34 protein-coding genes and 1 pseudogene are annotated in these 51,917 nt (G+C 57.3%); 8 read left to right on the top strand and 27 right to left on the bottom strand.

What is annotated here, in order from left to right; genetic code table 11:
• Nucleotides 1-69: 69 nt before the first annotated feature.
• A complete protein-coding gene (locus tag FHT29_RS29575) occupies nucleotides 70-630 on the bottom strand; it encodes a hypothetical protein (RefSeq protein WP_168600807.1) in 561 nt (186 codons plus the stop codon).
• An 82-nt stretch (nucleotides 631-712) separates the two neighbouring features.
• On the opposite strand from FHT29_RS29575, the gene FHT29_RS29570 reads away from it, so the two are divergent.
• Complete coding sequence (locus FHT29_RS29570; protein ID WP_168600806.1) at nucleotides 713-1,171, top strand: hypothetical protein; 459 nt, start codon at nucleotides 713-715, stop codon at nucleotides 1,169-1,171.
• 301 nt (nucleotides 1,172-1,472) lie between these two features.
• On the opposite strand, the gene FHT29_RS29565 is transcribed toward FHT29_RS29570, so the two are convergent.
• From FHT29_RS29565 to FHT29_RS29555, 3 genes are all read right to left on the bottom strand, one after another.
• Complete coding sequence (locus tag FHT29_RS29565) at nucleotides 1,473-2,054, bottom strand: hypothetical protein (protein ID WP_168600805.1); 582 nt, start codon at nucleotides 2,052-2,054, stop codon at nucleotides 1,473-1,475.
• A 44-nt stretch (nucleotides 2,055-2,098) separates the two neighbouring features.
• Entirely contained in the window at nucleotides 2,099-4,123 is a 2,025-nt protein-coding gene (locus FHT29_RS29560) for a hypothetical protein (RefSeq protein ID WP_168600804.1), read from the bottom strand.
• 688 nt (nucleotides 4,124-4,811) lie between these two features.
• Nucleotides 4,812-5,147 (bottom strand): hypothetical protein, encoded by a 336-nt coding sequence (locus tag FHT29_RS29555; RefSeq protein ID WP_168600803.1) that lies wholly within the window; start codon nucleotides 5,145-5,147, stop codon nucleotides 4,812-4,814.
• A 703-nt stretch (nucleotides 5,148-5,850) separates the two neighbouring features.
• On the opposite strand from FHT29_RS29555, the gene FHT29_RS29550 reads away from it, so the two are divergent.
• From FHT29_RS29550 to gspG, 4 genes are all read left to right on the top strand, one after another.
• Nucleotides 5,851-11,760, top strand: coding sequence for an RHS repeat-associated core domain-containing protein (locus tag FHT29_RS29550; RefSeq protein ID WP_168600802.1), 5,910 nt, complete (start codon nucleotides 5,851-5,853; stop codon nucleotides 11,758-11,760).
• Entirely contained in the window at nucleotides 11,757-12,233 is a 477-nt protein-coding gene (locus FHT29_RS29545) for an Imm26 family immunity protein (RefSeq protein WP_168600801.1), read from the top strand. Before FHT29_RS29550 ends, FHT29_RS29545 begins: the two co-directional genes overlap by 4 nt.
• Nucleotides 12,234-13,214: 981 nt before the next feature.
• Nucleotides 13,215-15,380 carry a type II secretion system secretin GspD gene (gspD, locus tag FHT29_RS29540; RefSeq protein WP_168600800.1) on the top strand — a complete coding sequence of 722 codons (2,166 nt, stop codon included), beginning with the start codon at nucleotides 13,215-13,217 and terminating at the stop codon, nucleotides 15,378-15,380.
• Nucleotides 15,381-15,857: 477 nt separating this feature from the next.
• A complete protein-coding gene (gene gspG, locus FHT29_RS29530) occupies nucleotides 15,858-16,316 on the top strand; it encodes a type II secretion system major pseudopilin GspG (RefSeq protein ID WP_168600798.1) in 459 nt (152 codons plus the stop codon).
• Here gspG and FHT29_RS29525 read toward each other — a convergent pair.
• The 16 genes and pseudogenes from FHT29_RS29525 to FHT29_RS29450 all read right to left on the bottom strand — a co-directional run bounded on the left by FHT29_RS29525 (nucleotide 16,306) and on the right by FHT29_RS29450 (nucleotide 31,552).
• Complete coding sequence (locus FHT29_RS29525; RefSeq protein WP_168600797.1) at nucleotides 16,306-16,941, bottom strand: prepilin-type N-terminal cleavage/methylation domain-containing protein; 636 nt, start codon at nucleotides 16,939-16,941, stop codon at nucleotides 16,306-16,308. The two genes, gspG and FHT29_RS29525, sit on opposite strands and share 11 nt — an antisense overlap.
• Nucleotides 16,938-17,333, bottom strand: a complete 396-nt coding sequence (locus tag FHT29_RS29520; protein WP_168600796.1) for a prepilin-type N-terminal cleavage/methylation domain-containing protein — start codon at nucleotides 17,331-17,333, stop codon at nucleotides 16,938-16,940. Before FHT29_RS29520 ends, FHT29_RS29525 begins: the two co-directional genes overlap by 4 nt.
• Nucleotides 17,326-17,793 carry a prepilin-type N-terminal cleavage/methylation domain-containing protein gene (locus FHT29_RS29515; protein WP_168600795.1) on the bottom strand — a complete coding sequence of 156 codons (468 nt, stop codon included), beginning with the start codon at nucleotides 17,791-17,793 and terminating at the stop codon, nucleotides 17,326-17,328. Before FHT29_RS29515 ends, FHT29_RS29520 begins: the two co-directional genes overlap by 8 nt.
• Nucleotides 17,790-18,998, bottom strand: a complete 1,209-nt coding sequence (locus FHT29_RS29510) for a type II secretion system F family protein (RefSeq protein WP_168600794.1) — start codon at nucleotides 18,996-18,998, stop codon at nucleotides 17,790-17,792. Before FHT29_RS29510 ends, FHT29_RS29515 begins: the two co-directional genes overlap by 4 nt.
• 1 nt (nucleotide 18,999) lies before the next feature.
• Complete coding sequence (locus FHT29_RS29505) at nucleotides 19,000-20,604, bottom strand: GspE/PulE family protein (RefSeq protein ID WP_168600793.1); 1,605 nt, start codon at nucleotides 20,602-20,604, stop codon at nucleotides 19,000-19,002.
• A complete protein-coding gene (locus tag FHT29_RS29500) occupies nucleotides 20,601-21,479 on the bottom strand; it encodes a hypothetical protein (RefSeq protein WP_168600792.1) in 879 nt (292 codons plus the stop codon). The genes FHT29_RS29505 and FHT29_RS29500 overlap by 4 nt, the downstream gene beginning before the upstream one ends.
• Before the next feature lie 17 nt (nucleotides 21,480-21,496).
• Entirely contained in the window at nucleotides 21,497-22,024 is a 528-nt protein-coding gene (locus FHT29_RS29495) for a hypothetical protein (RefSeq protein ID WP_168600791.1), read from the bottom strand.
• Nucleotides 22,021-22,632, bottom strand: a complete 612-nt coding sequence (gspM, locus tag FHT29_RS29490) for a type II secretion system protein GspM (RefSeq protein WP_168600790.1) — start codon at nucleotides 22,630-22,632, stop codon at nucleotides 22,021-22,023. Before gspM ends, FHT29_RS29495 begins: the two co-directional genes overlap by 4 nt.
• Nucleotides 22,629-23,402, bottom strand: a complete 774-nt coding sequence (locus FHT29_RS29485) for a PilN domain-containing protein (protein ID WP_168600789.1) — start codon at nucleotides 23,400-23,402, stop codon at nucleotides 22,629-22,631. Before FHT29_RS29485 ends, gspM begins: the two co-directional genes overlap by 4 nt.
• Before the next feature lie 328 nt (nucleotides 23,403-23,730).
• Complete coding sequence (locus FHT29_RS29480; RefSeq protein WP_168600788.1) at nucleotides 23,731-24,084, bottom strand: hypothetical protein; 354 nt, start codon at nucleotides 24,082-24,084, stop codon at nucleotides 23,731-23,733.
• Nucleotides 24,051-24,467 (bottom strand): hypothetical protein, encoded by a 417-nt coding sequence (locus FHT29_RS29475; protein WP_168600787.1) that lies wholly within the window; start codon nucleotides 24,465-24,467, stop codon nucleotides 24,051-24,053. Before FHT29_RS29475 ends, FHT29_RS29480 begins: the two co-directional genes overlap by 34 nt.
• A gap of 54 nt (nucleotides 24,468-24,521) precedes the next feature.
• Nucleotides 24,522-25,664 (bottom strand): hypothetical protein, encoded by a 1,143-nt coding sequence (locus tag FHT29_RS29470; RefSeq protein ID WP_168600786.1) that lies wholly within the window; start codon nucleotides 25,662-25,664, stop codon nucleotides 24,522-24,524.
• Nucleotides 25,665-26,325: 661 nt separating this feature from the next.
• Complete coding sequence (locus FHT29_RS29465) at nucleotides 26,326-27,606, bottom strand: type II toxin-antitoxin system HipA family toxin (RefSeq protein ID WP_168600785.1); 1,281 nt, start codon at nucleotides 27,604-27,606, stop codon at nucleotides 26,326-26,328.
• A complete protein-coding gene (locus FHT29_RS29460; RefSeq protein WP_168598783.1) occupies nucleotides 27,606-27,947 on the bottom strand; it encodes a helix-turn-helix transcriptional regulator in 342 nt (113 codons plus the stop codon). The genes FHT29_RS29465 and FHT29_RS29460 overlap by 1 nt, the downstream gene beginning before the upstream one ends.
• 328 nt (nucleotides 27,948-28,275) lie before the next feature.
• Nucleotides 28,276-28,476, bottom strand: a complete 201-nt coding sequence (locus FHT29_RS29455) for a hypothetical protein (RefSeq protein WP_168600784.1) — start codon at nucleotides 28,474-28,476, stop codon at nucleotides 28,276-28,278.
• Nucleotides 28,477-28,581: 105 nt separating this feature from the next.
• Nucleotides 28,582-31,552: pseudogene (locus FHT29_RS29450) on the bottom strand (Tn3 family transposase).
• Between the two features lie 129 nt (nucleotides 31,553-31,681).
• Between FHT29_RS29450 and FHT29_RS29445 the strand changes: the two are divergent.
• Together FHT29_RS29445 and purN are read left to right on the top strand one after the other, a co-directional pair.
• On the top strand, nucleotides 31,682-32,368 hold the full coding sequence (locus tag FHT29_RS29445; protein ID WP_168600783.1) for a recombinase family protein: 687 nt from the start codon (nucleotides 31,682-31,684) through the stop codon (nucleotides 32,366-32,368).
• Nucleotides 32,369-32,370: 2 nt separating this feature from the next.
• Nucleotides 32,371-33,003, top strand: a complete 633-nt coding sequence (purN, locus tag FHT29_RS29440) for a phosphoribosylglycinamide formyltransferase (protein ID WP_168600782.1) — start codon at nucleotides 32,371-32,373, stop codon at nucleotides 33,001-33,003.
• Between the two features lie 361 nt (nucleotides 33,004-33,364).
• Here the strand turns inward: purN and FHT29_RS29435 are convergent, their stop codons facing one another.
• The 7 genes from FHT29_RS29435 to FHT29_RS29405 all read right to left on the bottom strand — a co-directional run bounded on the left by FHT29_RS29435 (nucleotide 33,365) and on the right by FHT29_RS29405 (nucleotide 50,836).
• Nucleotides 33,365-34,318, bottom strand: coding sequence for a S1/P1 nuclease (locus tag FHT29_RS29435; RefSeq protein WP_168600811.1), 954 nt, complete (start codon nucleotides 34,316-34,318; stop codon nucleotides 33,365-33,367).
• A gap of 96 nt (nucleotides 34,319-34,414) precedes the next feature.
• Nucleotides 34,415-35,968: a hypothetical protein gene (locus FHT29_RS29430; RefSeq protein WP_168600781.1), complete on the bottom strand. Its 1,554-nt coding sequence runs from the start codon at nucleotides 35,966-35,968 to the stop codon at nucleotides 34,415-34,417.
• Nucleotides 35,969-35,985: 17 nt separating this feature from the next.
• The gene (locus tag FHT29_RS29425) at nucleotides 35,986-38,070 is read right to left on the bottom strand and encodes a phospholipase D-like domain-containing protein (protein WP_168600780.1); all 2,085 of its coding nucleotides are present in this window, start codon (nucleotides 38,068-38,070) and stop codon (nucleotides 35,986-35,988) included.
• A 170-nt stretch (nucleotides 38,071-38,240) separates the two neighbouring features.
• Nucleotides 38,241-39,986: a hypothetical protein gene (locus FHT29_RS29420; protein WP_168600779.1), complete on the bottom strand. Its 1,746-nt coding sequence runs from the start codon at nucleotides 39,984-39,986 to the stop codon at nucleotides 38,241-38,243.
• A complete protein-coding gene (locus tag FHT29_RS29415) occupies nucleotides 39,983-44,617 on the bottom strand; it encodes a hypothetical protein (RefSeq protein WP_168600778.1) in 4,635 nt (1,544 codons plus the stop codon). Before FHT29_RS29415 ends, FHT29_RS29420 begins: the two co-directional genes overlap by 4 nt.
• Nucleotides 44,610-47,873 (bottom strand): hypothetical protein, encoded by a 3,264-nt coding sequence (locus tag FHT29_RS29410; RefSeq protein ID WP_168600777.1) that lies wholly within the window; start codon nucleotides 47,871-47,873, stop codon nucleotides 44,610-44,612. Before FHT29_RS29410 ends, FHT29_RS29415 begins: the two co-directional genes overlap by 8 nt.
• Nucleotides 47,870-50,836, bottom strand: coding sequence for a DUF6603 domain-containing protein (locus tag FHT29_RS29405; protein ID WP_168600776.1), 2,967 nt, complete (start codon nucleotides 50,834-50,836; stop codon nucleotides 47,870-47,872). Before FHT29_RS29405 ends, FHT29_RS29410 begins: the two co-directional genes overlap by 4 nt.
• Before the next feature lie 594 nt (nucleotides 50,837-51,430).
• Here FHT29_RS29405 and FHT29_RS29400 point away from each other — a divergent pair.
• Nucleotides 51,431-51,898 carry a hypothetical protein gene (locus FHT29_RS29400; protein WP_168600775.1) on the top strand — a complete coding sequence of 156 codons (468 nt, stop codon included), beginning with the start codon at nucleotides 51,431-51,433 and terminating at the stop codon, nucleotides 51,896-51,898.
• Nucleotides 51,899-51,917: the final 19 nt, after the last annotated feature.

Below are 51,917 nucleotides of genomic sequence, written 5' to 3'. Positions count from 1 at the left end.
ATTCACAGTATCACTCATAGGGCTCTCCGCATGACTCATGCAGAAAATGAGCGATCTGTCCCTCCAGCGCTACGTGGGATGGCCTACCCGCTTACACTGGAGCAACGATTTGAAGCTCTGCTTATCAAGGGCGTCTGGCGTTGGTCCATCAAGGTAGAAGCCTACTTTCGAGATTTCATCGAGATGCACAAACGTAACCGGCCCGATGCTGAAGTTAGGGGCTGCCCATGGGGTGAGAGCACATGGCACAAACACTCTGCGCGGGGCAGCGAGGGCCGTGAACCACGTGTCGAAGTGATCAACTAGCTGCTGTGCGTCCGCGTCGATAATGCTTGCGGGATCGCGTCCGGCATACGTCTCGATCTGAGCAAAAAGCTCGTTCAGAAGATTGTCGAAACTGGCCCCTCGCTCGATCATCGGTCGACGCATGAGGCATTCGCATAGTCGGTTGAATGCGTCATGTCCGCCGGGGCGGATCGTCATTTTTGAGGGCAGACCGCCCGGTGACGGCTCTTGTCCCTGGGCACGCAATAAGGCTTCGACGTCCGGATCCAGTGGAATGGTCAACCGTTCGAGGTTTTGTGCAAGGGTTCGGAGTAAACCGATTTCCTGCGCCAGAGTTTCAGCCATAGTCCGCCCGTGTCCCCAAACTTCTAAACCCTTCTAACATAACAGATCCCGCCAGTAGAATGACCGCGAACGTTGCAAAGGGGTGGGAGCGCTGAATCCTTTTAAGATCACAATCGTCTCTGGTTTCTCTGAAGGCGGAGGCCCCGATGAGCTATTTGCACGGCAGTGGGCTGCTGTGTTAATTGAAAACAGATCTTACCGGCCGCTGTCTGATTGCGTTTTACACGTTCAAGCTGTGAAGGATTTTGACAATCAGCATCGCGCCTTTCCAAGACTTATTAAGGAGTTTTCCATTCGGCCGGGAGAAATACAGCAAATTGAATTTTTGAGTTGGACTGTCCGAAAGGCACCGCTCGAAAACGACAAAACGTTGGTATTTTGCGGACCGGTTGGATGGGGATGGGGCGGCAATTATGTAGCCTTGCCGTGCGGTTCTTATAATATTGAGATCAGAATTAGCGTCGGCGAGGTCGCAGCCGCGCAGGTATCTTCTAATGTGTGGATTGAGGGAGGTAAGCTTAAAGCGGCCAGAGCGCAATGACGGCCGGAAAAATCAAGCAATTGGCATAATTTCCCGCAGCAGACTGGTAGTCTGTGCGACGGATGGAAGCGGCAAAAGCTGCGTGAATGGTCTGGGGATATGCACCTAACGAAACTGATATTCGCCCAATCCGCGGGAGAGCGTCGGTAGGTATCAACCGCGCGAAGAGTTCCGCTAGCGGCTTAACAGAGACGAAATGTCGGCAAGCGGAACGAAGAGTTCCGAACTATCGCAAGACAGCGCAGTGCGGACGAAGCCGCTCTTGCCCCCGAACGCGGAAGCCATACCGGCTCCCTTTCAGTCAGCGGCCTCGCAGTTGCGGCCAGGCGCGTGAAATCTTCCACACGAGCAAAAAGCAATACGCTACGATCGCCAAATAGACGTAGCCTTGGAACGGCGGATAGAACCACGGACCTCCGGTCATGTCTTGGATGCAGTATGTGGAGGGCGTTCCTCCTAAATGAGAAAAGTCTATGAGATGGTCCCACCAATGCCAGCCATCGCAGCCAATATTAGTAGCAGCAAGCTTTAGGAAAAACTGGCTAACCAAGAAAGCCGCGGCCAAAGCCGGAACCACAAAGAGCAAATACACCATTACACCCAATCTCGAACGATATCGGCTTGCTACAATCAGCTCATCCAGCACGGCGCTTCGTGACATCAAGAGTACGTCGGATTCCATCCGAAGCCCGATCAAGAGCAACAGGGCAAGCGGCGGTCCGAACACAGCTATAGTCGCGGGGGAGATGTCGAGAGAGAGCCCAAGAGCCGAGACCTTGCTTGCTTCGGCACTGCGAGTAAGTGCACATAGGAAGACAAGCAGAAGGCAGCGATTTCCGTAGGCCCGAATGAAGCCCGCTTCCGCGTTGAGATAAGACAGCATCCCTCATACCTTCCTAAGCGCTGGGTCCGGAGCGATCCTATTGCTCATTGACGGAGGGAGCCAGATACGATGAGCGCCCGCCCGGCTTCTGTAAGAACCGGTTTGATTGTATGTCCAGCGACTATCTGCTCCGGGATATCAGGGCTGAAGCTAAACTCCATCGGGTCAAGCTTGTGAGTGTAGTCTTTCAGAACTTCAGGAATAAACGGCGCGAGATTTAAGGTCATGCCATTGATTAAGGCGGCTGTTGCGGGACAGGCCAGATTAAAATTGATATTCTGTAAAATGAGAGACAGAGGGCTTGGACTAAATTTGAGATGAATTGGAGTGGCCTCCAGATGCCCGCGATACGCGCTGCCGTCCGCAGCGCTGGTCAGCGACACATCGACTCCAACCGTTTGAGCTGGAACAGTTACGTTGATTCTCTTGTTCGCAATCCAGGGAAACTGGCATAAAGCGTAGCCTGCAACATCCACAGGTGTCCATTTAAGGCTGACATGGAGTGGGGCAGACCCGCTAGTATCAAGGCTGAGATGGATCGCAGACAGATCATCCTGGAGCTTTACATCTTGCAAGCAGATTGTGAGGTCAGCATTTCCCGAGACGGAGCCATCGAGTATTCCAATATTCCCTAAATGGTGCAGCGCGCTCACGGCACCCTTCATAGTCTCACAGCCGAGCCGCTTGCTTTCTTTTGTAGCTTCGCAAGCTCCCTTTTCCTTGGTCTTTTCCGCCTCACAATCTGCCTTTTGGGTCGCGTAAGTAGCGTTCTGAGCGCCTTTTGCGACCTCGCAGGCTTGATCACTGATCCAGGCTCCAGCATTGCAAGCATCGAAGGCCCGATCATAGGCTTTATTCTGCGCGGCTTTAGCAATTTCACAAGCGGTTTTACCAGGGCCGTGGCAGTCTCGCGTATCGTGGTTGTGAGTGCATTGGGGCGGGCGTCGGCAGTCCCGCGTATCCTCTTTCAGATCACATACCCTCGTCGGCGTACAGTCCATGTTCGGCGCGCAACTGATAGTTGAAGCATCCGGCGTGGGGACTGTTGCGTGAATGCTCTGTGATGGGATGGGTCCGGTCCCTGCCAGACAAGCCTCAGCCAGCGCGAAAGCGTTGTTAACGCTGTCGGCAATGAGTGGTTTGGCAATCGCAGCCCACACGACGGACGGCGCGGACTGCACGCCAAGGCCAGAGTCCAGCCTCTGATCAAACTCGTTCTCAAGCGCATCGAACGTCCCGCCGGACGCATGAGCGCTTGGTGGTGCCGCCTCAACCGATAGTTCGCCAAGAAGAACAATCCCGCCTCGGTCGATCAGAGTTGCGGCCTCGCGAAGGGTGTAGGGAACACTCACAGATTTAACCTTAAGCTCCAACTTGAGAGCGCTGCCTGCAGCAGGGCCGATTTTGAGCAGTCTAGAGGGATCAAAGGCAGATTGAAGACTGGCCGGAAGCTCGGCGCTTAAGATCGGATTATTCGCAAACACCCCGGTGATGTTGTCGGCATAGACGGTTAACATAGTAGCGATGATCTTGCCTGCCGCTGAGGCGTCGTAGCCGTCCTCCAGAACAACTTTGTCTACATGGATCGCGGTAAGTGATGGCAGAAGCGTGACTTGAATCATGCGCTTAGGCTCTGGCTTCATTGCCAGCCTTGCGCCAAGCTCGAATATCAGAGTGCCAGAAACACGTGGCTTGAATTTCTCAATAAATCCAGGCTCATCGTCTTTTACGCTGAGCTTGATCGATGAGAAATCAACATAAAATTCCGCCGTGACTTTGAGGAGCTGCCGGTCGGTTTCAATGTCCAGCTTCGTAACGCCGAAATCTTTTGCCTGCTCGGCAAGCAGGATTTGGATCGTACCAACATCAGTCCCCACCGCAACGTTTGGGGTCGTCATGGCCTTCAGGCTATCGAGTGACGAGTCAATTGCCGCTTGGCGCTGCTGCTCAGCCGAGACCGGCGGCCAATGCTTGTTGACGATGCCGGGAAGTCTATCTTGCACCAATCCGTAAAGCGCAGCGCCGACGCCGAGCACGACGACACCAAGGACAGGTATAAACCGCCTCATCTGAAAACTCCCTTCGATCGGTGAATTTCCTGAGGACACGGTAGAACAAATTCCGCGATAAAAAAATATCCCTGGTCGTCGCGCAAGTATTTTTTTGTTTAGTGGCTAAAGCTGCGCTTGCTTACCTCCCTCTTTTGCTTCCGGCCGGTCGGCATCTTCAAGTGGATTGCAGGGCACGATGCGACAATTGGTCGGAATAACTTCCAATTGGATTGTATAGCCGCTGTCATCCCTTTGTATCCACGCGGCTCCGACGCGTTCCAGAAGGAACATTCGCAGGCCTCGGCTTCTACCGTTCGCGACGGTGCGCGGAAGGTCCTGGAAGGACTAAAGGCTGACATGACTTGCGAAACACCGCAGTGACCGATCAGGGCCGGAAGTGTTACTGAGACTAATGCGCAGGAATGGCCGCTTTCGCAGTTTCGGCTGTCAAACCCGTCAGTCCCCTTCCGGAGCCATATCGGCCATTCCCGAAAGCAAGCAGCTGGCCGTACAGGGATATTCGGCGCGAACATAACGACTGAACGACGGGGTCGGCGGTTCGAGTCCTTTCAAGAGCACCATTCGCCACTCTCGTCGGACATCTCATCGGTGCAACGAATTTGCGTGGTCAGAAATTCGACTCTGATCAAGGCGGGCACCAGCATAACTATTTGCATCATCAATCTATGCATGTTCCCAAAGCCTTTTAATCAGCATGGCCGCTATGATCGAACCATGAAGGAAACTTCGGCGGCTCAAGCGGAAACACTTCGTGGTCTTTTCGCAATTCGCTCTCGTAGTTTTCGCTTTCAGAATTCCAATATAGAAAAAGCTCCGCATCCAAGATCTGGATCAGGACTCCCGCTTGACGCGCGTCGATCGTAAATTTCAACGCCTTGAGCTTTTGGGGTCTTCGGCGGCCAACGATTTTGGCGAATATATCGATATGATAGTCGCCACCACAGAAAAGAAGCTCATCGGCGTCCTGTCGGGAAGGGGTAAAAGGGTGATCGGCGCAAACGCCTGCTTGCCCAACGAACATGCCGGTGCCCAACGTGAGCTTTCAAGCCTCCGTGTGGCCCGAAAATCGAGAAGATAAGACCCAGATGTCTGTTCTTATCCTTGCAAACATCTGCTCGACAGCGCAGCCTCTGCTCGCGGTTGATAGGGCGATGTGCGCACGAACAATTTATATGCCGTGGGTTGGATGCGAATTGGTTCCAGGACGGTCTTAAATTTAACGTCTTATGGGTGAGGAACCCTCTTGCGTTTCCGCTATGCGCGTGTGTATTTTTGGTTGCATTACTTAAGTCATAGATCGCGTGTGGGGGCTCATGTCGTTTCGTCGTCTAGGGGCGGCAGCCGTAGTGGCTGCCGGGGTATGTGTTATTGTGCTTGCGGGCGGGCCGCCGCCGGTAGTTAGGGATTTGGTGGTAGCGTCTGCAGCAGCAGCGGAGCAAACATCCTCATCGATGACACCCAGAAGCGGGTTCGGCAACGGCGGCGCCGGTTTGGGAGCGGCGTCGCCATCGTCGACGGCTACCCCATCATCCATGAATGCGAAGAGCACGACGCCGGCAGCGGGACAGCCCAATGCGGAGGCAGCGTCGCCGATCGATACAGCTGTGGATCGCACGCCACTAGGCAAATCAACGCAGCAGACAAGCCAGGGTGCTCTGGGCAACGGTGCGACCGGTACGGACCCCTCTGTATCAGGGAGGGCCTCTTCCAGAGATGATGCTGACATGAAGTCAGCGCTCGGCAAATCAGCGCAATCGGAGGCGGGGGTCACTGCCCTGAGCGCAGCAGCGGCAGTTGCGCCTGCGGACGCTCCTCCCGTCAGCGCTATTCAGAAGGCCTCGGTTCCTGAGATTGCCAGTACTGGCAGCATGACCCAGGATATCGACATCGACGTGCCCGCCTTCCGCGGACTGGAGCCGAAGATTTCGCTGCACTACGATTCCTCGCGCAAGACGAAGATCGGAGGCCTCTATCAGGGCTGGCTCGGCTATGGATGGGGCCTTGAGGGCATTCATGTCATTGAGCGGGCGAGTCCAGGTTACGGTGCGCCCCAATTTGAAGCCAGTGATGTGTTTCTGCTGAACGGTCAGCAACTCGTGGCCTGTGGCTCGGGGGTAAATTCCCCCTCTTGCGCGACCGGGGGGACGCACACCACTGAGAACGAGAGCTATCGTCGCATCAGCTTTAATGGAAGCACTAACGAATGGGTAGTGACAGAGCGAGACGGCACATACTCAACTTTCCGATCAGTATCGGCGATATCAGGGACGAATCCTGTCCCTGGCTCGGTAGATAATAATCTACAGCGCAATTACCGTTGGATGCGGACATCCGTCACCGACCCCAACGGGAACACGGTTCAATATAACTACAGCTGCCCTGGCGGGCCGGTCTGCTACCCGACGAACATTACCTATAATGGCACGCAGATCGTATTCAGCTTCGAGACGCGACCCGACTATATATTGGCTGCGAATGGCCACACCATTTCCTATACGACCGGCCGGATCAAATCGATCACTGTGTGGACATCGGGCAATCTGCGCAGAGGCTACGCGCTGTCCTATGACCAGGCGCCGTTCTCCAATGCCTCCCGTCTCGTGCGGGTCGACGCCTACGGCAGGAACTCCGGCGCCGATCTCGCCACCCGTGCGATATGGGGCTCCGCTGTAAAGACCATTCGTCAGATGAACTACGACGGCGTCAACTACGGCTATGTTGGTTATGGTGGCCAATTCCCGGGTGTGGCAGCCGGTACGACGGAAAGCTTTTTGTCGCGCCAAACAGGCGACCTGAACTTCGACGGACGGGACGAGCTATTCGGCGCGCAATTAAAGCAACAGGCCAATACCGGCACATTGCAATGGCAGATGACCAATTTTACGGTCGACGGTCATGTCGCCGCCACGCAGAACTTCTATTCGACCCCACTTTCCGTCAATCTCGACGTGCTGCCGATGCCCTTCGTGCGCTATTTTGCCGGTCGTTACGTGCCCGGCAAGAATACGAGGGATATTGGCTATAGCGTGACCGTTGCAAGCCTGCAGAACCAAGGCAATGGTGGCACGACGACGAACTACACGACGCAAAGCTCGGTCGTCGTCACGGACGGCAGCCTGGTCATTTCCCGGCGCGATTGCCCGGCTCCAGGCTTCGAGGGCGCCTGCGCCGGCCTTCCGGCTGCCCAAACCACGCAGACCCCGCCTAGCACAATCGGCACCGGATATGCGTCCCTCGACATCGAGAGCGATGGCGTCGATGGGATGGCAGTGCTTCCGGGCGCGTTGATCGGCCAGAATGGCTATGTTCTCGGCGTGGGCGACCTTGCCGGCAACGGTCGGCAGAGCATCGTGACCGCCGACACCCGCAGTTCCCAGGTCAATATCTTCCGGTGGCTAAATAACTCCTGGGTGCGCACCGTCAGCCAACCTATTGGATGTCAAGGCGATCTCAATAAAGGAATCTTCGCGCCGGTTTGTGTGCTCGGCGACATCAACGGCGATGGGACGACAGATCTTGTCAAGGCCGTATATAACAGCGGTTCGAATGGGTATCTCGTCGAAGTCTGGCTGTCGGCGGGTTATGCCTTCCAGCAGGTTGCAAGCGGCATATGGATCTCCGGATCTCCGATCTTGCGCGACCTCGACAACGACGGCAAGGTCGATGTATTCTCGGCCGCTGGCCGCTCCGACACAGAGCCGTTCAAGACGCTGCAGGCCTATGGATTCTGGAATGGTCCATCAGGCAGCAGCCTGGCACAGTCACCCTTTGCTGTGCGCGGTTCGTCGCTTATGGGCGACTTCAATGGCGACGGTATGCCGGACATGGTGGATTCGCCGACCAGCCTTGCCGTGTCAAATCCCGGCTCCGGCAATCCGAATCTGCTTCGCAATGTCGTGCTGGAGACAGGCGGCACAATCTCGATCGACTATGCGCCGTCGTCGCGCTGGACGAATACATACATGCCGCAGGTGATGCATGCCGTCTCCAAGATCACGGTCAATGACGGACGCGGCGTTGTGGCTACTACGGATTACTCCTACTATGGCGGACTATATGACCCTGCATCCAGAAAGTTCCTCGGCTACCGTATCGTTAGTACGCTAAAGCCTGCAGCGAATGGTGAGACGGCAAGACCCATCGTTGAAACGGTATATCGTCAAGATGTTGCAAGCTTTGGTCTGCCAGAGTTCACCAACTGGAAAGATGGGGCTGGAGTAATACACCGACAAGTTTTCGAAGACTATGCCGTCAACGCTTCGGTGAAACCATATTTCGCGCTGAACACCGCCACAACAACCGTCCTCACGGAAAACGAAGTTGCCACACTGAAGGTTGAGCGGGCATACGACGCGTATGCCAACATTATACAGATTAAAGACTATGGCCGCGTTGATGTGCCTGGAGACGAACTATTTACCGAGCGGTTCTTCTCACCAAATACGAACCAATACATCGTCTCACGTATGCTTGCCGAGCGTAGTCAGGCAAACATGCAGGGCGGCGGCCCTTATGTGAAATATCAGCACTTTTTCTACGATGGATCTAGCGATGTTTGGCAGCCACCTGCCAAAGGCAATCTCACCCATATGCAAAATCTGATGACGATGCAAATGGGGGCAAGCACATACTATACCTATGATAGCTACGGCAATCGCACTGCCCGAGTCGAGCCGATGGGGCAGCGCACCGAATGGGATTACGATGCGACATACCACATCTACCCAATTACCGAACGATCCCCTCGCTATTTTGTAACGGGCAACCAGCCGGCCGATACGCGCTTCGTCTCCACGTCCACCTACGACCCCGTCTGTGGTCTGGTATCGCTGCGCACTGATCCGAACAATATCAATGAGAGCTTCGAGTACGATCCGTTCTGCCGGCCATCAAGATATTCCCATGGTGGGTATGGCCGACTCGAGCGGACGGAATATCAGAACGAAGGCAATCCCAACACACAGGCTATTATAACATATACACAGCAATCAAATGGGAACGGTGAAGTTTACAAACGCACTTGGTATGACGGCCTAGGTAGGCCGTGGCTTCTGGAAGCGTCGCCTTATGCTGCTGGGGAACCTGCGACCGTCACAGAAACCGCGTATGATGCGCGCAGTAATCCTTGGGTAACAGCACCCAGTCGTTTTAGCAATGAAGGCCCTCAGTGGACGACGAATTCGTTTAATTGGGACGACAAATTGATTAAGACCGTCAATCCAGACGGCTCTTTTCGCACGTACTCCCGATCGTTCTATCTCGGAAAGCTCGGGGATTTGCCCAATCCCACTCTTTGGGTAGTGACTGAGATTAACGAAGAGCAACAAGAGGCGCGAACACTTATCGATACTAGGGGAAATATCATCGAGGTCGTAAAGATCGCGCCTGAAGGGATTCTCGCTAACTATCGCGCATTTGATATGTTTGGTAGGGTTATCCGCGTCAATGATAACGAGAGCGCCAACTGGGCTTATACCTATGACATGGTAGGCAATCGCCTAACAGCGAGCGATCCTGATCTCGGCAACTGGTCATATGAGTATGATGCCTCAAACCGCCTAACGAAGCAGACGGACGCCCGCGGCTTTGTCACGACGATGCAATATGATCAGCTGGATCGCCTGACGCTGCAGCAGGCGATGGCGCCCGGCCAGACCACGCCGACACTGGTGGCCAAAAACACCTATGATGAGAACCAGCAGCCTGGTTATCACAATCTCGGCCTCCTGACGAAGGCCGAAGGCCCAGCGTCCACCAACCTCTACTACAATGTCTTCAATGGCTCGGGACGGTTTGTCCGCACCAATACGACGATCGATGGTCTGACGAACGTTTACAATGAAGCCCGCGGTCGTCAGGACGAGAAGATCTGGCTGGACTATACCCCGCTCAGTGTCGGCAATACGAACAGTCGCTGGGGATATAATACCAGCAATCTGCCGTATTCCATTCCTGGCTACATCAACTCTATAACCTACGAGGCTGACGGGCAGACGCGGTCGATCACCTATGCCAATGGTGTGACCACAAACTTCTCCTATTCCCCGACCCGGCGCTGGCTGACGCGGGTGACAACGGCCAAAGGTGCCGCCGTGCTGATGGATAATCAGTACACGAGGGACAAGGTGGGTCGCATCAAGACGATTACTGGGCTGACGCCTACGGAAAGTTGGGCCTACACTTATGACAATTTTAGCCGATTAAAAACAGCCGATAATCTAGGCAACAACGCGCTTGATGAGACGTATGTATATTCGTTGACAAATAACCTTCTGTCGCGGACGCGGGTGGCTGGGGCCTATGTCTATCCGGCAGGTACAGCGGCGCGTCCGCATGCTGCCACCCAGATCGGCTCTGCCTCGCTGACCTATGATGTGAACGGCAATATGCTGAGCGATGGCAAGCGCACGCTGACATGGGATGGTAGCAACCGGTTGTCGACGGTAACCCAGAATGGTTCAACGGTGACCCTCACCTATGGCCCGGACGGAGCACGGGCGAAGAAGAGTTGGGCCTTCGGGACGACGCTCTATGCTGGTGCCGACATCGAGATCGACCGGACGACGCCCGGCACCGATATCTACACGCTTTATCCGCATCCAGATCTGAAGATCGTCATCAACAATACAACGCATGCGGTGACGAATTCCTTCCTGCACCGGGATCATCTGAACTCCGTGCGCCAGGTGACCGGCAGTGACGGCACCATCGTCGAACAGACGGGGTATGCCGCCTATGGCGAGCGCACCAACACGGCGATGCAGACGCAGAAGGGCTATATCGGCGAGCGTTTCGATACGGAAACCGGGCTGATGTATCTCAATGCCCGATACTACGATCCGGCGTTCGGCCGCTTCATCTCACCAGACGATTGGGATCCGACCAAGGAGGGCGTCGGAACGAACCGATACGCCTACGCAGACAACGATCCCATAAACAAGTCAGATCCTAATGGACATGCCATCGATCCTCGCAGTACCGCCTATGGCAGCGACGACAATCAAGCCACCTCGCGCTCGGAAGTTGCTTCTGCAGCCTCTAATGGTCTCAGTGGTCTCCTTGGGCACGACCAGCATGGCGATGGTGGCGGATCGCAAATGGCTGGGGGCATTGGTCCCAGCGACGAAATAGAGGGTCCTGGCTACGACGCCGCCGAGGAGGAAGAAAGACAGTTTCACGAGATTCAAAATCACATGCCGACGATGGGCGCGGGCATTCTTCAGAAGGACGTCAATGGTGTAACGATTAGAGGGTTAGGAACAGCGGCGCCGATGTTAGGAAAAGCGGCGCCGACAGCGAGGGTTGCTAAAACCTACGAAACTTATACCAAGACAAACCCAGAAACTAAAGAGATTTATAGTGGTAGAACGAGTGGAACCAAGAGCCCACAGGAAAACGTTGCCGCCAGAGATAGGGCGCATCATATGAACGCAGAAGGATACGCCCCTGCCCTGCTGGACAAAAGCAGTTCGAACCCTGCGGCCATTCGCGGTAGGGAACAACAGCTAATTACTGGAGCGGGAGGCGCGCGTTCGATAGGTGGAACGTCCGGAAACCGATACAATGGTATTTCCCCCTCGAACCCCAACAAGTCGTATTATGAGGGTGAGTCAAGACGGGAGTTTGGAGAATGAATAGCACAAGGAAAATTAGAAGAAAGCGCGGCGACATCGTTAAGATTCAGCTTGAAAATGGGTATTTCACCTATGCGCTGGCTTTAAAAAGCCCACTTTTTGCATTTTTTGATATTCGCACCAAGGATGACTTATCCGTCAGCGACATATGTAAAAGTAAGGTGATTTTTGCGCTCTGGGTAATGGATTATGCGGTAACGAAGGGTGTTTGGGCAATTTATGATCACGTAGTGCTTCCTGCGGAAACATCATTGGAGGATGTAATATTTTACAAGCAAGACAAAATTAGTGGAAAAATATATTCTTACAGTAATATCGATTGTAGTGAGCATCCTATCACGTTCGAAGAGACTGAAGGCAAGGAGGCGGCCGCTGTGTGGGACCCTTCTCATGTGGAGGATCGGCTGAGGGATTATTTTGCTGGCGCGCCCAATAAGTGGGTTCAGTCACTAAAAGCCAGGCGACTTGAATAGGCATATTGAGCTGAAGAATTTTTTCAACCGAGCCAGCCAAAATGGGACCGGATATCGGGCGCATTATCGGTGATAATTGTATGCGCGGTTCTTCGAGCCGAACTGCCCGTGAGGCAAAACGTTGGCACCGTGACAAAGGAGAGATGTGAAAGCAATGGCGGAATGGACCACGCGAGCCGGAGAATCCGTGGCATCGTATAGCGCAGCAAGGCGCGATAAGTTGATGGGGAGTAACCATCCGGTCAGGCTTCCGATTGCCCACATTGTCGGCGAGTTCCAATGGAAATGCCGAAGGCGATGTCATTGAGGCGGGCCAGGCCTCGCCAAAGGCATGCGGTTATGACCCCGAATGAAATGGACGTGCTCTAGACCCAGCAGGTTAAGAAGCCTTTTCCGAATGTTCGCGTTGGCTATTTCTCGACCAGCGTCCATGGCGCCAAGGGTTGCTGCCTGATCGTGGGCAGGAAGTGGATGATGACGGGAGAATTCCAGTGCCAGCGAAACGGGTTGACTGGCGAGCATAGCGGCCGAACGCGGGATCCCGGATACAATTGCATTGGACTTAGGAAAGGCGGTTACAACCCTGTTCCTTCTCTTCACGAGACCAGTGGCGGCCGCGCTCCACCCATGTGATCACTTCGATATGGTGCCTCGTCATAGGATTATTCTTAGGGATAGTCCTATGACCTGCGATATTCCACCTCGGCTCACAAGGCGGTCCTCACCGTAGGATACGAGCCACAGTCAGCGCACTCTCAAGCCACCATCTATCCCAACGATGCCCTCACTGCCGTATCAGGTTCAGAGCCCCCGAATAGGCTATGCCAAAGTAGTGCCAAAATTTTACCCGCGACTCCAGTCAGAGGATCGTTTCGCAGTATTAACTGTGGACACCGAAAGCGTTCAGACGAATTGATCAGGATGCAGTTGCTCCGTGTGATACCCCTACGGAGGGGAAATTATCGACATGGTTGCAGTTGAATGAGTCGCTCATCGCTTTTGGTACTTTTGGTCTGGGTGGGGCTAAGTGGTTGCACGACGAACGATTCAATCGAAGACGCATTCACGATCAAGGTGAATGAGCTGAGCAACGCCGGAAAGCCACTTCCAGCAGGCTACACTCGAGGGAAAGACCCGCTTCTCTCTTCCTACGCATCATCCGGTCCCGGCGGTGTAAGTATTGAAGGCTCGGGTAACTTCGTCTCAAGAGCCGGTCCGCCGGTATCCGCGGCACCGATGCGGAACGGTGAGCAGGGGTATTCGCTCAATCTCGTTAACGCACCCATTGCAGCCGCGGCGAAAAGTGTTCTTGGCGACATCATGGGAGCCAGCTACGTCGTCGACCCTCGCGTCACAGGCACTGTAACGCTGCAAACCGATGGACCAGTATCGAAGGACGCTCTCGCCGATCTGCTTGAATCGGCTCTTTCCGTGAACGGAGCCGTCATTGTCAAACGTAACAACGACTACCGGATCGTGCCCTCATCCGAGGCATTCTCCTCGGTGCCCTCTGTGAGCGGTTCCGGGGCGACGCTTAAGGGGCCAGGCGTCAAAGTTCAGGTCATCGGCCTCAAGTTTGTCGCTGCTGACGAGATGAAAAGCATTCTCGGCCCAATCAGCCAACAGGGTTCAGTTCTAAGAACTGATGCCGCCAGGAACCTGATCGTACTTGCGGGAAATGGCTCGGATCTTGCCGCCATGCGCGAGGCGATATCCGTGTTTGATGTCGACTGGATGCAGGGAATGTCGGTCGCGCTGACGCCGCTCAAAGCCTCAAAGCCTGCAGCCGTTGCAAAGGAATTGGACACCATTTTCGCGACCGACACGTCGCTCGGCAAAGGCGTCATTCGGTTCATTCCCAATGACCGATTGAACTCCGTTCTGGTCATCACATCGCGACCTGCATACATCGAGCGAGCGCGAGCCTGGATTGCCAAATTGGATCGGCTCGCGAGTTCCACCGAGCAGCAATTGTTCGTCTACCAGATCCAAAACCGCCCCGCAAAGGAGCTCGCGGACGTTCTGCAAAGTGTTCTGAAGGCCCAGGATTCGGGCTCAAGCAAGGAGAGCGACACAGCCTCAGTGGCGCCAAACTTGCAACCGGCCACTGTATCAAGCAGCGATGGACAGCAAGCGCAGGCGACCGCCGCCACTAACTACAGCCCTTCCGTGGCCGAGGCGGTCAATTACGATCCCGCCGTTAGCAGCAGCTCAGGCAAAGTCAAAACCTCGGTTGTCGCCGATACGGAGAACAACGCACTTTTGATCTCGACGACCGAACGTGAATATGAACGTGTTCAATTGATCCTGAGACAGCTCGATGTTCAGCCAACGCAGGTCATGCTGGAGGCTGTCATTGCCGAAGTCACATTGAACGATCAGCTGAAGTTCGGCCTGCGGTGGTTCTTGGAGAATAGCAAATTCGGCGTCGGCTTCTCGGACTTGTCCAATGGCGGGACTGGTGCGAGCTTCCCAGGTTTTGCGTGGAGCTACTCGGCAAACGATATATCCGTCACCTTGAACGCGCTCTCGAGCATCACGAAAGTCAACGTCGTCTCGGCGCCGACGCTGATGGCTCTAAACAACCAGAAAGCTACGTTGCAGGTGGGCGATCAGGTGCCGATCGTCACGCAGCAAGCGGCGAGCGTCAACGGCAATTCTCCGGTTATCAACTCGATCGAGCTCAAGGACACAGGCGTGATCTTGGCGGTCATACCGCACGTGAATAGTTCAGGGCGCGTCATGCTCGAAATCGACCAGGAGGTCAGTGATGTTGTCAAAACCACCACGTCTGGTATCGACTCGCCTACGATTCGAAGACGAAAGATTTCGACACGGGTCCTGGTGAATGACAACGAGACGGTGACGCTCGGTGGCCTCATTCAACAAAAGAACAGCATCACAAAGAACCAGACCCCGGTTCTTGGGAACATCCCTATCCTGGGGAATGCCTTTAAGCAGAAGGAAGATCTGATCGGCAAGACGGAGCTGGTCATCTTTATTCGGCCGCGCATTGTGCGTGACGCGAACGACGCTCGCAACGTGACCGAAGAGTTTCGCCGGCAGCTTGATTTCGGCTCGGCGATCAAGCAGCGCCGCGGCGGCAAAAATGATCTGCAACAAGATCTCAAACGGATTGCCAATTAATGGCCGATCTCTTGCAGTTTGGTTTTCTGGCAACGATCTCGGCGATCATCTGCTGGGAGGATATCCGACGCTTCAGGATACCTGACCTTGCCAATGCCTTGCTCTTTGCAGGCGGACTTGGCGTCCGGCTGTCGCAGGGATGGTACGCGATGTCAGTCGGTGCACTTAACGCTTGCGTTGTGTTCGTGTGCGTTCTAACGCTCAGAAATGCCTTAACAAAGCTGCGGGGCAGGAGCGCCTTGGGGATGGGCGATGTCAAGTTAATGGCTGCCAGCTCCGTTTGGTTGGACTTGTCAGATATCCCATGCTTCGTCCTTATCGCTTGTTGTTCGGCGCTTGTTTTCGTGGCCGTGACCTTTCGAAGCGTCGATGGCAGCGTAGCGGACAGGCGAATCCCGTTCGGCCCGTTCCTATGCCTTAGTCTCTTGATGACTTGGGCCATGGAACATCTTCGACCGCTCAATCTCGGATAATCCCATGCACGGAAACACGCACCCTCAGGCCAGCGCGCGAAAGGACATTTCTTGCCGCGGCGAGGAAGGATTTACACTAGTCGAGCTCCTCGTCGTGTTGGCTATTATCGGTCTGATTGCCGCAATCGCGACACCGCAAGTCCTGCGCTATCTCGGGTCGGCACGTGTCGATACCACAAGGGCGCAGATCAAGAACTTTCAGAGCGCATTGGAGCTCTACTATATCGACACCGGCCACTACCCAAGTGGTGAGCAGGGTCTTGCTGCTCTGCAAACCGCGCCTCCCACCGAGGCCAAATGGAACGGTCCGTATCTCAAGCAGAGCGGCGCGTTTGCCGACGCCTGGGGCACGGCTTACCAATACAAAAGCCCAGGGGACAAGAAGCCGTTCGAGATCACTTCTTTCGGTCGCGATGGCAAACCGGGTGGGGAAGGGCAGGATGCGGATCTCTTCAGCGACTAGGCACGGAGCCGGAATCTAGCGGAACGATCCTTGTCATGGTTATCAGTCGGGAACCATCGTCGGCTTGGATCTTGATCTCGACCGCGGCGGGAAGGCGATCGCTCTTCCATTTTCTTAGCCACAACTGGTCGTCCGCTTGACGGCGATCGTCGTTCAGATAGCGGAAGGTCACCGATAAGTTGCCGTTGGCAAGCACGTTTTGTTCTCCCAATTGCAGTTCGGGCTGCAGCCGACGTGGCTTGGACAATTGCGCAAATTGGCGCTGCTTGCCGTCACTAGAACTTGTCCAAATCACCTCGCGCAATGACTGTATGGACGTTCCAGTCTTGACGATCGCCACGAAATTCAGGCGATCGACGTCGCCGTCCATAACGACAGGGTCGGCTTCCTGTCTTCCAAGCAGCCGCAACGGCCTGGCGTTAGCAAGTGTTGCGTCCAGGTAGTTGAGGATGGCGCCATAGCGAACTTCCTGATCGGTCCTGTTTGACACCGCGGACATCGTTCTGACCTGCCCGAGTGCGCCAACGATGACCATGGACAAAAGTGAAACGATTGCGACGGTGATCAGTGTCTCGAGTAGGGTAAAACCGTCTTCTTCGGCAAAGGATTTAACTTGCTTTCTCATCGGACAGACAGAATATCAAAATAGACAAAGTTGTCCGTTCGCTCCATGTTCGAGGAGCCAGAAACCTCGATGCTGGTAAAGCCTATAAACGATCCGGGGCGATAAGCCTGTCCGTCTTTCGGGCTTAGTTTGACTTTCCACCGCCCCCGCTGATCGGCGCCTTCTGTCGAGGCCAATCCCGCTCCAATAAGCTTCGGCACTTCGATCAAATGGATCGAGTTTGCCAGTTCAATAAGCTGATCGCTCTCGATCGATCGCTTGATGCCAATCGTAGCGATATTGATGGTTTGCGTAGCAACGCCCATTGCGATGGCAAGGACAAGGAAAGCAACGATCGTCTCCACAAGCGTAAAGCCGTCGTCCGCTTGTCTGAGGAGGTTCGCTTCAATCATCGCCGACCTGACTGACCGTTCCGTCGATCCAGTTGAGTGTGAACGAGAGTTGCCTGTCGGTAGCGTCCTTGACGGTAATCCTGCCGCCGCTTGCGCTGCCATCGGGATAAAATAGGAAGGCAGCGCTTCGGTCGGCTGTGACCAGTTCACGGCCTGTCAGGACCGTCATTGAAATGCCGTCTGGAAAAGGAAGCCGCTCACAACATTCCGATCTTGCGATTTCACGACCAGCCAGATCGATGTCCATCCTGACCATGTGCTGTCTTGAAACCGCTTTGATCCGGGCAAGCGCTGCGTCATGCATAATCCGCGTGCGGAAGTCGGCAATGCTCATCTGTCGTCCGCGCTGCAAGGCCGGGCCGGTGATTGCCGCAATCAGCCCCAATATTGTCAGTACGACCAGCATTTCGACCAGCGAGAATCCTTCCTCAGGAATGGATGCATGATCAAGCCGCTTCATTGCTGGCTCAAATCGTTGATGCTGAGGAGGGCAGTCATGACGGAAATCACCAAGCTTCCGACGAGGGCTCCCAAGACAATCGTGATGATTGGTGTCATCAGCGTTAGAGCGCGATCGAGAAGGCGCTGCCCATCCTCCTGCAACATGACGGCGGCGTTGTTCAGAACGACGGGCAAATTATTGACCTCATCTCCAACGGCAGCCAGCGAGACGACACTCTGTGGAAACAACATCGACTGTCGCATCGCCTCGGAAAGGCGGGTCCCTGCAGAAACCAGATTAACGGCCTTGTTGAGGTTCGGCTTGAACGATGTCACGGAACAACAATCCGCAGAAAGTTTCAGGGCTGTCGTCATGGTGACGCCATTGGCGAGCAAAAGTGACAAGCTCTGCAGATAACGGCCTAGCGCAATATCCCGCGTGATCGTGCCGATCAGTGGCAGGCGCATTGTGATGGCGGACATTTGCCGCGCGAGAGCCGACCGCTGCCAGGCAAACATGGCCATCCCGACAAGCGTGGATCCTAACACGACCAACAGGAAACCGGGTGCGGAAAGCCATTCCCGTATGGTTGATAGGACCGAGATCATCATCGGGGGCGATCTTCCTGCTCCTTCGAAGACGGGCGCGATCGAAGGCACTAGCACAAAAGTGATGACGAGTATGGCGCAGACCATCATGAATAGTAGAAAGCACGGATAGATCGCAGCATCGACAACGGCTTTCCGTTGAGCCTTTTGTTTAACAAGGTCGACGGCGATAGTTTGTAGAACGAAGGGCAATCGACCACTTTGCTCGCCGCTACGGACAAGAGCGGGTATGTCCGGTCTCAGATTATCAAGGCTGCCGACAGCGTCTGACGGCGACTTCCCCTCGGAAATCAGGCGAAGCATGCCGTCGGCAACCCTCCTTGTGGCAGGCGCCGAGGATGAGGAAACGGCCTTCAGCGATTGATCGAAAGACAGACCCGCGTTCATCAGAATAGCGAGATCGGAGAAGAACCGTGCATAATCCGGCTTTGCGTGAAGTTCGAGCGTCAGGAACTTGGTTTTCCAGTGGTCGGCGGCGCGTGCAGGGAGAATTGATGAGACCTTAAGGCCCATCAATCGAAGTTTGGAGCGAGCGTCGGACAGATCGCTTGCTTCAATAGTTCCGCTCTCCTGGCGACCGCTGGTAAGAAATGCCCTGTAGCTAAACTTTGGCATGTCACACTACCTCGAAGTCGATCATCCGCGCGACCTCCGCTTGGGTCGTCAATCCGCGTTTATGCATGACTTGCGCATATTGACGAATTGGCACCATTCCCGAACTGCGTGCCGCATCCTCGATTTCGCCATTCGACGCTCCCGATGTGATCTTGGAACGAATGATCTCGGTAACTTCGAGGATCTCATAAGCCACTTTCCGGCCGTGATAACCGGTTCCGCCACAGGTTTGGCAACCGACGTCATGATCGTGACAGGCTGAGCAGGTCAACCGCAGCAGCCGCTGGCTCACCACACCGCGAAGGGTGGCTTCGATCAGATAGCTCTCAACACCCATGTCCTTCAAACGGCTTATCGCCCCGACTGCGCCGCTGGTGTGAAGGGTGGATAGCACCAGATGGCCTGTCAGTGCGGCTTGGATCGCAATACGTGCTGTTTCACCATCGCGAATTTCGCCAATCAGGATGACGTCAGGGTCCTGACGAAGAACGGAGCGAAGGGCGGCCGCAAAGGTCAGTCCTATCGTCGGATCGACCTGCATCTGCGTCAGGCCCTTCATCCTGTATTCGACCGGGTCTTCCACGGTGAAGATCTTCAGATCGGGCTTGTTGATCCTATCGAGCAAGGCGTAAAGCGTTGTGGTTTTCCCTGAGCCCGTAGGACCGGTGATCAAAATGATGCCGTTCGGTCTTTCGGCCATGGCCAATAGCTGCTCTGCTGCTTGAGGTTGATACCCAAGCGATAGAAGGTCCAAGGCGACATTGGTCTTGTTGAGAATACGCAGAACAATGGTTTCACCATGAACGCTCGGCATCACCGAAACACGGAAATCGACATCTTCGCCGCGAACGGAAAGGCGGATCCGGCCGTCTTGAGGCAGCCGCCGCTCTGCAATGTTCAATTTCGCAAGAATTTTGATACGGCTGATGATCCCTGCTTGAAGCGCCTTAGGAGCACGTTCAATGTTCTGGAGCATGCCATTTCGTCGTAGTCGAATGTTGAGGCTCTCAAGCTCTGGTTCGAAGTGAATGTCCGTAGCACCAGCGTCAACTGCCTGTTGAACGACCCGAGAGACAAAACGAATGACGGGTTCTTCTCTGGAAATATCCAGCAGCCGATCGACGTCGTCATCTCGATCGGATCCAATCATGTCTTCTGATGTTTGAAGAACCGCTGTGGAGGCCCGCTTGATCGCTTCCTCGATAGAGTTGCGCGAAGCAATTTTGACCTCCGCCTGGCGATCGAACAAATAGGCGACGGCATTGAGGGCGGCTACGTCGAACGGATCCGCTATCACCAGAACAATCGTTTCATCGTCGCTTGTGATCGGAACGATAGCCTTGCGTTGCGCATAATCCTCTCCGAGCTGGGCCAAAAGAAGGGCGTCCAGTTGGATGACGTCCGTTCTCGCGACATCAAAATACTCTGCCAGCTTGGCCGCCAAGGCTCCTTCCGCCACAAGTCCAAGCTCTCGAATGACGATATCCGGGGCTTGCGCAGTTCTGGCCACGCCAGCTTTCACGCGTTCGGCTGCCTCTGTCGAAAGGTCGCCCGCGGTTCGCAAATAGGTGAGGAACCCCTGAAGAGACCGTTCTCCCACCATCATTGCAGAGCTCCATTCAGCAGACGAATGTCCTTCGGATCGAAAGCTGCGGCACAGAGGCCCGGATTGTTCGGACCTGTTGGTGGCGTGGATAGATGATCCCAGGGCACCGCGGAGATATGACGGATCATGGATGTTCCGCCGATGTCGAAAACGTCACCTACATAATACCGGCGGCCACCTTCTTGCACTGTCGCTTCGATAGTGACGGTCGTCCCTGCCGGGGCTGGCATCCGCTGTGCGGTGATTTCGTGTAGACCTGCGCTGCGGCTTGATCGCAGCAGCGGCGACATACTCGCGGGCGAGAGCGTTGCGAAAGACCCATAGACCGAGAAAACACGCGCCAATTTCCAGGCAGGAATACCTTCCAGCGGCTTGAAATCGGTCAGTTCCATGATGTCCTCAAAGGGGGCGTACTTGTATCCATTCGGTAGCGACGGAAGCGACGCCTCATTGGATGATCCGCCAGGATATCGAAACTGGGCGACCGCCTTGGCCAAAGTCTTCTGATCGTCATTTGCAATGCCCAAAGCATCAAAGCCCACCATGAGTGTTTCTTCACTGGCGAGGTTGAGACTGATCAGCCCGGAATGCGGCTGAACTCCTATATCGACGTCGAAATCGCCGACCCGGCAATGCGCGAATCCCTCGATAGCAATTTTGTTTGAGGACTGAGAGCTGGCAATTTTGTAGGCGATCATCGTTGTGATCGCTTGAGCCGTGGTCTCCAGACGAAAAGCGCTGAGGCGCGTTGCGCCAGTCAAAGCCTTGATATGCGCTGACATCGCGAAAACGCCAAGGAAGGACGAAAAGATCAACAGGAAGGCGATCACGACGATAAGCGCAAAGCCGTCGTTTCCGCGATCTTGGCGATCCAACCATCCTCCCTGTAGGATCACTTGGGCGGTTCCTCATAAAGATAGTAGTCGACGTGTCGATCGTTGGAGGCGAGACGCAAACGGTTCTTGTCGATTTCGTTTATCTGCCAACCTTCAACAGTGTCGCCGACGCGAACCCATTCGGGAACCTTGTCGCCAGAGCCAACAAGGGCCGACGTTACGCCACCGAAATCGCGGATCCCCTGAAGCTTGATTTGCGGCGGCGCAGCCACTATGGGCGGCGCAACGGCTTGTTGCGGTACCATCGGGACCGGAGTGGGCGGAACGACGGGTGGCTGATAGGGCAGACGGTTCGGGCTGAATACGGGTCTTTCAAGTGCGATATCACCAGCGACGATGTCTTCGCCACTTGCATTGTTTTTCTCCTTCGCCACTACAGGATTAGGTGCCGAAGCGCCAGCACTAGCAAGGATGGGATAAGTACCGACGTCTCGCATTGCCATAATGTTGCAGACGCACAATCCGGTGAGGGCGGCGGTCCATCCAACAATATTCAGCGGTTTTGCGGAACCTAGCCACCTCACTTTGCTACGCCTCCTTCAATAGTCGTCGCGGGAGAAATCGAACCATATACGGACAGCTCCGCAGACAACTGGATCGGCCCGCTGAGAACAGACGATTGAATGGGTGTCACGTTCCGAATGCTTACCTCTCGAATGACCAAGGGAGGCGTCGCCAACTCGATCTGTTTTATAGCCCCATACATAGGGGCCAATCCGCCTTGTAGGGAAAGTCTGATACCGGCCAGCCGCAGGCGACCGCTTTCCAGTAACGGCAGGCCGCTTGTCGATGCAACCTCGACATTCTCCTTCCTGGCTATATCGGTAACCAGGGTCTGCAGATTTGCCTGCGCGATCGCGGCGGTGGCACCGGCAAGGAAAAGATCGCCAGCACTGGCGCTACTGGACGGAGGCGAGCTCTCCGCCGCCTTGGCTGAGTTCGAAATGAACGCGGTCAGGTGCCCAAGGGATAGGCGTTGTGTATCGATATTCTTGGCAAGATCGGAAACGTTGTATGCAGCCATGGCCGCGATCGACAGAGGGATCATCGCAACGAACAACAATAACGTCAAAGCGGCAACTCGGCGGACCAAGTTTGAAGCATTCATCAACGTGAATAGCAGGTTATTCATCTAAGAGCCGCGTTCATCTGAATTGAGAAGTGGTCGCCAGCGACGCCAGGTATATGGACGACAGGACTGGTAAATCGTGTCGCGGAAAACTTGGTGTTCTCGTCGAGAAGGCGGATCAGACCCGCGGCATCATCGGAATACCCATCGATTGAGACTACGTTATTTTGGATGGAAAATTCGTTGAGCCAGGTCGATTGCGGGAGAACCTCTGTAAGACGACCCCAAAGCTTCGTAACGGAAATTGCCTGTGCTTTCGTGCCTTGAGCCGCAGCAAGGGCAGCTTGTTGATCTGCTTCTTTATCCAACCGTTTTCTTATGACTGTTGCTCTTTGCTGTAGGAACTGAACTTGTTCCTTGAGCGCTTCTGAAGCTGCGTAGTAGCGATAATTGAGCTGCCCCAATGCTACGGCAGCTAAAATTAGTGCAATGGCAGGCAGAGCCCATGTCAACCTTCGACCCGTGCGAGGGCGGATGGGTTTTGGGACTATCCGGTAAAGGCAGTGTTTCGAGACTTCAAACGGTCGCCCGGCTGCGCTCCCTGCGATGATCCCCTTCAAGCAAATTTTTGCGTCCGCAAAGCTCTCAAAGATTGTGTCGATCTGGTCCTTTCTGATGATCAAATACCGGGTCCCTCGACGTTTGGCAGATGGCCATTCAATGGCCAGGTGGACCGTGTCGCCTGCAAACGGGGTCTCTTCCGCCAGATCGATTGCTGCCATCTCAAGGGCTTGATGATAGGGGATTGTGCGATCGGACAGATGTCTGACCAAACCTCTCTCGTCAGTCAGTTCAATTATGCATTGGGAACGAGGACGGAGAAATGGCAAAGCTTCGGCGAAGGGGAGAGGCTCAGCTTGTACCTCATTGCTCCCTGGGAATATTACGATTGCACCAGCGCGACTTATTTGCACACGCGGGGCGCCGATGCTTCTCTTCTCGGATACTGTGAGCAGATCACGCAGTTCGGCGCGCCACCAAATCCAGATATCCGAAATGCTATGCAAAGCGTCTGGCAATAGAGCTGTCCCAACAGAAGTCCTACACGGTTCTATGGTGTTATACCGAACCGATCGCGTCGGGGCTTTACCTCCACCACGTCTATCCACAATCATATGGTAGTTGAAGGGAGTATCCGATTGCCATGCTACCGTCCAACGGCTGGTTGGTGTCCGCGCCGCTCAAGATGAATTCATTACCCATTGTGCTGGAGCCAGACCGGTTCCGACCAAAAAATATGTAGGTCTGATGCGTGATCGTCGTGAAGCGGCCGGTCTTGCAGTTGCCACTGAAGTTATCGCTCAACTTGATCCCCAGCTCATCAGCAATGCACTTGTCGGTCACGTTCTGCACGTAGTCGCGGCAGAAGGCGACCGCATCTTCCCGGCAGTGTTCGACCGAAATGATTGCGTTCGGTGAATTCAGGCCCTTCCGCGAGGAAACGGTGACCTGCATCGCGGCACGGTCCCGTCGTAGATTTTGTTCTTATCCTGGCCGTTCGCATCGACCGGCTCGCCCAAGATCACTGATTTATAAGCTCCGATAGCCTTTGTCATCGCAGACTTGAGGCATTCTACATCGCCACCGCAGGCGTTCCGCTCGGCGAGAAGCGAGCGCGACAGCGACTTAACAGCTGACGGTGATGACTTCTTCGCCTGCCGGAACCCAGCGGCCATCGCATCATCGAGAGCAGACAATTCGTCGTTTGAGCATATCGCCCGCTCATCAGCGCTGACCGCCTTTCGGCAATCGAAGCCGCCTGATTTGGCCGCATCAGGACATGTGAAAGCAAAGAAGCCGAAAGTCGCGGCAAGGAGGACATACGAAATCGGCTTCAATCTACTTCTCCAACCATGGCATTCGCGTTTCGAGATCATGTCGCGGCCGATCTGCTACATCAATGGAACCTCTCGAATGTAGGTTGGAGTTTTGTTCACCAGGTTCGTGTAGCCAGCCGTACTGTGGGCGCTTGTCGATGCGGGGGTTGGATGAAGGAACCTCGTGTGGTTACCCGCTGAAAAGAACGCTTTGGATGCGGTGGATGACAGTGGGACACTGTGAGCGCTTGCAGCATCGCCATGATGCGGGACAACTATGGCTGTGTACGACATGCCCGCAAGACTGCTGACGTGGGAATTGGCGTCCGCGATGATCTCGTCGTACACGCAGTCGCCAGGGAGCAATCCCAATTCAGTGCCATCCTCGAAAAGAAGGATCAGACCATCGTTGTTCGAGGTGGGATGAGCCGGAGCCGTTCTCATGATCTGTAGCTGCTGACCCGAATGTAAGGGCACGCCAACGTGAGGTGCGCTCCAGCGACGTGTTCGGGATTTTACGGTTACATCGAAGAAAAGCAGGGGCTTCATCCCGCTGGGTACAAAGAACTCTGAAACCCTTGTCTCAATCCTTCCGTCCCAGACCAGCATCCTCCAGTGGTCGCTGTCGGCGTGTGATAGGAAGAACTTGACCGTTCTTGTGTTGAGCAGAGTCAGGAGTTCACTGACAAAGCCCGGTAGAAGATAGGCCGGGCGCTTGATCGGCGTCCCGGCACCAGCATCCACCAGATATCCGAAGGAGGAATTGTAAACGAGAGACGCCATTCCCTGGCCTACTTCAAACCCGGACAGGGAATACGGTGCTGATGCACCCCCTTCGAACTCGACATCCGAACTGTCCGGGAAATCTGGAAGCTTCGGTCCACTGACAACCTCAATGTTAAGGACGTTGAAGCGCTCCGGCGGCCCGGCCTGAAAGGCTCTGTAGATCCACGTCTGTCCAGCGTTATCGCCTGCGAGCGTCAGCTTTATCCAATTTTCCTGCAGTTCTCTCCGGCAGGGGCATTCTTCATCTTCGCAGAGCCCCAGAGCAGAAAGGTCGACATCAGCTTCGATGATGTACGCCTGGACCCCTTTGTCAAAAGCACTCTCGTTAAAATCATCCTGGCGAACTCCTGTTAGGAGAACGCATGTCGATCCCGTCCCATAGTCCGGGATTGCGGCGCCGAGTTCCAGCTTGCAAAAGAGCACGAAATCCAAGGATACCCCCTCCGAGCATCAAGGATTTAGAGTTTATTGAGTTTCGGGAATTAGTCTACGGCGGCGCGATATGTATTGCGTCCGCGCTTCGCCAAAGCAGTCACGCCGCTACCTGGTTCCGCCCGCCGCGCTTTGCCCTGTACACAACGTCGTCCGCCCGCGTCATGACGCATTCAAAATCTCCGAGCCCATCACCGATAGCGATGCCAACGCTTGCCGTCTCGGCCATTGACTTTTCGCCCCATGAAACGGGCTCAGCAGCCATTCGTTGCCTTTTCTACTCGGCGCGATATTTGGCTTCCTTCAAATCCTCCGTAGCCAGGACGATCCCGAACTCCTCCCCGCCAACCCGGGCAATGAACTCGACCTCCCTCAGCAGCTCATTCGCCCGCGTCAAACCAACAGAAGTTCGCCCGGCAAACTAGCCCGGCCTTTTTGGCTTGTCTAAGCGATTTGGGGAAACCTATTTTGGATTTCAAGGGAATTCTATTGGAAAAACAACGGTCCGAAAGTGAGCCAGGGAATCATTACGTTGGACACGACAGATCGACTAGCGCTGGATACCAGTCGCAAGCGCCCGCCGCCGATTGGCGTCGCCTTCATCACATTTTCGGACGCAATGGTCCAGTCAACGAGATGGCATGCTCGATATTGCGCTGGGTCACGACACTTCACGAACCAAACTGAGAGTTTGTAATCGCGACAGAATGCGATTTCCCCTTTCCTCCCCCAGCAGTTCAGGCGCGAGAGCCGGCCAGACTTCCAGCGCCTGCTCAACAGTGCTGATTACTTCGCGAAGAATGGGTTTGGGATCAAGCCTTAGGAAGCTTGCAACCCTTTCGAAGCGATGAAGGTTCACATGCTCGAAACTATGCGTTTTCACAAACCGGAGTGCCATGGTGTCCGCCGGCATATAGAGAACTGTCGGTACGATGTCGTAGGCTGGAGACAGCCGTATTTCACCCGGCCGCGGGAATAGGAAAGACCAATTCTTCAGGTGGCTGTCGCCGTTGCCGATCAAGACGTCGGCGACAACGCGGCGTACCGCCTCCATGATATCGTCACGATGGTCGGTGCTGAAGCGTCGAACCACGTTAATGATGGTCTCTGTCGTGGCCATCGTGTATTTTCGATCACCTATCGCTCCGAGGATCTGACCTGCATCTTCCATATGAATGCGAGAGCCCTTTCCCGCCCGGTCGAAGCGGTCGACCACCAAGACATTCTGTCCATGCGCCAATAGCTCTTCGGGCACTCCTTTCACTGCGTTGCGAGGAGCCAGACGGCACACCGCAGTCCTGACTCCGATTGCGTTTGCCAATTGCATGGCGCCGAATTCGGCCTCTGGAAGGCCTGGAAAACGCTCACTTCCAACCTTTATGATGCAGCGACCGGTATCCCCATGACCGGGGATCGTTAGCCGCTCTCCGTCAGGATTTACCGTAAACTTCAGCTGGATACCGGCCAGGGAAAACTTCACGGTTCCCGCGGGAAGTGGTGCCTTGAACCCCTGCACGTTCTCCAGGGTAATCGGCCCTGCCGACGATGGTACATCGGTTTCAGGGACCACAAGGACAGCGCCCGGCAGGTCCGCGCCAAGCCGGGTCAGGACATCGAATTCATCGTGGTTGCCTGGCCCCATCTCGGTCAGAACGAGATCTCGCAAAGCTCCCTCCGGAAGCAGCCCTGAGAACCATGGCGGCAGCGTACCATGCAAACCGATCTTGTCACCTCGTCTGGCCAAGCGATCGCGCGTGCTTGCGTCATCCTCGGGGTCATACCATCCAAGACTCAGGATAGGACGGTTCGCGTCGCGAAGGTAAGGCTCGGCAACGATGAATGCAACACCACCGTCGGCATCACGGGTCAACGTCCCAGCTCTCACCGTGCCACGCGTCCGATCAAGAATGTGGACACCGAGTATGGCTGATATCTTTGCCATCAGGGTGCCTCGTCTTCATCGAGGTCGACGAAAAGCTCGTCAAATGCATTGGGGGCCTGCGTCGTGTGGTGATGATCGTTGCTCTCATTAATGAGATGTCGCACAGCAGCCAATCGCGATCTGGGCACCAAGACCGGCAAGAGGTCGAGTGCATCACAGATTTCGGCAAACAACGTCAGTCGATCTCGTCCTAAGCGGTTGTTGGTGAGGTCACGCTCCAACTCCGATATCCGCGCCCGGTCGCGACCAAGCCGCTTGGCGAGTTCGGGCTGGCTGAGCCCTCGCTGCTTTCGTGCAACAAGCAGCTGCTCTCCGAGCATGTTGTAAACTGACGAGCTCATGCGGAATTTCGCCTCTTTTGCTTTCAATGAGCGGAATACCGCTATGAGTTAACATAGCAACACATGCGGAATTACGCAATATCTGACACCGGGAAGCGGAATATCGCTTGAAAAACTCTGGAAGTCGATTGCAATCGTATGACCCTCCAGACACGAAGGTACCCCCCGAGCTCACGAGACTGAAGCGCCTCAATGCGCAGATGCGTCAGAAACTGGCGGCTGATCGGCGTTCTGGGTTCGAAATCCAAGCCAACGTAAAATGCTATCATCTATGGCTGACGCTGCCAGCCTATTGGCGCTCGCAGAGTTTAGGTGCTGCAGCAGCCAATCACGAAAGCGGCCGCTTGCGTCGCGCCAGCACGATCACCACAACGCCGATAATGGCGACCAGAGCTCCCCGATAAATCCAAGCGGACTGATCGATCATGAAGCTCTCCACCGGATATGGAAAATACCCGCTGCCCTGACCCATCCAGACGAGACCGACCAGAACGAGTAGTCCTCCTAAAACATATGCAAGCTTCACCATAGCGATCTCCTTGTTCCAGACTGGCGAGCAGAAAGAGTAAGCCAAATGGCCTGGTGCCTTAACGGCCCCTGAACATTAAAGGGGCATAGATATACGGTAGGCGGATCATGGGATGAACGGGATTGCGCGGAACCCGTTTTTATCGAAATCCGGTTTTTCTTCCCACAGGTAATCGCCGGTCAGGTTCACATGCTCCCATGTGAGCGGCGACAGGCTGGAGAGGAGATGGTCCGGGATGGCCTGTCCCGCATTGCGCAAAGCATCGACGACGCGACCGGTGTAGATTGTGTTCCAATGAATGATGGCGGTGACAACCAGGTTGAGCGCGGATGCCCGGATCGAAAGATTTTCCTGACTACGATCGCGGAAACGGCCGAGACGATGAAGATTCACGGCCCGCACGAGGCTGTTCCGGCTTTCGCCTTTGTTCAATTCGGCCGTCGTGGTCTTGCGTAGTTGCTCATCGTTGATCCAGTCGAGAGTGAAGAGGGTTCGCTCGATCCGGCCCATCTGGCGCAACGCCTGGGCCAGACCGCTCTGTCTCGTTGTCGCCGAAAGCCGCTTCAGCATGAGTGAGGCGCTGACTGTGCGGGTGCGCAGCGAGGTCATCAGACGCAAGATATCGTCCCAATGCGCCAGGATCAGATCGGGGTCGATCCGGTCACCCATGACGTTCTGAAGAATTCCGTATTGCTTGGCCGGTCCGAAACCATAAAGGCATCGCCCGTCGAGATCGGGGATGCGCGGCAGAAACGCGAAGCCGAGGGCATGGCAGAAGGCGAACACAAGATCGCTGACGCCGCCGCCATCGACATGGTGACGGGCAATATTAAGACCAGCGTCGGTTTCCAGCAGTGCGTCGAGCACATGAACGGCTTCACTCGCAGTCGCGGCGATGATTTTGGTGTGGAAGGGCGCGTATCGACCAGAGATCGCGGTGTATAGCTTGATGATGGGATTGTTTCCATACCTACCATTGACGCCGCCTGCCACCTCGCCACCATCGCCAAGGTGGATATGTTGTCCGTCCGACGAGGAAACAGCGTGCGATCCGAACACAGTTGAGAACGGCGTGGAGTGTTGGGCCTCGACCAGTCTGGCGAGTGCCAGCGCGAAGGTCTCCTCGCGGAAATGCCAGATTGCCATTTGTTGTAATTGACGGCGTGTGATGCCAGGGCAAGCATGCGCCATCTTCGAGAAGCCGAGATTTGTGGCTTCGGCGATCAGCGCCGCATAGAACACCCGCAGATCGGATGATGGCCGACCTGTTTGAAGATGCTCGAACAGCGAGCTGAAGCCGATCATCCGGTCGATATCGGCCACAAGGTCCGTCAACCGGATCGGCGGCATGGTGGCTGCAACGCGTCTCGCAAATGCTATTGCGGCTTCAGTTTCCGTGGTCTTCACTGCTGGAACCCGCAATCCTTTCGCGCCGATGCGGGTATCGCCCCGGCCGGCTTCCAGGCGACGTGCCGCCTCACGCAGCTTTTGATCCAGTGCTTCGGCTTTCTGGGCGAGATAGGTCTCGACGTCGGTCGGAATCGCGACCGGGATGCGGGCCTCTGCTTTGATGACAGCAAACGTCTGTTGTGAGATCATGTGCTCGTCAAGTGCGCGGTAGGCGCGGGACCCCCTGATCCATATGTCTCCGGCGGCAATCCTGTTCTTCAGTTCGACGATGAGAAACAGTTCCAGCATCTTCCGGTCGATCGTGCCGTCACCGCCAACGATTTCCTTGCGCCATCGCGCATTCGCCAGCAGCAGCGCCTTGTGGACCCAGGGCTGCTCTGCCGATCTGGAGCCATTCCTCCAGGCAGTTTCCATCTGTACGATAGCCTCGATGAAATAGGTGTTTCGGCGGTTTCCTTCGAAGGTGAATGATGCCAGAAATGGAGCGGTGAACCGCCGGACACGGACATATTGAACCGACAGGTAGGTGATCAGATCATCCTCGCTCCGAGGCCTTTTGACCGCCTTCGCCGAGGCTGTTGCCTGAATGAGCGCGTCCCAGCTCGTGACAGTGGTCACCGCTTCATCAAGCGAAAGCCCGGATTCGCGTTGAGCGGTTATGGCTTCGCCGAAATTTGCGAAGAAATCGAGTGCGGATGTCGCTGATGATGCGCTTTCGATGAGTTGCTTGTCACGGGCTGACTCTGCCTGCCGAAAACTCTTGCCGATCAACGTCTCAAACATGCCGATCGCCGCGTCGGTGAGTGCGACTTCCATTTCCAGAAGAAACGCCGCTAATGTCGTGTGACGGCGGCCTGGGCGCATCTGTTCAAAGTTCTGGGCAGTTAGACGACGACCTTCCTGTGCCATCCGGCGAACACGGTGAGCCGGGATCGCCTGAAGCACAGCATTGGAAATATCGACATGCCGCACGGCCCCCAGCCGATCGATCAACCCCCGCATGGCCGTTGCCCCTGCTTTGCCGGGAGGCTCCCGCAACCAAGATATGCCGCTCTGTTTTGCGCGTCGTCCCGCACCGAGCAATGCTTCCAGGCGCACGACGAGATCGGGCGTCAATCTTGCAGCAACATCGGCATACAGAGCCACTTCGGCTTCGGTGCACGCTTGCCCCGCCAGCCGCTCGAGCACGGTAATGCCAGGAATAACGATGCGTCGCCGCCGCATCTCATCAGCCAGGGTTGCGACGACAAATTTATCTTTCGTCGAAGCGATCGCAATGCCGCGTGCAAAAGCAAGCAGATCGGTGCGCAAAGGATGGGACAATTCGGTGAAGCCATAGTGCTGGCGAAGGATGGCAAGCTGCTCGTAGCGAGTTGGTGCTCTCCGCGCAAAAGTGGCAAGCGCCTCCGGTTCGATCCCGAGTTGTTCGGCCAAAAACGACAGCGCCACGGCAGGGATGACTTCCCCGCGCTGAATCAGGCGACCCGGATAACGAAGCGCGCAGCTGAAGCGCCAATCCCAATCGGGTATCATCATGGCGCCGCGTTTCGATAAGACGGCGATCGTCGTCATTGAGGCTCCAATGCCGGATCAGGGTGTCGTCATCGGTGGGCAGCGCAAGGAAATTCTGCCGTTCAGCATCCGTTAAAATCATACGGCGGGGCATCGGTACTCCGTTTGTCACAAAAAGATCGGAGATAACCGTTCACGGAGCTTACATTGCAAGACGGGTTATGTGACAATCTACAGACTTTGGCGGGGCCAAATGAAGAATGTCACACAGACGGACGTATAAATGACAGCCTTGATCGGATATGCGCGAGTGTCGAAGGCCGATGGCAGTCAGGTCCATGACCTTCAACGTGATGCGCTGGCCAAGGCCGGGGTTGAGGCCGAAAACGTCTATGAGGATTCCGCGTCAGGAAAGAAGGACGACCGCCCTGGTCTGGCGGCTTGCCTGAAGGCGTTGCGTCGCGGCGACACGCTTGTCGTCTGGAAGCTCGACCGGCTCGGCCGTGATCTGCGCCACCTTGTCAATCTGGTCGACGATCTCACGAAGCGGAATATCGGCTTGAAGGTGCTGGCCGGCGAAGGCGCGTCGATCGACACCTCGACTGCTAATGGCCGACTGGTGTTCGGAATATTCGCCGCTCTGGCTGAGTTTGAACGGGCGCTGATCATCGAGCGGACCAAAGCAGGTTTGGCAGCCGCTCGTGCCCGCGGTCGCAATGGCGGTCGGCCGTTCAAGATGACGGCGGCGAAACTGCGTCTTGCCCAGGCAGCGATGGGTCAGCCTGAAACGAAAGTAGGCGATCTTTGCACCGAACTCGGCATTACCCGCCAGACCCTTTACCGTTTTGTTGGGCCAAGAGGCGAATTGCGAAACGACGGCGAAAAGCTCATGCAGCGTCGGACCACCGTGCGGTCAGGACCCATATCGATTCAGGATCAAGTTCTCACCGAAACCAAAAAGCGAAAATAGGCATGAGCTTCACTACAGATATCGCCGACAGGTCGGAGCAGCCACTGCGCCTCGCATTCCTGGCATCCAATAATGGCTCATCTTTCCGGGCAATTGTACAGGCTATCCATGACGGTGAAATGAGAGCCGTCGCCTGCGTGGTCGTTAGCAACAAATCAACGTCGGCCGCTCTCGATTACGCAGCGGCGAACTCAATCCGTTCGGTTTGCATTCCCACTCACCCTGATGAAGATGCTGCAGATGAAGCCTTGCTACAGGAACTTCGAGACGCGCGGGCAGAACTCGTCGTTTTGTCAGGATATCTTCGTAAACTGGGGCCTCGGACACTGGAAGCCTTTGAAGGTCGGATATTGAACGTCCATCCTGCACTCCTTCCCAAGTTCAGCGGAAAAGGCATGTATGGCCGAAGGGTTCACCAAGCCGTCTTCGATGCTGGAGAGACCGTAACCGGGGCAACAGTGCATGTGGTAGATGGCGAATATGATCATGGCCGCGTTATCGCCCGTAAATCGGTCGAAATCACTCCGGCCGATACTGTCGAAACCATCGAACGAAACGTCATGCAGGCCGAGTGTGCCCTGTTCGTCGAAACCATCAGCCATATCGCCGCCGAAGACCTTAGTTTGCCGCTTTGAGCAAGCCGCGCCCCGGCTGAAACCGCTACCGTATATCCGTGCCCCTTTAATGTTCAGGGGCCAAGAGGCTTGGATGCGAGGGATAGAGGATTCAGCTAAGCGGAGGCACGGTGCCCGGACATCGGCGATCACGGCCTTTGCATTGCAAGAGGGGGGCGGAACAAGAACTGTTCCGCCCCCTTTTTGCCCGATTCAAGCGCCGTGGGCTCTGGAGCGTTGGAATTGATTGGGGTGAGCGGCGCTGAGACGCCAATCTGCAAGACTCTGGAAAAGCCTCCCAGAGCGCATTGACGGGGTTGCAGACCTTCGTCGTGGCAAGCGCGATTGAGGAGAGCCGCGAAAAACCGTCCGACCTGTGCCGCTACTTTAAAGCGACCGTAATCAGGTTGGCGAGGCGAGCTGCCGCCAGCGCCGCCTGATTTCGCCCCGTCGTCAGGGCGTTGGTCTCATAGGTCCGGTCAAGCATGTACGGGGCAGGTCCAGATCGAACCGGCTCGGCGTATGCCACGTCAATCGCGAGCTTCTGACTTTCCTGAAACCACTTCTCGGGATCGTGCTCAGCGGCTAAGGTCGTATCAGGCTCCGGGAGCCTTGTATCAGCATTCACCAACCCGTCGAAAATTGCGCCATATGGGGTCGAGTAGCCGCCGAAAAGCCCATCCCAGTAGGCATGTAGTTTCATCTTCGCTCCGGTCGCGGTCACCACCTCATCGAGGTTACCGCCTTGGTCGCCATGCTTGTGTGCCTGTGAAAAGCGGGCTGTTGCATGGAGGGGCTGGTGTGCGTCACCGACCAGATGGATCAGCCAAACAAGGTCGTAGGATCGCACATCGTCCGCCAGGCCTGAGCTTGACGATAGTCCCTGGCTCAAAACTTTGATTTGCGTCAGAGCGTTCACCGGATCGGCATCCTCCACCGGCGTGCCATCCGTGGAGAAACCGATGTCCTTGAAGTGCCAGTAGCCGTGGGAATAATGATCATAGTATCCGACGTTCCGTCCTGCCTGCGGGTTCGTCGCCTTGTCTCCGTTATTTGTGTATCCCTCGATCAGGCCTTTGATATCGTCTGCCCAGGTCGCCGCCTTGATGAACGCATATTGCGCCTTGAGACTTTCGGGCACGCCGGCGACCCAGCGGTCGTATTCTGGGTTCAACTTGATCAGCGCATCCGCCTTAGCGCGGATTTCGGGGGTGAGCCGGTCGTAGGCGACAGCCGCGATCTGCATGTGGCCCTCATCCCACCAGGCCGCAGCCGGTCGGGTTCCGGCTGCGATAGCGAGAGCTGAAAAAACAACGGCCCGAAATGTTTTGGACATGTCCTGCTCCATTGACGAGTGAGAACTCTGGTGATTGAATTTTTAGCCGACGATCATGGCAGCCAAATTTAGGTCTCCAAGGATAACCCGCTCAGGTTATGAGGATTTGCGGACTATCGCGTGCTCAAACCCCGACCAGACCTCTCCCGGAGGCCGGTCAAGTAAGTTGACGGCTCGTCTCAAAACTTCGAGTTGGCGGGAGTCGGCCGCCCTGCTCCAATATAAAGTATGGGTGAAACCATGCGCCTGTCCGCGAATCTCCCTCAGGTCGATGTCGATCACACCTGGCCCAAATTCCTCGCGCAATGGCCCCGAAATCAGGTCCCCCTGAAATATCCACTGTGAGTGGTCGAAAATGTTCGTCCATCGGACGGCACAGAAGAGCGCCGCATGATGCAGCTCCCACGTCTTATCAGGATCACGCCACGGGAAGGAAAACAGATTGCCTTCCTTTTTTCCTGCCGCAAACATTCCGGCGTCGATAGCGGCCTGCAGGTTGTCCGGATCGAGCTTTTCACGCACCGGAGGCGAGCAGGGCATCTCACGTGCGATCATCCGGGCATCAAGGTCCGGCCGGCCGGCCGCCATCAGAAACTCGGCATGCGTCAACGGTGATCCGAGTGTGACGAAATCAGAAATGATCCATCGCGTGGCAGGATCGCCCGGTCCTCGGGCGGCATTTTCATCATGCGCCGCCATGGCCTGTCGCAATCTTCGCTGTCCATCGCGCCACCGCAGGAGCAGAGCAGCGTCATCCGGCTTTGCCTCGATAAGCGGGGCGACCTCTTCGAGCACCTTCAGTGCATCAAAGGCAACTGTCCCCTCTTTGATCTGCCGTGCCAGGCTTTTCCTCGCCCAGAAAAAGGCGAGCAGCTCATAGGCAAGGATCGTTCCGAGACTGTGTCCAACCAGGATAATGCGATCGTACTGCTTGTCACTATGGAGCGTTTCCAACAGCGCCAGGCCGCGATCGCGGACCGCCTTTCTCGCGGCGATGTTGCTCGGCGTCGCGCGGGTATATCGCACGACCCGGCCGAAGGTCTTCTGGATGGTGGCGTGTGTGTAGGTGCCGACCGCCGCAAGGCATGGGAGCACAAGCCAGCGGTAACTCCCGAAATCGGGCACGTGCCAGCCAAATAGAACTGTGTCGGGAGGAATGACGGCCAGCACGCCAAGGACAACGAAAGCGATGGTCACCAGCCAGAGCGCGATCCACGCTAGCACGACATTGCGTGGCAGGTTCGTGACGGGGTTGCGGAAGAGCAGATAGTGGAGCCAGGAGACGAATTCCTCCCACGGCGTGCCGGCGGTAAGATCCGCCCAATAGAGCTCGAAGAAGTCGTTGCGGACGCCACGATCGAAGACGCCCGGCGAAGGGGCGCTTTCGCGTGTGGTGATGCGTCGTAGTTCCAGGGACCCGAGCCGTTCGTCCGGCTTGCTCCAGATCTCGGTGGGGTCGGGCATGCCATTTGCCGTGGCGACGGGATCTCCCTGCCAAACCGTCCGCACGAAATCCTTGATCGTGTCCATCGGCCTTTGTTCGCCCATCCCGTGAACAACGATGATCGCCTGTTTTGGAAATCTCGCTTGAAGGACCGGCGGCGGTTCGGCTCCGTCATCTGCAGGCAATATCGTGTCGTGCTCTCCCATCGTCTGCGCCGCTCCTGTCACTTGCTCAGGAAGTAGTCGCGGCTGGACGGCGGGCCGCCGGCAGCGAACCACCGCGATTGCCACTGGTCATTCAAGCGAAGGAAGCCCCCGGATTTGGAAACCGGCTCTTTGCCGGTCGCAATCAAGGCCTTTCGCCGTTCGTCCTCAATCCTTGCACGCATGACGTAGTGATCGTACGTATCCAGGACGTGGACGGCGTAAGCGATCGCAAGCGCCTGGTTTCCGCGGATAATCAGCAAGTTCTCGTCGTTCTGATAGGACGCTTTATAACCAAGATTGTGACTGCCGGTGATCACCGTGCAGTTCGTCGGGTGCAGTGGATCGATGACGATGATCTTGTCGTGGATGATCGCGTAACCCGCACTGAGAAGTTCCGGACGAAGATCACCGGTTCGAAGCGTTACGGCAGAGGCACGGATCATCGCGACGCGGCTGTCGTCACCATCTGGCCACCAGATGGCAGGTTGTGGGAGCTTCTTCACCTCGCCGGTCGGCGTCTTGTAGGTTGTGGGCGTTCCCGGCTTTGGCGCCGGCAATGCATTGGGGTTGCTGATCGCGCCCTGAACCAGCAGATCCGGCCGCTTTTTCGCGAGATCCGCAGCCGTGCCGATGATGTTCTGCTCACCTCGAACACCGGGATAGAAGGTGAGAAAGAAGATCGCGTCGCTTGCATGCTTCATGAGCGAGTAGACCCTCGCGAGGTCGATCGGCGTCGGGGAGTCACTATCTTTGGTCGGCTCTTTGGTGTTCGGTGAGAAGAAGATCTCCACCTTTGAGCCAGCTGCGACCGTGACTTCCGGCTTGGGTTTGGCGTTGGCAGATCGAAGAGTATCTGACTGCACAGCGTTATTTGCAGCGAAGCCTGTCGCGCTTTTTTTGCCTGCCTTTGCTGTCAGCGGGACACCGGTTGGCTGTCTGTCCGCGAGAAGGTCGTTCCAGAAACCCAAATAGCGCTCGGCAATCGCCTCGTCATCAAGCAGGATCACGTTGTTCGATTGGGTGCAAAGCCCAGTTTCCGTCCAATTGGTGCTGCCTGTCATGACGGCTTTGGGTTTTCCGCCTTCGACGAAGACCGCGAACTTGTTGTGGCCGATATGGTCATCGTTGTTGAACAGACGGTCGTGAACGTTGGAGCCGTTCGCTGCGTGCAGACGCAAACGCGCCGGGTAGTTTTCGACGTCCCAGACGATCGGCTGCTTTGGCGGGGGCGCTCCCTTCGGATTCACATCCGCTGAGCTTGCGGTGGATAGGATGACGCGGGCCTTGCCCGTCTTGACGAGAGCTTCCAGGCGGTCGATCAACTCAGGGTCATGCAGCTCGTAAAGCGCCAGATAGAGCTCGCCGGTCGCGGATTGCTCTGTGCGGTCTATAAGGTGCAAGAGGAAGCTCAATACGTCTGCGGTCAGGAAGAGACGGATCTTGTCGTTCCTGACCGGGATATGTTTCTTGAGCGTCGACAAAATGCCAGTGGCCTTGCCGTTGTCGATCGGACCGGCAGCAACTGCCTGCGGTTTCTTACCCCGGATGTCTTCCAGTTGGCGTAGGAGGTTCTGGGTCGACAGAATCCCGTTCGTGAAGGTCGCCTTGATAGAGCCTCCGGATGGAAAATCATGGCTAACATCGATCGTCGGCGTTGAAATCGCTGGTCCCAGCGCGAATATCGGCTTTTGTTGTCCGACGTAACGCGGCTTGCCATGTTCATCGAGGTAAGGTGCGGTAGCCGAAGGCGGTAATTTGTCTTCCGCCTTGCCCGCCAAGCCCAAGGGGACCACCTCGTAGTGGATCTTGAAGTCGATCGGACGGACATCGGTAGTGTTGCGTGAGCGCCGTAAAGTTAGGTCTCGCCATTGATATTGCTGGATAGGCCAAACGGAACTGTCCTGTTCCAGCCAATCGGGATTGGATTGGTCGGTAAAGGCGATCCAGGTTGGCAGAATTCGTTTTGTGCCGGCATCGTCTCCGGTTTCATGGACCCTTGTCACCATGAACCCGATGCAGCCGGCGATCGGGCCGTCGGCGGCCCATGCAACATAGGCAACCTCACCATTACACCAAGCGTGTGCACTCGTCAGTTTGCCCATTGCTCCTCCTAATGATGCGAGCCGATGCTTTGTTTCGTCTGAAGGAGGATCACTCTTCAGTCGGAAGAGCGGCCTCGCAAAAAAATATTAGAAAGCGCGTCTCACCGGATTGAGCGGCAGCCTTCGTGCTCCAGCCAACGTTACCGTGCGGTTTGCGGCGACAGAGCCGTTTATACTCCGGGCTGATTGGTCGTGCCGTCGAAAGCAAGACGGCTTGCTCCCTCACCATGAGCGATGCTGACGCGGCGGGCGATCCAACGCACCATTTGGCCGTCAGCGGTCCGACAAACGGCTGGAACGCGGCGCACTCGCACGCCTTCACGCGGAACCTCCTCCTCTTTCAGTGTGAAGGGCGTAGGATCGAGTATTTCTCCAAGCGATTCATCCTTGTCGGTCATTGTGCCCTTGCGCAGTTCGAACCCGCCCTGCGCCGGAGAGGTTGGCAGCGGCACGAGCGGTATCCAGTTGGCCGGCACCGTCGTCTCCAGGATGTAACGCAGGTCCGTCCCTTCGGCGAGCGGTGCGTCGGGCGGCTGGACTTGTGGCTCGCTGCTGCGACTGCGTGGATCGCCGCTCTTGCCTTGCACCGTTTTTTCAACCGCCCAGGCCATGTTGGCGCTTTCGTCGCGCAAGAACACCACGTCCTCCAGCGCCTTTCCTTCCTGCGAAACCCTGCCTCCAGGTGGTATCAGCAGGCCAGGCAGCATAGTAGGCCCGCCCGAGACGCTAAGCCCGAACATGCGGAAATGGCCGCTGCGCCCGCTGTCGTCCGCTTGGGTAACCACGAAGCGTTCGCCGAATGTGGTCGTGAAGGCGACCTCGGAGAATTGGGTGAAGCTGCCGGCCGGCAGGTCGACTGGAATCGTGTACCAGTCATTGCCGTAGACTGTTGAGAACTCGACGAAGCACAGGCGCGCAAGATCGTGGGGCTGGGTCTCGATGCGGCCGAAATTGACGAGGCCGTCCTCGAATTGCCAAAGGCGGTCGGCAGGCATGCCGGCGTAGCGCAAAGGCGTTGCCAGCATTGTCATCGTCTTGGCGACCTCGGCCGCAGGATCGGCGGCTTCGCCGTCCACTGCCAGCGTCTCGTCGGGGAGATAATCGAAGCTGTACCAGTCGACAGGACCGCCATCATGGGCCGGAGCACGGAAGACCGCCTGATTGTTCGGATTGCCAGTTCGAATGGCGAATTGGTACTCGAGCCGCTCGCGCAGCCAGGCATCGTTACTTCCGGCCGGCCTGGAGACCTGGGAGCGATACCAGTCAAGCCACTCCCGCGATACCGCAGCGGCATCGGCGGAAGCACCGCTCAGCCAAGCCGGATTTCCGGCACCGGCTGCCTCGATTGACGCAGCGACCGCCTCTCCATCCGGGCTCGCGCGGGCGATGGTGCGCCACATCGGATCGGCCTGCCAGAGAGCCGCAGGCACATCGGCCGGCGGCTCGTCATCGACGGGCAGCGCAAACGCCTGCGACAGAGCCTTGCCGACCTCGAAACCGGCCTCGGCCAAAGCCGAAACGAGCAGAGCTCCAGCCTCGGCTCGTTGCCGCAAGCCGACACCGTGGCTGGCCGGAGGTTCGCGCTCCACTTCGGGCTCGATCGAGTGGTCGGCTCCGAGAGGCCGTCCCGGGGTTTCAGGGTTCTGGCCACCGGGCTTCCAAGCACTGATCCGCCGGCTGGTCATAGAGACATGCATGGCAATCGGTGTACCTGCATCCTCGCCTTGGAACTCGCCGAACTGCCACTGGCGGGCGATCAGCCACAGGGGATCATGGATGCGCGCCTCGATGCCGGGGCTGGGATCGCCGGTGAAGGATTGCGGCTCCAGCCGGCTCCAGGCCGGTGGTTCCAGGGAGATGGCCTTGAGGATCCCGCTTAGCGGACGCGCGGCAATGACGTTCACCGTGTTACTCATGGCCCTTTGTCCTTTACGAAGGCGGCGACCGCAGCCTTGTTGTACGCTTTCTCGGCGATGAAACGCAGGTCGAGAACCTTTTCCCCCTGCAGCGACCAACTGCGCTGGTAAAGTGCCGGCAGGATGCGCGCGGCTCCATTGGTGGTTTCCAGCGTCACCGCGCGGATCTTTGCAAGTTCCAAAGTCTCGGCAAGAAGATCAACCATGGCGTCAGTCGTCCAGCGGTTGCCGTCGGGCGAGATGGCGAGCAGCATGGCCTGCGGCGCGCGTGCCCCGGGTGCATTGGCGTTGACGGCGATGCCCGCGGTCGAGCGAATGTCGACTGGCGTGTCCGGCTCTTTGCTGCGCCGTTCGCGTAGCGGCACGACCTCTGTCCATTCGTCGATCACGAGTGCGAGCGTCTCCGCGCTGCCGTCATAGGCGGTGACGGTATCGAGTACCGTACTGACCAATGGGACCAAGGGAGTCGGCTGTGAGGGATCAAGCGCGACGCCGATCCACGTCGTCGGCGGATCGTCCCCAATACCTGTCATCTGAGTGGCGCGAGGCGCCGCCGGCGTGCCCGTTGCCTCACCCAGCATGAGAATCTCGAGATAGCGACGGACATTATCGCGCACGCTGGCCATGTCGGTAAGGTAGCGCCGGATGGCAAAGTGCGTGGGTTGGGTAATCAACGGCGTTGCCCCGACCGACCGCCCCCAGGCATCCGGCCCGGAAGGCGAACCGACACGCGGCGTCACCCAGAAGCCGTCGCCGAATAGGCTCTGGCCGATTTTCGCCAGGCTTTCGGCGGTGATTGAGGCGGGGTCGCCCAGCGCCTGTTCGGCCTCCGTGAGGCGCTTGTTGGCGTCTGCCAGCACAAGATGGCCGGCGTTGATGATGGCATCGCCCTGGAGTTGGGGAAGGACGATCCCGAAATCGGCAAGCCCCGCAAGAGCTGAAGCCAGCAATTCGTGAACCACGGGATTGACGGAAAGCTGGGCGGCAGCCGCCTGCGCGCGCAGCGACAACATGCCGGTCGCCGCCTGAAGGCGCGTCTTCACCAGATCGAGTTCAGTCGGATCAATAGTGCGCACCGGTGGGGTGTTGGGGACGGCGAGGTCTGCCGCCGTTGCGGGGCGGCTGGCCACCAGCAGCGCGCGCATGGAAGCGGCTAGGTCGAAGATGTTGCCGATGGCGCGCTGGTCTGCCGGCCAGTCGTCGGCGGGCTCGGCAAAGAGAGCAGCATCGGGGGCGAGGGCCGGCAGATTGGCGCGCAAGACGCGTTCGAAGTTCGGCCGATCGGTTGCCATATAGACGAGATCGAGCGCTGAAAGACCGGTATCGGCGGCCGTCAGGACCGCGCCGTGGATATTGCTGCCGATCCGGATGGTTGCGGGCGATCCAAGCCGGGCGCCCGACCAGGCCTCAAGGCGCGGAGCGGCGGCCGAGCGTGGACGGGTGGAGTTCCAACCGCCATCGCCACCGGCGACGAGCATCAGGCGGTGGACACGTGGAATACCTTCCAGCCGCGAGGCAACGACATCCGGTTCGGGCGGCGGCACGTCCCCGGTGCTGGCGGCATCGAGCGCCGCCGAAGCGCGCGGCATGTTGCCCTGAACCATCTGATGGACCGATTCGGCCATGAGAAGATCGGCGACCGCATCCGCAGCTTGCCCGGCATCCTCGATGATGGCCGACACCGTACGCCATTCGTCGGGGCTGAGCGCGGGCCAATCTCCGATGAGGTAGGGGTTGTTGGAAGGTCTGTCGTTTAGCCGACGGAGCACCGCCAGCTTGTCCCAATTGGCCACCTTACCTTGGTATTTTTCGGCCAATTGCAGGCCGTCGGTGACATTGGCCGCGGCCAGCGCCTCGACCGCGGGGATATCCGTGCCGTCACTGCGATCGGTCAACTTGCCCTGGGTGAGCGGTGCAATGGCGCGCAGCGAGAGGATCAGCCGGTCTAACCCCGCCTCGTGAATCTTGCGCTCAAGGCGGTAGCCGAGCAGAGCGCCGAGTGGTTGGCCTTGCCGGATGCCGTCAAGAAGGTGCAGCGCCGTGCGTACGCGTTCGCTAGTCAGGTCGATCGCGAAGGCATTGTTGCCGCCAACATCTGGATTATGACTGAGATAGGCGCTGCGCAGGATGCCGGCGGTGGCGGCATGATCCAGGCTTGGCGCGGCAATGTAACCACCATTGCCACCGTTTTGATCAGCGGCGCGCGTGATCTCCTGCACCCAGCCGTAGGCACCGACGCTGAGGCCGATCGGATTGGCCTTGCGCAAGGATTGCCGCCGCCGCTCCACCAGCCCAGTCAGCCAGGCATCAAGGCGGTGGGAGGCGGTGTCGAGCGTCTCGGCGACGAGAATCCGCCGCTCGCCGGGAAGCGCGTCAGGTGAAAGCGCGGCCGAAAGTTCCGTAAGTGCTGTCTTCAATTCGGCAAGGCGGCCGGAGGCCAACGCCCAAGCCGCTGCCGTGATCACGCCGAAATAGTCACGCGAAACATCAGCCGTGCTTTCCAATGCTAACTGGGCGAAGGAAGAGCGATAAGCAGTCACAGGCTGGACTTCGGCAATATCCGGGACGGTCGCGGTTTGATTGGCGGCAAGAACGGTGGTGGCAACGGCATAATATTGATCGGCGCTGGCACTGTCAGGGCGGGCCACGAGCGTTGCGACATCGTTCTTGATCTGTGGCGACATCGATGTTGTCGCCTGGATGATATCGTTGAGCCGGCCTTGGCCGCTGCTGTCGTTGAGCTCGCGCTTGGCACGGTCCCAGGCGAGTGCCGCAAGTGCCTGCAGCACGCTAGAGATCTGCGGTGCCTGGTCGGCGACGATTTGACCGATCACTGTGCCGTCCCTTGCATCGTCGACATAGGGGAGCGCCAGCGGCCGCGAATCTTCCGACAAAGAGCCCATGGGGCGGATGAAACTGAGGTTGCCGATCAAGTCTTCGACCAGCACGGTCTCGATGAGGGATTCGAGATCTAAATCGGCTTGCGAGGCGCCTGCCGCCTTGGTGGCGAGCAGAGCCAATTCGGCCGACAGCACGGTTCGCACCCGCAACGATACCGAAACCGGGCTGGTGCCGAGCAGCTTGCCGATCACCCCGTCGATTGCACCGGTGCCGACCCGCGGCAGATCGTCGACGCAGCCGAGCCATTTCCGGCGCAGACGTTGCAGCAGTCCAGCGATGTTGTTTTCGAATGTGTCGCCTCGTGCGCTCTTCCAGCGTCTGCCAATGCTCGACACGGGCAGGACGCCATATGGCTGGGCACCAATGCGCAGCGTCGGCAGCGGTCCGCGGCCGCGCACGAAATCACGGTGGAAAATGCGTGCCTGCTCGCGCATGGCGGTCGTGAGGGTGGAGCCCGAGGCGTCGACATTGTTGGCCCGGTCGAGGAAAGTGCCCCAACTCGGCCCCCACAGCGCGACATTCATCGCCTTGGCGAGCGCCTGTTCGCGGGTACCGGCGTAATCGAGCGCGGACAGCAGTGAGGTGCTGATGCCGAGCGCCGCACTCAGCACCGCCGCGTTGCTGCCGGGGTCCAGATTGACAGCGTCGCGTGGTGGTTGGCGCATATCGGGCCGGCGCTGCCATGCGGCGCGATCGGTTTCGGTGTTGTTGCTCGGGGCGCCTTGTGGCACGAAGGCAAGTCCCTTGGTGCACAGGTGCGCTGTAAGGAGATCCTCGAATTCGGCGGGTGCGCGCTTGGGATCGATGCTCCGGCGCACACCGAAGACGAAGAGATCGTCGATTTTCTGGCCAGCGCTGGCAAGCGGTAGAGTGATTGCCATACCGTTCTTCTCGGCGGCACCATAATCGGCGAGCCACTCGGCACCGGGCAGGAATTGCAGCCCGCTCACTTCTTTGTATTCCGACCCGTCGCCGGCGAACAAGCCGACCACGAGCTCCGGTGGGATGCTCGCGCCGGTCTTTCGGCTCTGGCTGCCGGCTTGGATGGCGACCGCAGTGAAATGGTCCGGCAGCAGGCGGGCAACGGCCGCGCGCTTGGTTCTGGCGCTCACATCCGGAAACACCGGCGCTGCTGCCGTTGCGCGCTGGTTGAGGTTGGTGGGTTCCATCGCCAGCGCAGCCCACGCCGCTCGCTGCTTGCCGACGGCATTGACCAAGACCTGCCATGGCGGATCGAGGGCATCGTCAGCCGCCGTCCATAAGGCGTGCCAGTAGATGGTCGCGGCATCTCGTTCGGCATTGCTGAGCCCATGGTCGAGCTGATCGATATGGATGTCATCTGGCATGATGCGGATTCGCAGAGACTTGCCGTCTGGGCTGAAACGGGTCTCGACGCGCACAGGAAGGAGAAGCAACGGAAAAGCCGGATCGGCATCGCAGGGATCAACCAGGTCGCGCAGACCGTCGAGTGCGCCGGTCACCGCAGCCGCGGTATCGGAAATTGCCGTATTGGCATTGCGGCGTTTGGTCACGAGTGGATCGAGCGCGGCACGCTGACGCTGCGCGCCGATAATATCGCCCGCAGCTTCAAGGCGTGCGGCCTCGGCCGTTACCCTTGCGATCTCGGCATTGGCATTGGCGAGATGGGCAATGGCCTTGTCGCGCTTATCTTGCTGCACTTTGACCGTCTTCTGGACATTCTTCAGAGCGGTGAGGTTGGGATCAGGCATTGGGACCCCCGGCCGATTGAATCTGGTTGAGCAGAAGCTTGCCCCGGAAGGCGGCGCGTACCGGATCTCTCAGGCGGGCGGCAGCGATCGCCGCAGCCGAGCCTTGGGGTGCTCCCGCGGCAAAGCCGAAACGCGGCGCGGTCGGATGTTCGGCGATGATGAACCACCATGGCTCAGCCCGGACCTGCGCCTCAGTGAGTTTGAAGCCGACGAGCAGGAAATCCGGATCCAGGTGGTGATGGAAGAGGATCTGCGCGGTATGGTCAACAAAAGTGGGGCGTTGATCGTTGTCGTCTTGAGCTAGGACGGCGGCTGCGATCGCATGGGGATAGCGCTTGACGATCTCGCCGCGCACCACCAGCACAATATTGTTGCCGCCGATGCTGATATGAGCTCCGAGCGGCTGCTTGGAGAACTTGTGGATATAGGAGCTCAGCTCATCCTCCGATTCGTCCCAGAAACGCCTGAAATAAGTCCCGCGCTGGTCGGTCGGATAGCCGCGCCAGAGAAGCTCGCGCCCCATCTCGTCCGAGAGCCCGATCAGGAAGCTTTCAGTGAAGGCGGCATTGGTGTTGAGCAAGGTGACGAAATCAGTCTTGTTGATGGTGCCAATGCCCGGAATGAGCCAGTCGCGGTCGTAGGCGTCGAGCGCCTCGTACATTGGCCGGTCGAAATGCGGCGCGGCCATAATCGGATCTATACGGCCGTTCACGAACCAGTCAGACGGGAGCCAGGAGGGCATCCGAACCAGGCGGTTCGTGACATAGCGGGTCATCGTGGTGGCTGGCGTCACGGCTTGGAGCAGTGATGTCCTGGCGACCGCCAGGGCCGGCCGATCTGGGGTCAATGGCAGCACAGTCATGCCGTTGTCGACGGCGAGCGTTGAAATCGCTGCGGCGATATCCATAGCCGGTGTATCGCGGAATTTGGTGAGGTCGCCGGTGAGCGCGCGCGATGTAGCCGTCTCGAAACGAACAAGCGGTGCAGGAGTGGCGGGAACGCGCGTGGCAGCCTCGGCGGTCACCGTGTCGGAGATGGAGCCAACCGGGCGGGTGACGACCGGCGGGCGCAGCGGCGTCTGAACACGCACACCACTATGGGGCAGGGGAGTGACCATTCCCGTGCCGGGAAGAAGCGGGCGTGTGATCGGGCTTGGCGTCAGCACCGGACCAGGTGTGATATTGATCGCCTTGAAAGGGATCTTCTGGCTAAACACCTGCACTTGACTGGCGGCCTTGGTCGCCACTGAGGCTATGCCCGAATTTGCCAACCCGACAAGCAGACCACTGAGCGCTTCGGCCCGCCCGGAATCACGTTCCGGCGTAGCCGGGGTGACTGTCGCTACCTTGGTCGCCACGGTTTCGGCAAGAATAGCGGAAAGGTCGATATTACCGGCTGGCACGCGCCATATGCCGGCCGGTGACAGCGCCAGATCGGCGATTGTGGGATTGCGTTCCAAGACGGAGAGACGCTCCGTCAGCGTCCGGATCGCGACGGAAGGGTCGACACCCAGCCGGCGCGCGACGATGTCCACCGACAGCGCGTTAATGGCCTTCACCGATAGTTTCCCGACGCCATCTGGATTGACATAGGTAACCCGAAAATCGTTGAAGCCGGCCATGCCTGCGACCAATCCCTTGAGGGCGGCCGGGCCGGCATCCTTGGTAAAACGGGCCACGGGGCCTCGCAGGCGGGTTGCACGGCGATAGGCGGTGGTCATCGCCACGGGAGCGGTGCGGCTAGCTTCCACCTTGCCGTAGACCGTTAGCGCGTCGCCATCGAGCTTGAGCTTAGCCTGCACCCCGCGCATCACCTGCGTCAACGGCCCCAGTTCGAGGTTGGATAGATGCAAACGGTACAGCGACTCGCCGACATAACGGCCCAGTTGATGGCGGATGAGGGAAGCATTGACCTTACGCACCTCGCCGACCTGCGCCCAGGCCGCCTGCATCAGCTGCTCCTGATCCTTAACAACGACACGCGTGCCAAGGCCGGCTACGATACGGTTCAGCGGGTTGGTGTTAAGCTGCGAGAACCAATCGGCGTCGGCGGAGGCCGTCTCAGACGGTGGATCACCGAAGATCTTGCCGAGTTGAGAGGCCCCGCGCTGGAAGCGCGCATAGAGGCGCGGACCGACGCGTGGTAGATCTTCATGCCCCGGCTCGTTGGCTTGGTCGATCTTCACACGGAGGTCATCACGCCGAGCCGGGCTCCAGGTGCTGGTCTCCGACGGGCCACCCGCGGGTGGCGACTGCGGTGAGACTAGGGCGCATTTGAGTATTTGAACAGTGCCTTCCTCACGGGGCGGTAGGGGCTGGAGGCCCCCTTCCGGACGGCTTGTATCGATGATGCGCCGGCCGATGGTCCAGGGCGCGGCGATACCCTCCAGCTTCTCGGCCAGGGTCTTGAAATCTCCGGCTGGCGCGGTTGAGAAAGTCCAGCTGTCATAGATGGGTAGGATGATCTGCGTTGCGGCATCGCTATTGTCGGCTGCTCGCGTCCAGGCCGGCTCCAGCGTGCCGCCGGGTTGGCCGAGCCCCGCTCGTACGCCGCAATCGAAGGCTGGAACCAGGCAGGCAATATAGTCTGTCTGCGGCTCGAGCTTGCGTGGGCACAGGATACGCGAAAGATTGGCCGGCGCGTGGTCATCGCTCAACCGGTCGGCAAGCGGAGTTTTGGCCGCCGCGCGGCCGATGGCCTGGGCATGGGCCCAGGACGCGGCATCTGTGAGCGGCTGCAATTCGCCAAGCATAGTGGCGAGCTGGATGGGTCGACCGGGCGTGGAGGGAAGCAGTATCACCCTGTCGGCCTTGCAGACCACTAGGGCTAGCCATGGCAGCAAAGCGTCACCCGTCGGAGCGAAGGGGGAAAACAGCCAAGGCAGTTCGGGTCGGTCGAATTCGATATGGGCAAGGAATGTTTCTTCAGCATTGACGGTGTTGGCGCTCGGCTCCCGGCGGATGATCTGGCTCGGATCGATGCCGACGACGTCTCCAGGCCCGCGCAGGATGAGCGTCTTCTTGACTGACTGAGCCGGCTGCGAGCCGTCGCTGGCAACGAGATCGGCGGTCACCTCCACCACGCCACGAAGATCGGTGCCTGCTGGCGACTGGATCGCCGCGGCAAGGCCTGTGCGCACCCACGGCAAGAAGGTGTATTCGCCAAGGACGATGTCCTCAGGCTTATAAAAGGTGGTGGCGCCGACCTTGAAGGCATCGGCGACGAAGTTCTTGGAAAACGCCAGCGAGCCAGTCATGCCGCAACTCCCAATGAGACGAGTTCCAGTGCCTGCTCCATCGCACGATTGGCCATGACGAACTGCGCTGCGGCCGTGGTGGTCATCGCCGACGGCTGGCCGGCGACAAGCTTGAGATCGCTCTTGAGACAGACCTGGCACAGGCCGGGATCGACCATGCCGATGATGTCATCGGCAGCGCGTGTGACTTGCTGATAGGGGTTATCGCGCAGGCGCTGGGCGGCAGCGACGGCGCTCGTGCGCATCACTGGTCGGGCGATTGCATCCAGGATCCATTTGTCGCGATTGCTGGCAAATGTCTGATGCGGGAAGACGGTGTTCCATTCATAGACGGCATCGGCCGAACCGCCGAAGTCCGGCACCTGAGTGGTCGCCAGCTTCATGCCACAGGGAAAGGCCTCGAAGTCAGGTCGCGTGGCCTGCTGGTCGTCGGGTTGCTGGATGAAATGACCCGGCGGGAAATTATCGAGCGAATGCGACACCGCCATCGCGTCGTGCCCACCAACCTTCGGAGAAGACAGGTTGATGCGTCTGACCGAAACCGGGCTCGATCCGATTCGATCGATATCCGTTTCCAGCGGCACCACCAGTTGCTTGACCTCGAGCGAGCCGAGCGGATGCACGAGAAGCGGCAGGTCAAACTCGGTAAAGCGCACCAGCATGTCACTGCCTGCCGGCAATTGTGGCGTCCATGCCGAGTCCGCCGTCAGCGCAGCCCAGGCGATTTCCAGCGGATTGACAGTCTCGGCGACGGTAGTGTCCTTCTCGCCCCATTCCTCGGGTCCGATGGGGACATCGATGGTCCAGAACAGAATGTCGACACTAGCCTTGCCCTCTAGCCGCCATGGCTTCGTGCCCTGCAGTTCGCCGTGGAAGGCGACGCCAGCGACGGTATGGCCCAGTGCCTTAACCTCGATGCCAACATCGACGATGAATACGAAATAAAAACGCGGCGACCATTGGAACAGCGCATCAAGCCCGATCCAGGCCTTGGCGGAGGCAACATCGAGATCGGCACTGACGACGATCTTGCCACCGAACTGGATGGTGTTCGAGGTCACCGCCACATAGGCTTCCGCGTGGACCGTCAGCCATTTGACAGGCGGCGACAGCTCAATGGCGACACGCCTGAGGTCGGCGAGCTGGGGCGGCGGTGTATATTTTGGGAAGAAGCCGCCAACAGAAATGGCAAAGGCCGCTTCGCCCGACCATTGGATCAGGATGCCAAGGTCGCCGCTGAGGGTCAGTCCGGCGAGTTTCGATGGTGCGAGCGAGACCCTGATGAGGAAGAAGTCGGGAGTGATTTCGCCCAGCAATTCGGCATGGATGTCGACGACGCGCAGCTTGGGATCGACATCGGCGGAGGGCACGCCGATCTGCACGGCGCCGAGAATGACGATCTTGGGGTCGGGCAACGACAGCACAATACCGAGCCGGGCCTTGAGGAAACCGGCCTGCGAACCCCAGCCAAGCTCAGCGATCGGTCCGATGACGAAGCCGCCCGAGCGTGGCGGGAAGACCTGCGCCAGGCGATCGAGAATTTTGGGTGCTGCATCGATAGGATTTTCGGGGAAAAGCAGTTGGCCAACCGCGCCCTCCTTAAGGCCCTTGGCCAAAGCATCACTGTCAAGCGTTCGCTCGATGGCAAGGATTCCGCCGAGACCGTTGAGTGTAAAACCGAAACTGAGCTCGATCTTTGGCAGGAAATGCACGCCGATCACAACGACGAATGAGAAGGGGTCAGTGCCGATCAGGCCGATCGCGGTGATACCGAACCGTGCGAATTGCAGGTCGAGCACGCCGCCATATTCCTTGGTATCTTCCTTGTAGCGCAGGAAGCCGCCGCCGCGGACAACGCCCGTGTTGATGCGCACGCCGGTGGATGGTGGCGGCTTCGGCTTGACGTCGATGGCGCTATCGCCGCCTGTCCAGGTGATCGTGACGCCGCCGCCTTCGGTCACCACGCCAAAGACATCGCCAATCTTACCAGCGATGGTGGTCATCAGGTCGATGCGGCCGCTGTTCTCGTCCTTCCCCTGGGGGCGGGCAATGGCGAATTCGCGCAATTCGATACCGGGGAAACTGAATCGCACCGGCAGGACCAGCCGCTTATCTTTGCCCTCGCCGAAGGTGAGGCCGTCATGCGTGTCGAGATTGATGGCGACGGGATTGGAATCTGCGGTCTTCGCCTCGCCCGGTATGATCTTTTCCAGGAGCTTGTCGTTGCGAAGGCCGGCCTGGAGCTTGGCACGCAGGGCAAGACCGAGCGTCGCGTCCGTCTTGTAGGCGAAGAACGCTTCCACCGAGGCGCCATCGAAGCCGAGCGGGCCCATTCGGCGCGCGCCCATGCTTTGCAGCGTCAAGGCGAGGCGCTTGTCAGGGCGGCTCCAGGCGATCTGGGTGGCGAGTTTCGAGCCTGCCTTGTCGACGCCGAGCACCGCCTGACAGAAGGCATCGAAGGTTTTCGTAAGATCGCCCGCCAGATTGCTGAAAGGCTTCTTCCAAGGCTCGTCTATGCCCTTGATTGCGGTTTTGATTTCCGTGACATGGGCGTCGTGGTTAGGCCCCGCGGGTTCCTGCTCGGCAAGTTTATTCGCTATGAGATCGAGCGCCTCATCGAAGGCAATCAGCACGAAGGCAAGTTCAGTGGCGGCGCGGCCGGCGGCCTCAATGGTGAACGGATCGGTACCGAGTTCGTTGGCCATGTTGGTCACGGCCGTCTTGGCGTCGTTGATCTTGCCTTTGATCGCATCGGCTATTTGTTGGACGAGCGGCTTGAGGTCGTTAACGTCCTGCTTAAGTGCGCCGAGCCGCGTCTTGGTGGTGCCGTCTGGGGAATTGTCGAAGAGCGAAGCGAGAAGCGAGCCTGTGTCCTTGAAGGAAGAACCGGTGAGGTCGCCTGCGCGCGAATGTGCGAAACCAAGGACACCTCGGATTAACGCTGACCAGACATCGACAGTCATGCTGGACCTCATCGCTTAACGAGAGAAGGGCTCACATTTCAGAATGATGTTATGTATCTGAGCGTATATTCAGTAGGTCCCTAACTACTAAATATCGAATCCTTGAATGTGTACTTCAGGTGCCAACCCTAAACTGTCTTATATTTCCTAAGTTGGCTAGGTTTCTGATTCAACCGAATAGAAGAGGTGATCAGTTGCATACGGTTGTATACTACTTGACGCCTGGAAATACTAGTTATTTTTTATTTCTGTGAAATTGCTAAAGCCGTCCGCACTCGTGTGCCCGCATTCACAGGCTTCGTGGTCGGGATCCTCTGGATCGTTTCACAATCGTTTTTGGCGGTTGTGATCGGCTCATACAGAGAGTGCTGCCGCCTACCTGACGAACAAAATCCCTGCATCGTCTGCTTTTTCATTTGCGCCACGATCTCACCCAGTCTTGCATTCCGCTTTGACCCTGCCTCGATATCGATATTGCAAATTCATCAATGGGTTCTTGGCGTCTAGATGGATCAACGTCAAATGGAAATACGGCTCAGAGCGTTGTGAAACTCGACACAACGGCGCTATTCAGGCGCGTCTCGGCTAACACCTATGGAAAGCCGCCATTCTTCTAAGGCTTGGCTGATGATATCGAGTTCAACCGAACCGAACGTCGCATTCACAAAGTCTCGCATTGTCTCTCCCAAAGCAGGCGGCAGAGACATAGGAGCCGACGCGTTAAATTTCAAACGGCTGGGCGGCGCGGATCAAATTCAGTTCAATCTGAGCAGTGCTCTGACTTCACCCGAAAAGGCCAATTTCAACGTCTCAGCCACGTACTATCAAGAAGCACTTTTCCGGATGATGGACGCCAATGGCATGCCGCGCAGTTGGTTCTCGGACGGGTTTATCTCATTGGCGGTAGTCGGGCCGACGAACGCGCTGTGTAATATCGAAATTGTATCCGATCTGAACAAGGCTTATCGCTTTGAACGAACAATCGATGTTCGGCCCCACGATCCTTCGCGTGAACAGCGAAGGAAAGGGAAATTCGGTCCCTCGAACCAAAAGGGTCTTTGAATTCGATTTGAAGCAAGAC

It is taken from the genome of Rhizobium sp. SG741 (assembly GCF_012275435.1).
Taxonomy (GTDB): Bacteria; Pseudomonadota; Alphaproteobacteria; order Rhizobiales; family Rhizobiaceae; genus Rhizobium; species Rhizobium lusitanum.
Note: the sequence above shows the minus strand (reverse complement) of the source record. Positions and strands in the feature narration are given on the sequence as shown.

Bases quoted from the DNA above. Each gene is read 5' to 3' on its own strand.
- FHT29_RS29405 (WP_168600776.1), bottom strand. From the start codon at position 50,836: ATGACTGTCGATGTCTGGTCAGCGTTAATCCGAGGTGTCCTTGGTTTC.
- FHT29_RS29410 (WP_168600777.1), bottom strand. From the start codon at position 47,873: ATGACTGGCTCGCTGGCGTTTTCCAAGAACTTCGTCGCCGATGCCTTC.
- FHT29_RS29505 (WP_168600793.1), bottom strand. From the start codon at position 20,604: ATGATGGTGGGAGAACGGTCTCTTCAGGGGTTCCTCACCTATTTGCGA.
- FHT29_RS29525 (WP_168600797.1), bottom strand. From the start codon at position 16,941: ATGAGAAAGCAAGTTAAATCCTTTGCCGAAGAAGACGGTTTTACCCTA.
- FHT29_RS29575 (WP_168600807.1), bottom strand. From the start codon at position 630: ATGGCTGAAACTCTGGCGCAGGAAATCGGTTTACTCCGAACCCTTGCA.
- FHT29_RS29415 (WP_168600778.1), bottom strand. From the start codon at position 44,617: ATGCCTGATCCCAACCTCACCGCTCTGAAGAATGTCCAGAAGACGGTC.
- FHT29_RS29445 (WP_168600783.1), top strand. From the start codon at position 31,682: ATGACAGCCTTGATCGGATATGCGCGAGTGTCGAAGGCCGATGGCAGT.
- FHT29_RS29545 (WP_168600801.1), top strand. From the start codon at position 11,757: ATGAATAGCACAAGGAAAATTAGAAGAAAGCGCGGCGACATCGTTAAG.
- FHT29_RS29480 (WP_168600788.1), bottom strand. From the start codon at position 24,084: ATGCAGGTCACCGTTTCCTCGCGGAAGGGCCTGAATTCACCGAACGCA.
- FHT29_RS29420 (WP_168600779.1), bottom strand. From the start codon at position 39,986: ATGAGTAACACGGTGAACGTCATTGCCGCGCGTCCGCTAAGCGGGATC.
- FHT29_RS29430 (WP_168600781.1), bottom strand. From the start codon at position 35,968: ATGGGAGAGCACGACACGATATTGCCTGCAGATGACGGAGCCGAACCG.
- FHT29_RS29565 (WP_168600805.1), bottom strand. From the start codon at position 2,054: ATGCTGTCTTATCTCAACGCGGAAGCGGGCTTCATTCGGGCCTACGGA.
- FHT29_RS29455 (WP_168600784.1), bottom strand. From the start codon at position 28,476: ATGGTGAAGCTTGCATATGTTTTAGGAGGACTACTCGTTCTGGTCGGT.
- gspG (WP_168600798.1), top strand. From the start codon at position 15,858: ATGCACGGAAACACGCACCCTCAGGCCAGCGCGCGAAAGGACATTTCT.
- FHT29_RS29465 (WP_168600785.1), bottom strand. From the start codon at position 27,606: ATGGCAAAGATATCAGCCATACTCGGTGTCCACATTCTTGATCGGACG.
- FHT29_RS29425 (WP_168600780.1), bottom strand. From the start codon at position 38,070: ATGGGCAAACTGACGAGTGCACACGCTTGGTGTAATGGTGAGGTTGCC.
- FHT29_RS29460 (WP_168598783.1), bottom strand. From the start codon at position 27,947: ATGAGCTCGTCAGTTTACAACATGCTCGGAGAGCAGCTGCTTGTTGCA.
- FHT29_RS29510 (WP_168600794.1), bottom strand. From the start codon at position 18,998: ATGCCAAAGTTTAGCTACAGGGCATTTCTTACCAGCGGTCGCCAGGAG.
- purN (WP_168600782.1), top strand. From the start codon at position 32,371: ATGAGCTTCACTACAGATATCGCCGACAGGTCGGAGCAGCCACTGCGC.
- FHT29_RS29560 (WP_168600804.1), bottom strand. From the start codon at position 4,123: ATGAGGCGGTTTATACCTGTCCTTGGTGTCGTCGTGCTCGGCGTCGGC.
- gspD (WP_168600800.1), top strand. From the start codon at position 13,215: ATGAGTCGCTCATCGCTTTTGGTACTTTTGGTCTGGGTGGGGCTAAGT.
- FHT29_RS29435 (WP_168600811.1), bottom strand. From the start codon at position 34,318: ATGTCCAAAACATTTCGGGCCGTTGTTTTTTCAGCTCTCGCTATCGCA.
- FHT29_RS29550 (WP_168600802.1), top strand. From the start codon at position 5,851: ATGAAGTCAGCGCTCGGCAAATCAGCGCAATCGGAGGCGGGGGTCACT.
- FHT29_RS29400 (WP_168600775.1), top strand. From the start codon at position 51,431: ATGGAAAGCCGCCATTCTTCTAAGGCTTGGCTGATGATATCGAGTTCA.
- FHT29_RS29555 (WP_168600803.1), bottom strand. From the start codon at position 5,147: ATGTTCGTTGGGCAAGCAGGCGTTTGCGCCGATCACCCTTTTACCCCT.
- FHT29_RS29515 (WP_168600795.1), bottom strand. From the start codon at position 17,793: ATGAAGCGGCTTGATCATGCATCCATTCCTGAGGAAGGATTCTCGCTG.
- FHT29_RS29520 (WP_168600796.1), bottom strand. From the start codon at position 17,333: ATGATTGAAGCGAACCTCCTCAGACAAGCGGACGACGGCTTTACGCTT.
- gspM (WP_168600790.1), bottom strand. From the start codon at position 22,632: ATGAATAACCTGCTATTCACGTTGATGAATGCTTCAAACTTGGTCCGC.